This is a genomic window from Actinomadura syzygii (genome assembly GCF_008085905.1).
Lineage (GTDB): Bacteria > Actinomycetota > Actinomycetes > Streptosporangiales > Streptosporangiaceae > Spirillospora > Spirillospora syzygii.
The window spans coordinates 1-57,427 of the sequence record NZ_VSFF01000021.1; the positions used below are offsets into that span (position 1 = coordinate 1).

Genomic DNA, 57,427 nt, shown 5'->3' on the forward strand with positions numbered 1-57,427 from the left:
CTCACCAGCGCCCGCCGACACCGTCGCGACCGCCGCACCCGACCGGATCAAAGTCCACCCGGTATCCCTCCACAAGCCGTGAGGGTGGTCCGCCGCGGCGGCACCGTGACCACCCATGCGGCTGCCCCACAACGGACACACCGGCGCACGACAGTTCAGCGTGCGTCAGCCAGAACCGTCGGTCACCTGCCGACGATCCGGTTCTGTGTCCCGTAGGTGCGGCGGCCACCCGCAGCGCTCTGTCGGGGCAGCAGGCGCAGCTTGGCCGGGTCCGCCCAGAGTTGACGGACGCGCCCGATCAGCGCCTGGGCGTCGCCGTCCCGTCGTCGGCCATCTCTACGACCAAGCCCGGCAAGCGTGTGCCCGGCTGCGAATGAGCGCGCTTCGGCCAGATCGGTGGTGATCAGTGAAGGGATACGCGCAGACATCCGAATCAGCAGTGAGGCAGACGTGCCTATGATCAGCGACGGTTCCCTCGTTGTTGGCCACGTGGAGTCTGGTTGTCGAACGTCCTGAACCAGGCCGCAGGCCGCAGGTCTCCGACGTCGGCTAGGCGGTTGGTTTGGTCTGGTGCACCGTTGCCGGAGGTCGGCGAGACGGCTCGCGGTATGCCGGGCCCCTCGTTCCGGCGGCGGGTGGCCGTATCCCCAGTGTGGCCTCCTTCCCCCTTCCTTAGTCGGCGCGCGACGCGCCACAGCCAGACTGTGTTGGGGGGCCTTGGGCCCGATAGCCGGAATCGCGAGCGACTAAATGGGCACCTGAGATGCGGAGACCACGATGGCAAGGAACCCGAAGGAGAGACGACCATGGACGAGCAGCAGGCCCAAGCGGCGTTCGACAACTTCGTCCAGCTATGGACCACCGGAACGACCGCGGGGCGCCGCGCACCCGTGCTGCGCCGCCCCGACGAGGTGGGGCTGACCTATGAGGACGTCTTCTTCCCCTCAATGGACGGCGTGCCGCTGGAAGGCTGGTTCATCCCGGCCGAGTCGGACAAGCTCGTCATCCACAACCACTTCCTGCCGGGCAACCGCTACGGCTACCCCGGCCACCTGCCGGAGTTCGGCGGGCTCGGCGGCTTCGAGGTCAGCTTCCTGCCCGAGTACCGGGCCCTGCACGACGCCGGCTACAACATCCTCGCCTACGACATCCGCAACCACGGCATGAGCGGGCAGGGCAACGGCGGGATCACCGGCATCGGGCTGCGCGAGTACCGCGACGTCATCGGCTCGCTGCGCTACGCCGCCTCGCGGCCCGAGACCCGGGACATGCGCAAGGTCCTGCTTTCGGTGTGCCTGGGCGCCGACTCCACGGCCGTGGCCTGGTCAAAGCACCCCGAGGAGTTCTCTGAGATCCAGGCGATGGTCATGCTGCAGCCGGTCTCGGCACGTCCGGTGATCGAGGAGTTCGTCAAGGGAATCGGCATGGCCGACGGGTTCGCCAGGTTCGACAAGGCCGTGCACGAGCGGACCGGGTTCCACCTGGACGAGCAGTCTCCGATTGAGCACGTCAAGGCGGTCACCGTTCCCACACTCGTCGCGCAGGTCCACGACGACACCATGACCCGCCCCGAGGACGTCCAGTCGATCTACGACGCCCTCCCCGTCGACGACAAGGACCTGCACTGGATCAGCGGCACCGACCAGCGCTTCCGCGGCTACAACTACTTCGGCGAACACCCCGAAGTCCCGATCAACTGGTTCGACAAGCACCTTCGGTGACCCCCAGCCCGCAGAGGGCGGCAGAAGGCGTTCGCCCTTCGAAGGACCATTGGGGGAGGAACCCATGCCGAACGTGCTGGTCCTGGGCGCCAGCGGACGGACCTCACGACTGGCGACCGACATGCTCGCCGACAACGACGCCGACCTGACACTGTTCGTGCGCGCCCCGGACCGCCTCACCGACGCGCCCGCCTCGGCCCGCGTCGTTGCAGGCGACGTCCTCGACCGCGACCGGCTGGCCGATGCGGTACGCGGCCAGGACATCGTCTACGCCGACCTCGCCGGCGCCCTCGACACCCAGGCCGAGCGCATCGCCGAGGCGATGACCGACCAAGGCGTCCCGCGCCTGATCTTCATCACGTCACCGACATCATCGCCTCCCCCGGCCTGTGGCCGAGCTCGAACCTGGGAGTGAACAAACCCGGCACCGACGGCGACACACTGTTCAATGCTGCTGCGGTGGCTCAGGTCGACCGTGCAGCGAAATCCCCATGCATGTGTGTCCGCGTTCTTCCTAGAATTGGATCTTGTGTTGTCCCGTCCTTCCTCCATCAGTGACGAGGCGATCGCGCATGGGGTCGCCACGCACTGGCTGCCCGAGATTGCCGATATCAGCTACCTGCCGTGGGGTTTCGGCGCGCACCATTGGCGTGCGACCGGCGGGGGCACCACTCTGTTCGTAACGTTGGACCAGTTGGAGCCCCGGCATACCGCGACGTCCCTGGAGGCTGCCTACGCTGGGGCTGCCGCACTGGCCGTCGCTGGTCTGGACGTGGCGTGTGCGCCGTTGCCCGCCCGGTCCGGGCGGTTCACCCTCGACGTCGGGGCCGGTGTGCTCAGCGTGACGCCGTGGTTGGAGGGTCGGAGCCCGACCGAGGCGGAGGCCCGCGAGCCCCGGCATGTTCGCGAGGTCGTTCTCGCGCTGGCCGCGCTGCATCGCGCTGCCCCACTTGATGGCATGCGGTCTTGGACTCCGCAGGTCGGCCCTGACTTCGCCGATGAGTTGCGAGATCGCACCGCCAAGCCCTGGACTAGCGGCCCGTTGGCGGAGCAGGCACGGGTCGCCCTTGCCGCACACGACGATGCGATCAAGGGCTGGACGGGCCGCTACCTGGAACTGGCGGAAATGGCATTCTCCCGTCGGGACTCATGGGTGCCGACACACGGCGAGCCGCATAACGACAACCAGGTCATGACCTCCCACGGGTTGAGGTTGGTCGACTGGGAGTCGCTGGCTCTCGCACCGCCCGAACGAGACTACGCCGATCTGCTCCCGGCGGCAGACCTCTTGCTTCCCGACCCCGCGATGGTCGAGCTGTTCGCGCTGGACTGGCGGCTCTCCGAGATCGCCGAGTACGCGCGCTGGTTCGCCGCTCCGCACACCGGCACCGACGACGACCACACCGCTATGGAAGGGTTGTACGAGGAATTGGCACGGGGCGCGGAATAGGCCCGCGTTCCCCGGGTTGTGCCCGGGCGGCACCGATCAGATTGCCGAGCTCGGCGGCGCGTTTGGTCTGCCGAAGACGCGCACGAACCTGCACACCGACGAGGCGGCCTACCAGGACGCCGGTGAGATGGCACAAGGCCTGCCGACGCAGCGTCACGAGGACGGGGGCGTGCCGGGCAGCTCAGGCATGTGCTGACGGTGATGTCGCTGCCAGCGGTGTCGCTGGGCGTCATCCCGTTCACCGGACCGGCCCGCGAGATCTGGCCGGTGCCGACCTTCGACGTCTTCGACGACCGGCGGGGGCACTTCGAGCTGCTGTCGGCCACGGTGACCATCACCGCGCCCACCGAGGTCGGCGTCGACGTCAAGGCCCACGCGCAGCTGGCCGGAGCCTCGGTCCACGGCGCCGCCGCACGCGCCCTCATCACGGCAGCCATCGACACGCTCGGGTAGATCGACCGCCACACTCGGGCACATTCGTGGACCACAACCCGCGCGAAAGACCAAGCCGGTGAAGCCAGCACCGATGACGCCGCCCCGGGCTCGATGGGCACGCTGAACCGGCAGGACCGGGCGGACCAACCCGCCCCGGCACACCCGCAGCCCCCGGCAGGCCCGTCGTGCCCGCTCACTCGTCCCGGCCCGGCATCTCCCATCACGCCGGCGGAGACGCCGAACCGGGCGGTGCCGTTCACAGAGCCTCAGCACTACACTGCCAGCCGCCGCCGGATCCTGCTCTGGTACTGCGGCAGCTTCGAGCCGACTTTCCGCGCTGGGCGATCCTGTGCATCGCGCCCAACCAGTGGATCGCGGTTCGCGGTAGCCACCAGACCCTCACCGGCCACACCCCTATCGAGTTGCGCGCGGCGCTCGACGCGACTCGCACCACCGGTACCCGAGGCTGGCCGATGTCTGCCGCACCACCAGGGACTCGCCCGCCCTCGGCCAGCGAGCCCCGTTCAACAGGCCCCGCTCCGTTCACCATTGGGCTCGGCCGAGCTGATATTCCGCGTTAACCCTTAGGTCACCATCATTCACAGTGCTGGCGACGCACGAAATATGCCACCAATGAGTTCAAGAGGAGAGAGCGGTGAGCACCATGCTCCGGCCGTGGGGTGCGACGAGGCTGGCCCCGTTCACGGGCCCGGTCGGCGCCGGGCACGCCCGAGACACGGTCGGGCGAGGTCATACCGCCCGCCATAGGACGGCTCTGCGGTCCATCAGAGTTTGAAGACGTTTGGTCAGTTCAGCGGCGATGTCGAGGCGGCCTGGGGCTGAGCGGATGTAGATCGCGAATGACGGCCATGTGCTACCGAGCCGACCGGAGAGCACGTGGCGGAGGCCGTCATTGATTGTGTTCGCGGACCGCCTTGAGGTAGTCAGCCAGTGGCGATAGTCCTACTGCGGCACGGCGGTCGTCGACCCTCTCGGGTTCCTCCAACGGAGCCGGAACCAGGTCACCATCGTCGGTTGTGGCGAGTTGCGTTCCATACAGTTGGGGTCGTCCGGAGTTTCGTCGGCATCGGTCTTCGAGGTAGGCCAGATCTGCCGGTCGTGCTTGGCCATCAGCGGCGGCTTGGCGCATCAAGGTCAGAAACCTGCGTTGCTGGGCTGGGGCGGCGTCGGCATGCTGGGCGATCAACCATGCGGCGTGAGCCGCGGCGGCGCCGACCCGGTCGGCCCGAGGCCAGCCGTGCTCGGCCACTAATCCTGTCAGCCACCGGGTGTTGTCGGCGTCCACCTGACCGGTGTGCTCTCGTTCCCGCTCGCTCCACCGCCCACCTGCGGCGTTCCTGCGGGCCTGCTGATCAAGGTCTCGCCGCCGGACCAACTCGGCAGCCACGTCACTAACGTCCACACGGTCTCCGCTCTAAGCCTGCCGAAGTGATGACGTGTTCAGGTTGCGACCACTTCATGGCGGGAGGCAATCCAGATCGTTGGAGCCCACATGAGCACTGGATTGCCGTCCGTGGTGAACGCGCATCCGGAATGTCTCAGGCCCCGGCCGCCCGGCCTGGTCCTAAGCTGACCACGCAGTCTCCACGTCGTCCCACAAACGCGCCGGGCCCGCCTGCCGGACGATGTGCCCGTGCCCGCGGTCGGGGGCGAGGGCGGCGGCCGACCCGGTGGTGACATCGATCAGGTGCAGCAGCACATCCCCATCCGCAGTCCGATCGAGGGCCAGTTGGGCGGCCGGAACGGCGAGTTGAGCCAAAAACCGGCCGAAGAACCCCTCCTCGGTGGTCTCGTCCAGTCGGCCGGGACTGTGCCGGACCGGACGCGGCGACGCGTCACGGGCGAGGCTGGCCCAATGTGTGGCCTTTCCCAACAGGGCCATACGGGCAATTTACATGTCCGCTTGAATGCCTGGAGTGCACCGGGAAAGTTTCGCTGCAGGTCGTCCAGCACTTGGCGTATGACATCGTCAACCGACTGGGCATCAGTGTCACAGGAGTGGTTCTAAATAGGCGTTCGAGTTACACCTTGGGTAGGTTGAGGTTCTCCACGCTTGACGAGTCCGTGGATGCGCGTGGATCGGCATCACGCCGCTGTACCGATAGTGGATGGGGCCGTGGAAACGTAGAATTCCCCGCAATTGCGGTGTGGTCATGAAGCGTTCGATGAGTTTGCGTTTATCAAACTCTATGCAGATGCCTGTCCCACCGCCACCGTAATGCGCCCAGAGCGACAGGTGCGCCCAGCCACGCAGCGCATCGTCGGAGGGCATCTCGTCCCCCATGGCCTGACGTCCTGGGCCAGGCGGACCACCTTGGCATGGGCGCGGGGGCCCTAGGGCCCCACATAGGGCCCTAGGGCCCTAGGGCCATTAGGGCCCTAGGGCCCTAGAGGCCGGTGGGCGGGTGCGGCATCGTAGCCCGCGGCAGGAACGTTCCACGCCGAAGTGCGGCGAGCGCCCTGCCGGCTTCCTTTCGGTCTCGTTTTCAAGACCGGTTCCCGCTCTGATCAGAGGAGTGTGCATATGAGAATCTCCATCGGCCGCGTCGCCGCCCTTTCGCTCGCTGTACCGGCAGTGGTCGGAGGTCTCTCCGTGCCTGGTGAGGCCGCCACCGCCCCCGCCCAGCCCGTCCAGACCGTCCAGGCTTCCTCGTGCGGCGGCAACATCGTGACCACCCCGGCGCAGTGGAGCCCGGGCGTGGGCAGCTGCTCCATCTTCGGGAGCAAGGGCCGGAAGGTCACCTTCCACTGGAACGTGTACGGAAACCAGAACACCGCGTTCAACGTCCGCGGGTTCGACTCCAAGGGCAAGGCGTACTGGCACAAGTGCGGCACGGGCGGCGGAACCTGCGTCGTTCCGTGGGGCAACGTCGCCGCGGGCGTCAAGGTCCGCGGATGGACCCCCGGCGGCGCAGCCACGATCCGGTTCACCTACTAGTCACCACCAGGCGCGACCCCCGAAGGGGGGCGTGCCCACAAGTCGGTGACCCCGACGCCGCCGCGAGCCCCCGGCGGCGATGACGGTCCGCCGCGTCCCTTCCCCCGGAGCGCGCGGCGGACCGTTCCCTTTCTCCCTGCAGTTCCGCGGTAGAAGCTGTCCAGGCCCAGGTCGTACCACGTACAGACGGGCGGCCGCCGCCGGACTCCTCGTTTTGCACCGCCGCCTTGGCGTAGCCCCGGGGCGACGAGCACGCGCCGTTCCGGACAACCGCCTCAGGAGCAGGCCCGGGGCGTCGTGCACGACCTACCGGAGAGCGCAGCCGGGGCCTGCTAAGCCGACCCCTTCTGCGGCGAGGCGTGTGACACGCGGTCCCGCTGGAGCTGGGCGTTGATGCGCTGGGCTTCGGCGAGCTGGTCTTCCAGGACGATGATGCGGCATGCCGCCTCCAGCGCCGTGCCCTGATCGACCAGGTCACGAGCACGTTGCGCCAGCCGGAGCTGGTAGCGGGAGTAGCAGCGATGCCCGCCGGGCGAGTGTTGCGGCACGATCAGCTGGCTCACCGGGTCCACCAGCAGCAGCCGCGCCAGCCAGGCCCTGGCCGCCTGATGTACCCCGAGTTCTGTGGTGTCGGGATACCGGAATCTCATGCCGGTTGTTGGGCTGCGTGGAGTCTTTCGTACTCGACGGGGCTGAGCATCTCCAGGGCGCTGTGGCGGCCTCGGCGGTGCCTACGTGCTGCACCTTCTCGGAGAGGCCCCGCGTCGTGCCTCGTGGCGCGACGGGGTCCTCCCCGTCAGGGCGTGCTTGTGATCATGAAGCTCATCTGTCGTTCTGATTAAGAAAACCTCGATGGACTGAAAGCCTCACCGCCAGGCACATTGAGATGCCAGGGCGCCCATCCGGCGCGGCTTCTCGTCGGCGTCTCAGGCACTGCGCGCCTCCATTTACCCACGGCCATTTCCACTCTCGGCAGGAGTCCCAACAGTGAAAGCACTGGTGAAGGAGGAGGCAGGGCCAGGACTGTCACTTCGTCATGTCCCCGAGCCCGTCACAGGCCGCGGTGACGTGCTCATCAGAGTCCTGCGTACGGGAATCTGCGGTACTGATCTGCACATCCGCGCTTTCGATGGCTGGGCCCGGCGGGCGGTCCGCCCGCCGCTGGTCCTCGGGCATGAGTTCGTCGGCGAGGTCACCAGTATCGGGGGCGACGTCACTGGCGTGCGCGTAGGTGATCTTGTCAGCGGTGAAGGACACCTGGTGTGCGGTACATGCCGCAATTGCCTGGCCGGACGCCGTCACCTGTGCCACCGCACGGTCGGCCTCGGTGTCGGCCGGGACGGTGCCTTCGCCGAGTACGTGGCCCTGCCAGCATCCAACGCATGGGTCCATCACCATCCCATTGACCTCGACACTGCAGCGATCTTCGACCCGTTTGGCAACGCCGTCCACACCGCGCTCTCCTTCCCCCTGGTCGGGGAGGACGTGCTTGTTACCGGCGCTGGGCCGATCGGCATCATGGCCGCCGCCGTGGCTCGGCACGCGGGCGCCCGCAACATCGTTATCACGGACGTCAGTGAGTACCGACTGGAACTGGCCCGCAGGGTCGGTGTCAGCCTGACGCTCAACGTCGCCAAGACGTCCGTCGCCGAGGCCAAGGAGCGTCTAGGGCTGCAAGAGGGCTTCGACATCGGCCTAGAGATGTCCGGCCGGCCCGAGGCCCTGCGCGGCATGATCGCGAACATGACACACGGCGGCCGCATCGCGATGCTCGGCCTGCCGACGGAGGAGTTCGCGGTGGACTTCTCGCGCATCGTCACCTCCATGATCACGATCAAGGGCGTCTACGGCCGCGAGATGTTCGAGACCTGGTACGCGATGTCGGTCCTGATCGAGGGCGGCCTCGACCTCAGTCCGGTGATCACCGGTCGCTATCCGTACCAGGACTTCGAAGCCGCCTTCGACGACGCGGCGAGCGGCCAATGCGGCAAGGTCGTCCTCGACTGGACGGCCTGATCACCGGACCCGGCCCCGCCCGAACGGCACCCTCATCTCCAGGAGACTTCCGTCATGTTCGACTCCGTACGCGACGACATGCGCGCGACACTCGAAGAGATTCACCGGGCCGGGCTGCACAAGCCCGAACGCGTCATCGGCACGCCGCAACGCTCCGTCGTCACCGTCACCGGGGGCGGCCGCCCCGGCGAGGTGCTGAACTTCTGCGCCAACAACTACCTGGGCCTGGCCGATCATCCCGAGGTGATCGCGGCCGCCCAAGACGGACTGCGGCGCTGGGGCTACGGCATGGCGTCGGTCCGCTTCATCTGCGGTACCCAGGAGGTGCACCGGGAACTGGAGGCGCGGCTTTCCAGCTTTCTCGACAGTGAGGACACCGTCCTTTTTGGCTCCTGCTTCGACGCGAACTGCGGCGTCTTCGAAACCATCCTCGACGAACGCGACGCCGTCATCTCCGACGAGTTGAACCATGCGAGCATCATCGACGGCATCCGGCTGTCCAAGGCGCGTCGTCTGCGCTACGCCAACCGTGACATGGCCGGCCTGGAGGAGCGGTTGAAGGAGGCCGCCGGGTCCCGGCGACGCCTGATCGTCACCGACGGTGTCTTCTCCATGGACGGCCACCGCGCGCCGCTCGGCGAGATCTGCGACCTCGCCGGACGGTACCACGCGATGGTCATGGTCGACGACTCCCATGCGGTCGGCTTCACCGGCCCTCACGGCCGCGGCACTCACGAACTGTGCGGCGTGATGGACCGGGTCGACATCATCACCGGCACGCTCGGTAAGGCGCTGGGCGGCGCCTCCGGCGGGTACGTCGCCGCCCGTTCCGAGATCGTCGACCTGCTGCGCCAGCGTTCTCGCCCCTACCTGTTCTCCAACTCCGTCGCTCCGGTGATCGCCGCCGCCTCCCTTAAGGTCCTGGACCTGCTGGAGAATTCGGCCGCGTTGCGGCGGCGGCTGGCTGACAACACCGCTCTCTTCCGTTCACACATGACCGGGGCCGGTTTTGAGATCCTTCCCGGCGACCACCCGATCGTCCCGGTCATGATAGGCGACGCAGCCAAGGCCGCGCGGATGGCCGAGCTTCTGCTGGAGCAGGGCCTCTATGTCATCGGCTTCTCCTATCCGGTCGTCCCGCATGGGCGGGCCCGGATCCGGGTGCAGTTGTCGGCCGCCCACACAGCCGCCGACGTGAACAGGGCCGTTGCTGCCTTTGTCACTGTTCGTGGCCTTCTGGCAGGATGATGAGGTGATTGACGCGCGACGGCTGCGCACGTTGCAGGCCGTGGCGGAGCACCGCACGGTGACCGCCGCGGCGGCCGCGCTGTACCTCACCCCGTCCGCTGTGTCCCAGCAATTGGCGGCGCTGGAGCAGGAGACCGGCCACAAGATCCTGGAACGCGACAAGCGAGGGGTGAGGCTCACCCCCGTCGGGAAGATCCTGCTTAACCATGCCCATGTCGTCCTCGCTCAGATCGAACGTGCCGAGGCCGAGTTGGCGGCCTATGCCTGCGGCGCGGCCGGCAAGGTCACCGTCGCCTCGTTCGCCACGGGCATCGCTCTCGTGCTGGCTCCCGCCGTCACCGCCCTCGCGACCGCCGCGCCCGGCATCGAGATCCAGGTCCGGGACGCCGAGGGCGACGAGAGTCTCCCCATGGTGCTCGACGGCCGCGCCGACGTCGCCGTCGCCGTCGAGTACCGGGGCGCACCGAGCGCCGATGACCGGCGGCTGGCACGGTTCCCGTTGTACGCCGAGCCGTTCGACGCCGTCCTTCCCCGGGGCCATCGGCTCGCCGGTGACGGGAGCGTTGCGGTGGCCGCTCTCGCGGGAGAGCGCTGGATCGGGCCCTATCCCGGCAACCCGTGTCACGACGTGGTGATCCTCGCATGCGAGTACGCGGGCTTCGAACCCCGGATGGAGCACTTCTCCGACGATTTCAGGGCTGTCGTCGCGCTCATCGCCGCCGGCGCCGGAGTCGCCCTCGTCCCCCGCTCGGCGCTGCGCGACGTCGACCTATCCCATGCGATCGTCCGGCCGGTCGACGGGGTGGTCGCCACCCGCCGCGTCTTCGCCGCCGTACGCCGGGGCGCCGAGGCACACCCGCTGCTGCGTCCCGTGCTCAACGCCCTGAACACCGCGGCCGAGGCCATCCCGTCCGGCGGGGGGAACACCACCCGGCGGGAGCCCGCTCTTGGGCCTCAGAACGGCCTGGACGATCGCCGCCGCTGATGGGTCATCGCGACGGGTGGGAGAACAGCACCCGGCGCGTGCGATGCAGATGGCCGCGCACGAGGTCCTTCGCCGCCTCACTGTCGCGCGCGGCGATCGCTGCGGCGATACCTTGGTGCTCCGCGCGCATATGCTCCAGCTCGTCGGGGTCCTGGTAGTGCTCGCGCTGGTGCAGCTCGCCCGCGAGCTCGGCCTGCTGGCGCACCAGTCGCTCCAGCACGAAGTTGTGGGTGGCTGCCGCCACGGCGCAGTGGAACGCCAGGTTGTCCTCCCAGGAGGCGAGCCGGCCAGCGAGCACCGCCAGGCTCTGGGCCTGCTCGGCGGTGCGACGCTGGCAGGCGAGCGCGGCGACCTGGACCTCCAGGAGCGTGCGTGCCTCCAGCACGTCCGCGATCGAGGCGACCTCAACCGAGGCGCGCGCGCCCAGGTCGGCAACGTGCGCGACGGCGGCTTCGCGCAAATATCGGCCCGAGCCCCGGACCGTGCGCAGCAGCCCCCGATCTTCCAGCACACCGAACGCCTGGCGCAGGACGTTACGGCTCACTCCAAACAGCTCCGCCAGCTCACGCTCGGTCGGCAGGGCGTCGCCCGGCCGCAGGCCACGGGCCTCGACCAGTTCCAGCATGCTGTCCACGACCGCCTCGTACCTCCTGCGCGACTGTGGAACCAGCAAGGTCGGTGCTTCCTGAGCCGTCGAAGCCACCACACCGTCCCTTCATTGGGATTCCCAATAGACCGTCACTAAGGGCCATTCTAGCGCTGCGGTCCTTTCCTTCCGCGCAACGCCGCCTCGATCACGGATCGCGTGGCCAAGCGAGACCTTAGAGCCGAGCTAGGACATGTGTCCGCCACGCTGAGCCGTCAGAGTACCCATGAGCGGCAATGAGCGACTCCCGAAGATCCAATTTCGGCACGGTGGTGGACATGTGGGTGACCCAATTGTTAACGTTGTCGGCGTCGCCGAGTTCATCGGGAGGAGCGTTCCCGAGACACGCCCGCCGGAGACGCGTCGCCGAGCCATTGATCGCAGCCTCGGCACGCTCCGAAAAGAACACTGTTCGGCAAGGAGCCCGCACATCCCATGAAGATCAGTTCCGTTGAGGCGGTCCCCCTCCTCGCGTCCTTCAAGACGATGTTTCGATTCGGCACCAGCGACCGGTCCGCCTCACCGAACGTCGTGGTGATCATCCGCACGGACGAAGGCCCGACCGGCTACGGAGAGGCCTGCCCCGTCCCGGCCTTCACCAGCGAGACGCAGAATTCCGTCGTGGAACTCCTCGAAGAGCGTGTAGCACCGGTCCTCGTCGGCCGTGACCCCAGGCACCGCCTCCCGCTCCTGCACGACCTGGCGCATTCCCTCACCTCCGCCCCCTTCACCCTCGCGGCGGTCGACACCGCGCTGCTGGATCTGGTGGGACGGGCGCTGGACGTGCCGGTGCATACGTTGCTCGGTGGCGGCTTCCGCGAGCGGATCGAGGTACACGGATCGGTCGGCTGGGACGAGAGCGCGGGAATGATGGTGGAGACCGCTCTGAAACAGGCCGACACCTACCGGTGGCTCAAGCTCTACGCGGGCCGCGGCGACGTTGACGCCGACCTCGACCGGCTCCAGGCGGTTCGGGACGCCGTCGGCCCGGACGTCGGGCTGTTCGTCGACATCAACGCCATGTGGACGCCCAGCGACCTGATCCGTGCGCTCTCGCGGATAGAGGCGATCGGTCTGAGCATGCTTGAACAGCCGCTGCCGCGGACCGCCGCCGCCTACCAATACGAGCTGGTCGGCGACCTGCGGGTGGACGTCGCCGCCGATGAGGCCGTCCGTACGGTGGCCGACGCGGCCGAGGTTGTCAGGGAGCGTCTCGCGACGGTGGTCAACCTCGGGCACTCCAAGCTCGGCGGCCCCACGGCGGCCCTGCACGCCGCCCAGATCGCCGCCGCCGGCGGCACGGGCGTCATGGTCGGCAGCGTCATCGAGATGGGAGTCGCCACCGCCATGGGCCTGCACCTCGCCGCCGCGCTACCCACGCTGAGTTACCCGTCCTACCTGATGGGCCCGCTCAAGTACCGCCAGCAGATAACCGAACAGCAGGTCGAGGTCATCGACGGACACATCGCCGTGCCCGAGGGGCCGGGTCTCGGATTCACCGTGGACGAGCGGGAACTGCGCAGGTTGGACGCCCGCCGCCACTGCTGACATCCGTCCGACCATGTTCTCCGTCACATGCACCGTACTCTCGCAAGGAAACAGGAGTCCTGCCATGTCCCTGCCCAGTACCGCTGACGTCGTCGTCGTCGGCAGCGGAATCATCGGAGCGGCCGCCGCCGCCGCTGCCGCCGGCCGCGGCGGCAGGGTCGTCCTGCTCGACAAGGAGGACGGACCGGCACGGGAGGCGTCGGGCCGGGCTCAGGGCTCGCTGCGCGTCCAAGGACGGCACGACGCCGAGGTCCCGCTCGCCCGCGAAGCACTCGAGCTGTGGGCCCGCGCCGCCGAGGAGGGCGACTTCGAGCTGGTCACCGGCGGCAACCTGTACCTCCGTACCAGCGACGAGGAACTACCCGTTCTGCGCCGCCTTGTCGAGCAGGCCCACCGGGCGGGGCTGCACAGCGTCGAACTACTCGACGCCGAACGGACCCGCGAACTCGTCCCCAGCGCCACAGGCCCCCTTCTCGGGGCGATGTGGAGCCCGATGGACGCCCACTGCCAGCCCCGCAAGGGCACCGAGCACTACGTCCGCCGCGCCGGACGCGCCGGGGCACACCTTGCGTACGGGGTCAAGGTCACCCGGCTCCTGCAGACCCGCGGCAGGATCACCGGCGTGGACTCCACCGCGGGACCCGTCCACGCAGACGCGGTCGTGGTCGCGGCCGGTGTCTGGGCGCCCTACCTCGCCAAGACCGTCGGCCTCAAAGTTCCGATCATGCCGGTGGTCATGTCGGAGCTGGAGACGGAGCCGATGAAACCCCTGTTCTCCCAGACGATCCGCGCCTTCGGGTTCGGTGCCCGCCAGCGTCCGTGCGGCAGGGTCGTCGTCAGTGCGGGTCTCAACGCCAAGGTCTCACACGGGGTGTCGCTGTCCGACCTCCACGGGCTGCGCTACTGGCTTCCACGGGCTATATCGTTCCGTGAGAACCTCAGATTGACCATTGACACCCGCCGCATCCTCGAACAGCTCCGTCGCCGGTCAAGCCTCAGCATGGCCTTGGTGCCTCACAGGTCGCCGGAGCCGCAGATCGACCGCCCTCTTGTCGACGGCTCGCTGGTCCGGCTGGCCACCGTCATCCCCGAGCTCCGCGATGCCAAGGCCGCGCGGTACTGGGCTGGTCTGGTCGACATGACACCGGACGGCCTCCCGATCATCGACGGCGCCGCGGGGCCGCAGGGCCTCACCGTGATCGCGGGCCTGTCTGGGCACGGTTTCACGCTCGGCCCGGTACTCGGCGAGATCGCCGCCGATCTGTCCCTGGACGGCAAGACGTCGCGTCCCATTGACGCGTTCCGGCTCTACCGCTACAGCGCGGGCCAGATCGATCGCCCCGAGATGATGGTCTAGCGGAGAGGCCGGCCAGCGCCCGCGAGCCGGTCGGCCTCGTCGAGGTGGTCCCGCAGGCCGAGGAATTCCCAGCGCTGCAAAGCGATGGGGATGTTGCCCTCTCGCCACAGCCGCTCGTGAAAGGCTTGCAGGTCGAAGTCATCCAGCTCACGTTCGCTCGCACTGAGCAGATCGAGAATCTGCAGCTTGCCGATCTGATAACTCAGTCCTTGGCCCGGATTGCCAGCGAAGAACACCGCCTCCTGCCAGGCCGTCTCACCGTCCAGGGGGACCATGGTGACGAGGAGATCGGCGGCCTCGCCGAGGGTGAGGTCCCCGGCCGCCAGCCCCAGGTCGGTTTCGACGCGCAGGGCACGCAGCCGCATCGAGTTCGCCATGAAAACGGCGCTGGCCGGGGAGTCCGCGAACAGTCCCGACAGCAGCATCAGTTCTTCGTGATAGAACGCGAGACCTTCGTTGGGCGCGGAATCGTAGAAGTTACGGCGCGCCGGATCCGGATGCTGCCAGGACCATGCCAGCTGGTGAGCGTGGACGCCCTCATGGACGATCCCGGTCCGCGGATCCAGCACCTTTGCTTGCTGGAAATACGACAGTCCGGGTTCTGGGGCTCTCACGTAGCGCACCGCGTCCTCACCGGCGCTCGCCTGGGAGGTGATGTAATGCGGCACGCCAAGCCAGGTCAACGGCTCAAGATAGGACGGCACGGGTTCAAAGCGGTAATGCCGCAGATCTTCAGGGAGACGGAGAATGCCTTGCTCGGCGTAGAAGCGGCGCACGGCGCGTTCCTGGGAGTGCTGTAGACCGATGTAGTTCTGCTCCTGGGGAGCACTCCGCTGTTGTGATCGGCGGCTTTGGCGGCGTGCGATCGCCTCGGCCGCGACGGATCGGTGGTGCTCCTGACGCGCCATGACACGCATCTGCTGAGGCGTATAGGGCAGCAGGGCGACCTTGTGTAGGAAGAAGTTCAGCGCCTGTTCTCCCACGGCCGCCTCCCCGGGATGATCCTGGTCCTGTAGCCAGTCCTGGAAGGCCGTGAGTTGCCGGGCAGCCTCCTGGGTCACTGTGGGCAGGGCCCTCGCGTGGAGTTGCGGCAGCAGGGGCGCGAGGGACGCCATCGCCTCTTCGAGTCGTTCTGCGCTTTCGGCGAGGAGCTTCAGGGCTTGCGTTGCGAAGGGCTCGGCCGCGTGCCCGAGCAGATTGGTCCGCGCCTGCGCCAAGACGCGGGGCACGTTGGCCAGGTTTTCGATGATCGCCGCAGCACGTGCACCGTCGAAGGGTGGCGGCGGGAGCAGCAGGTTGAAGACCGGTATAAGGCTCTGGTCGATGTAGAAGCAGGGATTGCGCCGCCAGCCGCTCAGCAGGTCCAGTTCCCAGTGGACCCTCGCGAGCGCGGACTCCAGAAGGCGACCGTTCACCCGCACTGGGACGCTCTCGTCTCCCAGGTCAAGGGCCTGATATCGCCTGCTGAACCCGTCGAGCCGGGACCGGCGGGCGGCGACCGCGGCGGCCGACCAGTCGGAGGTCCACCCGGCCGGCCGGTCCACACGTGGGATGTCGTCGAAGGAGTCCGACTGTGTCCGGGCACGCCAGTGCCAGAAGTCCTTGGTGAGCTGTGCCAGTTGCGCGTTCGGCGGGGTCATTCACCCACTCCTGATGATCGTGTCGAACTGGTGGATCGGCTGGTTCGCGCCGGCGCGTCTCAGGAAGAGTAGAGGCGGCACGCGACACCGTCGGCGGCCAGCTGCGGCTCCTCCCGGTCGCAGCCTTCGAAAGCGAGCGGGCAGCGCGGATGGAAGCGGCAGCCGCTGGGAGGCGCGGCGGCGTCGGAGGCGTCGCCGGGCAGTTCCACTGGGAGGCGGCCCGCGCCGTCGGGGTGCGGTATCGCCGCCAGCAGCGCTCGCGTGTAGGGGTGACGCGGGTTCTCCCATACCTCGGCTGTCGGACCCGTTTCGACGATGCGTCCGAGATACATCACCGCTATCCGGTCGGCGATGAGCCGGACGACGGACAGGTCGTGGCTGATGAACAGCAGGCCGGCGCCGGACTCGACGGCCAGCGCCCGCATCATCCGGGCGACCTGCGCCTGGGCAGAGGCGTCAAGGGCGGAGATCGGCTCGTCACCCACCAGGAGCCGGGGACGGGCGGCCACCGCGCGGGCGATCGCGACGCGCTGTCGCTGCCCGCCGGAGAGCTCCTGCGGATAGCGGTCGGCCAGGTCTTCGGGCAGGCCGACGCGGACAAGGAGGGCTCCGGGTGTCAGCTTCGTGGCGCCCCGCTCGCCGCGTTCGGCGCCGGCGCGGATGCCGTCGGCGATCTGAGCGCTGACACGGCGGCGCGGATTGAGCGAGCCGTAGGGGTCCTGGAAGACCATCTGCACCCCGGTGAGCGCGGGGGCGCGCCGACGTACCCCGAGGGGGCGCATCGGCCTGCCGTCGAAGAGGATCTCGCCACCGGTCGGAGCCGTGAGGCCGCAAACCGCGCGTGCCAGACTCGATTTGCCGCACCCCGACTCCCCGACGAGCCCGAGGACTTCCCCGGCTCCGAGGTCCAGGCTCACACCGGCGACCGCACGGACCGGTCGGCGGCCGGCTCGGCGGTGCTGGACGACGAGGTCGGAGACGCTGAGCAGCCGGTTCTGCCGCGCCATCATGTCGCGGTCCTTCCAGGAAGGGCTTCGAGCAGCGAGCGGGTGTAACCGTGCCGCGGGGCGGTGAGGACCCGTGCGCGCGGGCCGCTCTCGACGACGCGTCCGTGCTTCAGGACGCTGACTTCGTCGGCTATAGCGGACATCACCCCCAGATCGTGCGTGACCAGGAGGATCGCGAGACCGAGTTCGTCGCAGAGTCCGCGAAGAAGCCGCAGCACCCCGGCCTGGATGGTCACGTCGAGTCCCGTGGTGGGCTCGTCGGCGATGACCACCTTCGGTTCGCAGGCCAGCGCAGCAGCGATGGCGACGCGCTGGCGCATCCCCCCGGAGAACTCGTGCGGATAGCGGCTCAGCGCCTCTGCGGGCGAGGGGATGCGGACCCGGCCGAGCAGATCGGCGGCCCGTCCGCGCGCCTCCTTCCGGCCGATCTTGAGGTGGTGACGGAGGTGATCGGTGAGCTGGTGCCCGATGGTGAGCATGGGGTGCAAGCAGGTGGAGGGGTCTTGGAAGACCATGCTCACGACCCGGCCGCGCACCGCGCCCAACTCGTGAGCGCTGAGCGACAGCAGATCCTCGCCGTCTAGCAGGACTCTTCCTCGCGCCCGGGCACCAGGCGGCAGTAGTCCCATGACGGCGAGGCCGGTCATGGTTTTGCCGGAGCCGCTTTCCCCCGCAAGTCCGTGAATGCCGCCGGGTTTCAGCCTCAGATCGACGCCATGCAGGACCGTGGTGCCCGTGCCCGTCCGACCGGGTAGGGCGACGGTGAGCCCGACGATGTCGAGGATGTCCCGCTGATCCTCCGCGCGCTGCGGTCTCGTCCGTTCCGCGTGGTTGGCTTCGGTCACGCGGCATGCTCCTTCGCCGTTCCGATGGTCTTGGCGGTCCCGGGGTCGAGGGCGTCCCGCAGCGCGTCGCCGAGGAAGTTGAAGGCCAGGACGATCGTCAGGATCGCCAGTCCCGGGAACACCCCGATCCACCAGCTGTCGAACTGCAGGGTGCCGTCCGCGACCATCGAGCCCCATTCCGCGATCGGCGGCTTCGCGCCTAGGCCGAGGAAGGAAAGGCCAGACAACAGCAGGGTGGCGTTGCCGATGTCGAGGGCCGTGAGCACCAGCAGCGGCCCGAGCACGCCGGGGAGGACGTCGACGCGCAACGATCGCCAGGCGGAGAAGCCGAGTAGCCGACCGCTGAGGATGTACTCCTGGGATCGAAGGCCTAGCACCAGTCCGCGGGCCACCCTGGCGAACGGCGGCCATGCGACCAGGAGGATGGCGAGGACGGCGTTCTGGAGGCTGGCGCCCAGCGCCGCGGCGATCACCAGGGCGAGGATGACCGTGGGGAAGGCGAGGACGAGGTCTGCGACCCGCATGATCACCTCGTCCACCCGCCGCCCGAAGTAGCCCGCGAAGCCCCCCAGCACCCCGCCGACGAACAGGGACAGCGCCACCACGGTCAGCGAGAGCGGGATCGACACCCGCGCGCCGTACAGCACACGGCTCAGGATGTCCCGCCCGAGGGCGTCGGTTCCGAACCAGTGCCCCCGGCCGGGCCCGGCCAACCGGGGCAGGCTCTGAGCCAGAGGGTCGTGCGGGGCGAGCAGCGGAGCCGCGAGGCCGGCCAGCAGCCAGAGGAGGGCGACGCCGCTGCCGATGAGCGTCAAGGGCCTGCGGCAAGCCGGGGGCAGGCGTTTGAGGAGACGGAGGTTCACTGGACCCTCGCCCTCGGGTCGATCACGCCGTACAAGACGTCCACCGCCAGATTGACGAAGAGATAGATGGTGCCGATCACCAGCCCGACGCCCATTACCGCGGGCAGGTCGAACGTCGTCGCGCTGCGGAAGGCGTACCCGCCAAGACCAGGCCAGGCGAAGATCGACTCCACCAGTACGGTGCCCGACAGCAAAGCGCCGAAGGCGAGCCCGGCCACAGTGATGACCGGCACCAGCGCTCCGCGCAGGACGTAGTGCACCAGAACGGTCCGCTCGGGCAGTCCTTTGGCCCGCGCGGACCGCACGTAATCCTGGCTCAGCACTTCCAAAACCGCGGACCTCGTGAACCTGGTCAGAAGGCCCACCGTGTGGGCGGTCAGCACTAGCGCGGGCAAGATCAGATGGCTGACCGCGTTCCAGAACGTGAACCACTGCCCGGCGAGGACCGCGTCGACCGTGTACAGGCCCGTGACGTTCGCCGGTGCGGTCACACCGGGATCCAGTCGGCCGCTGCCCGCGGCCCAGCCGAGCTGGTCGAAGAAGACGTAGAACGCGACCAGCGCGAGCCAGAAGGTGGGCATCGAGACGAAGAGCAGGCTGAGCACTCGCAGCACGTGGTCGCCGAGCCGGTTCCGGTGGAGCGCGGAGACGACGCCAGAGGCCACCCCCACCAGCAGCGACAGCAGGATCGCGAGCGCGGCGAGCTCCATGGTCGCCGGGACCGCGGCGCGCAGATCGGTCAGCACGGGCTGATGGCTCTGCTGGGACTGGCCGAGATCACCTCGCGCCAGATCCTCCAGGTACCTGGCGTACTGGATTGGGAGCGGCTGGTCGAGGCCGTGCTGGCGCCTGTATTCGGCGACGGCGGCGGGGTCGCTGCTGGCCTGCTCGCCGAGGTTGGCGGTGGCGGGGTCACCAGGGACCAGGTTGGTCAGCACGAACGTCACCAGCGTGACCCCCACGGCGAGCAGGAGCGCGACGCCGGCCCGTCGGCAGAGGAACCGGACGAGCGGACGACGGTGCCGGGATGCGGATCCCGATCGCCGCCGCCTCGCCCGGTCAGCGCTAGCTGGTGCGGACATCTGCGACATCGATCGTCCAAACCGGGTTGTACTCCACACCGGCGACCGAGGCGGCCGTGACCGTGATCCGGCTTGGCTGGATCAGCGAGACGAACGGGCCCGAGGCGTTGAGCCTGCGCTGGATCTCTTTGTACGCGGCGTTGCGCTCCTCGCTCTTGGTGACCAGACGGGCCTTCTCCACGAGGGGGTCGAGTTCGGCGTCGGCGCTCGCCTTCCAGCCCGCGCGCAGGCCGACCAGGTTGCCGGGCAGGAAGACCAGGTAGTCACTCGGGTCCGGGTAGTCCGGGCTCCACTTCCACAGGCCCATCTGGTTCTTCCCGGCGCGGTACTTGTCCAGTTCGGTGGCGCTCGGCCCCGGGGCGAGGTCTACGGTGATGCCGATCTCCTTCAGCTGGGCTTGAATACGCTCGGCCAGCGGTTGAAGGGTCAGGCCGCCGACTGCCGTGTCATTGGCGTAGCTCAGCGTCACCTTCGGGTGCTTCAGGCCGCCGGCGGCGAGTGCGGCCCTCGCGCCCTCCAGATCACGACCGGTGGCCTCGGAAGGGGGCAGCGAGCCGACGAATGTCGACGGGATGATCCCGGCGGGCTGGGTGGCGCCCTTGCCGGCGAGCTGGAGCAGACCCTGGTAGTCGATGCCCTTGCGCACCGCCTCGTTGAACTTCGGGTCGGCGGTGACGCCGCCGACGCTCTCGTCCTGGTTGAGAAGCAGAAAGACTACGTCCGAGGAGGTCTGGCTGAGCACCTTTACGCCGCCGGTCAGCCGTTGCACCTGGTCGGAACTGAGGTTCAGAGCGATCTGGCTGTCGCCGCGCTGAACGTTGAGCTTCTGGGTCGGTGTCTGGACGTTGCGGAGGATGACCTTGTCGTACGTGGGATCGTCGGGCCCGGTGTACTTGGAGTTCTTCTGTAGGACGACCTGCGTGGTGGTGCTGTAGGCGGTCAGTGTGTACGGGCCGGAGCCGGAGGAGTGTCTGTTGAGGTATGGCTCCGCCTTGTCCGCGCTCGTCTCCGTGCCGCCGTGCGCTCTGACGACCTTGCTGTTGAGAATCCCGAGCGAGGGGTTGGCCAGGATGAACGGCAGCGCGAGATTTGGTTCCTTCGAGGTCAGCGTGACCGTCGAGGCGTCGTTCTTGGTGATCGTCACTCCTTTCAGCAGGAACGAGGGGTTGCCCTTGAGTCCGATCACCCGGTTGAGGGAGAAGACCACGTCATCGGCCGTGACCGGGCTGCCATCGGAGAACGTGCCGCCACGTAGACGCAGCGTGAGCGTCTTTCTGTCCTTGGACTGCTCGTAGGTGGCGAGGTCCGGCACCGGCTTTGTGACGTCGCCGCCCTTGAACGTCAGCAACGTCTGGTAGATCGCCTTGCCGATCGTCTGTCCCGTCGGCTCGAACTGACGCCCCGGATCGGCGCTCTTGAGGTTGAACGTGGTGTCGATCACCAGGATTCTGCCGCCGGATGCGGAGTCGGCAGTGGACCCGGCACAGGCGCTCAGGGACAGCACCGCCGCGCTACAGGCGGCCAGGGACGCGACCAGTGACGGTCTAGTGAGGAAGCTGGGCATGTACGGCTCCGAACTTGGGGGTGGGAACACCTCTACGGTGCGCTGACCCTACTATTGGTTCACCCACATGTCCACGATCTGATGAGTATTGGTATCCAAGGAGCCCAATATCCGATCTGGCTCGCCTCGCTACAGCAAGGGCCCTTCTCCGTCACGGCGCCGCAGACCACCTGGTGCCAGGAGGTTGACCGGTAGTGAAACCCGTATCGAGCGCCGCGGCGACCGCAACCTTGAGGAGTGATTCTCCCGCATCACACAGCAAGACTGGACTCCCAAGTAAACCAATCATCGATCGCCAACCGCCTTTGCAGTCGCTTCGGTCTGTCTAGGCGAAGCCGAACTGCCCACCGCGCAGGGCCCCGGCTGGAGCACGGCCCGCACAGGGTGCCCTATCCGCCCAGCGGCGGATAGCGGCTGGTTCTGGGATCACCAGCCCGATTCGCGAGCGAATACGGCCCGTCGAGGGGTGGTGTGCCCCGTGTTCAGTGGGGTCGGCTTACTGGAATCCTCATGTCTTTGATCATGAGGAGAGACACAGGATGCCCAGGACCTATCCCCCCGGAGTTCCGTCCGCAGGGTGCTGGACTTGGTCAAGGCCGGAAGACCGGTGCGACAGGTCGCAGCGGACCTGCAGATGCCCAGCCAGACCATCTACGTATGCCTCAAGCAGGACCACATCGACGCCGGGCCGGAGCCGGGGCTGACCTCGGCCGACCAGGCGGAGCTCGCGCCTGCCCGGCGCCGGATCGCGCAGCTGGAGACCGAGCTCGAGGTGACCCGGCGGGCGATCGAGCTGGTGAAGCAGGCGGCGCCCCAAAAGACGCTTCGAAGCCATCAAGGTGATGGTCGGCCAGGGGCTTCCCATCAAGGTGTGCTGCCGGGTGCTGGGCGTGCCGGAGTCGGGGTTCCACATGTGGCGCAAGCGCCCGCCGTCACCGCGAGCGATCCGACACGCCTGGCTCACCGAGCAGATCCGACATGTGCACGCCGACTCCCGCGGCACCTACTGCGGCAAGCGCGTTCACGTAGGTAGCGGGGCACTGTTCGGGGCGTGGTCAGCGGCTGTCGATGCCGTGGGCGCGGAAGCGGGCGTGGACGTGTTCGAGGAGTTGCGCGGTGGCCGGTGGAGTGTCGGCGAGCGGGAAGGGGATGCCGAGGCGTTGGTACTTGGGGACGCCGAGACGGTGGAAGGGCAGCACGTCGACGTGTTCGACGTTGGGCAGGGTGGCGACGAAGGACGCGAGGGCGTCGACTTCGTCGTCGCGGTCGTTGCGGCCGGGGACGAGGACGTACCGGACCCAGGTCGGCCGGTCCAGGGCGGCGAGGCGTCGGGCGAACCGCAGCGTCGGGTCGACCTCGCCGCCGGTCAGGGCCCGGTAGGTCCGGGGGTTCCACGCCTTGATGTCGAGGAGGACGACGCCCGTATCGGCGAGCAGGGCGTCGCTCGCGCGGTCGCCGAGGTTCCCGGATGTGTCGAGCGCGGTGTGCAGGCCGAGCCTGCGGCAGCGGCGCAGCAGTTCGCCGGTGAAGGCGGGCTGGAGCAGCGGCTCGCCGCCGCTGATCGTGACTCCTCCGCCCGCGACCTCGATGAAGCGGCAGTACTTGCCGATCTCGGTCATCAACTCGTCCACGGTGATCCGGCGGCTGTCGCGCATTCGCCAGGTCTCGGGGTTCTGGCAGTACAGGCAGCGCAGCGGGCAGCCGCCGGTGAAGACGACGAACCGGGTTCCGGAGCCGTCCACCCCGGTGGAGATGTCCCAGGAGTGGACGGCGCCGGTGAGTGCGGTGGACGTCCCATTTGGACGGTCGGTGGTCTGCGTGGTCATCGGTGTCGCTTCACCTCCGAAGATCCCCGGGTACTCCACGGCCAGGACACACGGTTGACCAAGAAGAAATCTATGACTCGAAGTCTTGGTCTCCTTCTGCCTGTTGCTGTCAACCGTCTCCGTGGATGGTCGCGGGCCGTGCTTCGTCACCCCTGCCGGGATATGCCTCTTCACCTGCGCGTCTGGCAGGTGTGATGCCGCTGTGCGCCCTGTTGGATCCGGTGTTCTGGGATCGCGCGGCGGCAATGTGGAGGGTTGCTAGGGGCCGGCCCTTCGGCGAGCGGCTCCAAAGATCGGCGTGGCGGAGCTTTGCGCACCGTGGCCCTGGTCGGCGCGCCTAAAAGACTACTCTCGGTAGCACTGGAATGCTCTCCGTGATCGAGTCATCTTCTTCTGGGGGGGGTCGTGTCCGGAACCGTTCCCGGGGCGCCGTTGACGTTCGGCCGTGGATTCAAGGAGTCGGCCGAGGTCAGAGTGGAGCGTCTCACTCTGGTGGAGGTGATGGACGCCTGGCGCGGCCACACTGGGCCGCTCGCCGCGCACTTGGCCGCGCTCCGACAGATCGCGTCGCAGGTGGCGGCCTCACCCGGTCCGTTGCTGCAGCTGCGAGTGTTTCCCGCGCACGCGGAGGCTCTCATCGCGCTGGTCGGTATGGCCGAAACCAGCGTCCTGGCCGGATGCCCTGGCGCCACCCGGCGAGAGCGCCGCAGCAAGGCAGACCCGTCGCAGCGCCGTCAGCTGCGTCGACTGTCGGTGCTGCGCAAGCAGATGCAGCGGTTGGTGTTCACCTTGTCCAGCGGGGCTCCGTTTTGTCTGGGCGGCATCGACGGTCCCGGCGGGCAGGACACGCTCCCCGACGCGGTGTTCGCGGTGATTGATTGTGAGACCAGCGGATTCTCCCCAGCCAAGGGAGACGCTATGCTAGAGCTGGCGATCGTGCTGGCCGACGCCCACGGCGATATCCTGGCCGAGTGGGAAACGCTGCTGAATCCATGCGGTCCGGTGGGGGCCGAGTGGGTGCACGGCATCACCGCTGAGATGGTCTCTGGGGCGCCAACCTTCGCCCAAGTCACAGACGAGGTCGGTAAGCACCTGGCGAGCCGGGTCATCGTTGCGCACAACGCGTCGTTCGACCTGCGGTTCCTTCGAGACGTCGCGCAACGGTACGTTCGGCCCGAGCAGCCGTGGGAGCCGCCGGTGCTGTGCACCCAGCAGCTCGCTCGTGAGTTCTTCCCACACGGGGTCCGCAAGCTCGCCGACTGCTGTGCACATGCGGGAATCAGCCTGACCGACGCGCACACCGCGCTGGCTGATGCACGCGCCACGACCCGGCTCCTGAAGTACTACATCCAGGAGAGCGGCTTGAGCTGGGCCGCCGAAATACAGCGCGCTGAAGAGATCCCGCCCTGGCCGGTATCCGAGGTTGCGCAGCGTCCGACCGTGCCGCGGCCGCGCCGCAACATCGATTGAGTCACTGGTGCACGAGATCCCCTTGTTGGAGATGGAACACCAACCGGCGGCGCAGCCGTCCCCCAGCGAGGCAGAGGCCGCCCGAACGCCGGGCGGGAGCTGGACGCGCGTACAGCTCGCCGCTTGGGGTGTGCCGTGGCCGCCACGGCGGGGCTGGCGGAAAAGGGCTTCGCGTCCAGTGGGAAGTCGGAGCAGTAGGGGCTCCGGACGGACTCCCCGGTCGACGCCCCGTCGGCCGGACCGTGCCGGGCCCGAACCTGATCAACAGGGACGATGATCGTGAGTGATGTAGTCGAATCAGGCACCGACGAGTTGGACATGTTCGTGCCGCTGGTCACTTCGATCCCCGGGGTGGCCCCCGAGCTTGTTCGGATCGCCGAGCAGTACTGGGACCTGGTCGATATCGACGCCGACATCGGACCTCGGTGGCAGTACGGCGTCAGAGAGATCGATACCGCCGGGTGGGGACGGCGGCTCCATGTCATCGCCGCCGCCGGGGCCCGCGCCACGCTGACTGACATCGCGTGTCCAGAATGTGATCAGCCGCTCCGGCTCCGGACACGCACCGACCTGGCGACCCTCGTCACTGGCGGAAGAGCCTCCTGCGTGGACTGCGATCCGCGGATGGGCGAGGCCATCGACTTGATCCTCGATCCCGCGCGTGCCGTTAAGCGCGCCCGTGCGTACGAGCGCGAATCGCTGCAGCGCGCGCAGTCCGAGGCCCGCTGCCAGTGGATCGACCGCTGCGATGAGATCATCGCCACGTGCCACCCGGTGACGCTGGTCGAAGACTTTCCGGGCCCGGCGGCTCTGCGGACCGAGCTCGCCGTGCTCGCGTTCCTACGCTACGCCCCTAGCCAGGGTCCGCTGACACCTCTAGTGCACTGGCAGCAACACCTGCATCCCGACATTGCGCAGGAGACCGTGCTGCTGGGTGATGCGGTAGCCACTGGGTTGCTGGGAATTCACCCGGACTCACCGCCGGACGCTTTTGTGTGGAAGCAGTCCTACGATGAGGCACTGCGCGCCGCCAACGGAGACCTGGTCGCACTCGCCCACCCGGCCTTGACCAGCCATTACTATCCCGCTCGGGCGGTCTTCTATGCCCGGCACGGAACCAGCACGGCAACTGCGCTGGCCAACACTGACGAATGGTTGGCCTGCTGGCTCGCCCACCCCGACCGGATGAAGATCGAACAGGAACGGGCCGAACTCCTCGACGTCGCCGGCGAGCTGATGGCCGACGAAGCCGTCCGGTTCTTTAACATGCAGCTGGAACGGCACCATCTTCCGCCAACGCCAGCCAACCATCGGCGACGCCTCCACGATGCCCTACAGAAGGCGGCCCTGCACCGAACGCTCGGCCAACTGTTCTCTCTGGGATATCGCGCCGCCCGCAACGCCGCCGCTTCCGCTCAAGAACATCAACGCGCACCGCTCGCGAACATGAGCACCCACGGAGTAAACCGCTTTGAAGGCGACGCGCACCGCGCCGCAGCAGAGCCCGACTGGCGGATCAACGGGTTTCCCACGCTTTACGGCATGGAACTCGCCGCAATGACCCGCACCCTGTTTCTGACCGTGCTTGACCTCAACCCTCTGAGTACCAGCGGTACGGAGATCGCACGGATCGTGACGGCAGACTCTGCCCCGCCCGTCGACCAGGACCATGCGCCCAGCCAGCAACAACCGCGCCCCGGTGACATCCCCGCACCGCGCGCCCCTGACGACCAGCCTGCTAACGCCTCAACAACCGCGAACCGATCTTGATGCACCAGGACGACAACCCTCCTGCGACCCAGCGCTGCCTGGAACACCGCGCCGAGATCAACGCGCTGCGCAAGACCCGGCCCGCTTGCCCACACGGCGCGTTCGTCCAGTTGTGCCCAATGTGCCGAGGAACACGCCCGGCTGTAGACCCGGTCATCGCCGAGATCAAGCGCCGGAAAGCCCAGGACACAGTGGCAAGATCGCCGCACCGGTCGCCGTCGCGTGTACTCACGCGACGGCAAGACGCAACGGGCGCGTTCCAACCAGTTGGCCCAGCCCGGCCACCGAAGGGCCCCCGTATTACTGACCCGGAGCCGGTACCGCTGTCGGGTGAACAGTTGCGCCACGAACTCGCTCTGGCACGCATCCGGGGCGATTGGCTGACCGTACAGCAGTTGGAGGCAGGCGAAACACTGCGGCGATGGAGCGTAGAGCAGGACCGCGCCCGAAGGGTTGGCCCCACCCGGCCACCGCGCACACGTCCTCGTCCGACCGAACCCCTCGCCGAGGGCATGCCCTAGTCGCGTAAGCAGGGCGCGCCACCGAGTACCTGGCCAACTCTCCCTTAAAGGGTGATAGCAAGCAGGATCCGCAGTTCGGAGCGAAGTCCAGTATCCTTAAGAGGTTCGAACCGATGCCAGCGAGCCTTGAACAAGGCTAGAACATGCCTGTCTCAGAAATCACTCGTAGTGGCGCTAGCATTGAAACTCGTACGCGGGTGTTCCGGATCTGGAATCGGTCCCAGAAAAGAGACCCAGCAACCGGCCCGGCGCCCGACCGTGCTGACCGGGCGCTGGGCATCTTGGTCGCGCTAAGGACACCGGCATGAAACGGCCCATCATCTGCTGGTGACGGAGTTCTAGTCATGTTCAGCCTCGCCTTTTCCGTTTGCACCGCGCCGCCTGCACGCCCCGCTGGCGTACCCGGCGGGCGCCCTAGAGGCCGTATCGCTTGGCAGAGGTAGTGGATCGCGTGTCAGGGCTTCTTACCGACTCCGCCGACGGCGTCCATGGCTTGTGGCACGCCGGGGTGGCCGAGGTCAGGTCGCCAGAGCGGGATGGGGACGATTCCTGGTTCGATCACTTGGAGCCCGGCGAAGAACTGCTCGATCTGTTCGGGGCTGCGCAGCCGGTAGGGGACGGCTCCGGTGTCGTCGTAGCGTTGCTGCGCTCGGTTGAACGCCTCGTCGGTGTCGACGCCGTCGTTGAGCGCCAGGTAACTTCCGGGCGCGAGGGCCCCCGTCAGTCGGGAGACGATGGCTTGTGCCTCGGCGTTATCGGTGACGTGGCCAAGGACGCCCATGAAAAGCAGGGCAACGGGCTGGTCGAAGTCGAGCAGGCTTATGGCCTGGGCGAGGATCCGGTCGGGGTCGCGCATATCGGCGTCGATGTAGTCGGTGGCGCCTTCGGGCGTGCTGACAAGCAGCGCGTGGGCGTGGGCCAGGACGAGGGGGTCATTGTCGACGTAGAGGATGCGACTGTCCGGGGCGAGCGTCTGGGCGACCTGGTGGGTGTTGTCCTCGGTGGGCAGGCCGGTGCCGACGTCGAGGAACTGTCGGACGCCCGCCTCAGTGACCAGATAGCGGATGGTGCGGCCGAGGAAGGCCCGTTCGGCTTGGGCCAGGTCGAAGATGCCGGGGAAGAGGCGGGCGTACTGGTCTCCGGCCTGCTGGTCGACGTCGAAGTTGTCCTTGCCGCCGAGCCAGTAGTTCCAGATCCGCGCCGAATGGGGGACGCTGGTATCGAGTCCCCCCATAAGGTCCTTATTCGCCCGTGCCAGGAACTCTTCCGGATCGCTCGCCATCGTGATCCTCCGCGCGCTCGTGACTCTCCTTCGGTCTTATCATCACATCAGATCCTTGGACCAACGCACCAGGCCGCGGTCTGCCAGTACCAGGTATTTCAGAGGAGATTGTGAAGGAGGCGGGTACTTTCATCTGTCGAGAGCGCCGTGATCAGGAAGGACGAGAAAAGCATCGAGTAGTGGTTGAGGTCACGCTTGCTATTGAGGTAAAGCGCATGTTCACGCTGTTCCAGGTAGATCATGTCGTTGATCTGGGATTCGGGGTACCTCATCACGGTGAGGGGGCCGTCCGTAAACGCCGCGTTGGCGCGGTCCGCCGGCATGATCTGGAGTGTGATGTTAGGACGTGAGGCGAGGCCGATCAGATGCCGGATCTGGGCCTGGAGGATCAACGGGCTACCCCCGTCGGCGCGGAGGGCGCGTTCGTGGATGATGATCCATAGCGTGGGCGCGTCAGGGCGGTCGAGGATGCTCTGGCGAAGCAGGCGGAGTTCCACTCTGCGCCGCAGTTCCTGCTCGGTGATGTCGGGAAGGTCTGCGGCGATGGTGCGCCGGGCATACTCGCCGATCTGCAGCAGGCTGGGGATGCGCAGCGGAGCGTAGGTCCGGATCTCGGCTAGCTCGGGCTCGGACATCACATAGAGTTCGAACCAGGCTGGGATCACGTCGGTGTAGGCGCGCCAGGCGGCGTGACGGCTACGCGCCTGCAGTTCGGTGATGAACTGCCCGTCGACCTCCCGCATGTGGCGCCTGCCTGACACAGTGTCAGCGGAGCCGTGCGCCGCTGCGGGGAAGTTAAGACACGTCTCCCAATCCAGCGGGCTCATCGGCACGTCCCCGCCCCGCTGGTCATCCGGAGCCGCGGATACGGCCGCAATGACCTGGGCGGCGGACTGTTCCATTCGCTGTGGTACCTCGATCGATGCCGCTTCCGCATCCCGGTAGCACTTCTTGAGATCGAGCAGGGAGAACATCCTGTCGGTGTCGCGGTCCTTGATCTCGGCATACCGGTACAGCGTCGCCCACAGCGACTCCATCGGCGCCCACCGCGGTATGCGACGGCACGACCTGGTGAACAGATCGTGGACGGTCGACCGCGGAACCCGGGCGACCCGAATGCCGCACACCATGCTTTCGGCGTTCTCCAGCTCCGTCGAAAGGTCATCAATCGCCTGATAAGGGGGCGTTCCAGCGATACGACGGTTCTGCGCCAGCAGGGCGATCACTCCATCGAAGTGACGTCCGCGATCTTCATGTGCCATGATCGTATTTCCGTTCATGGTAAGGGAACTGTGGTCTCCGAGATCGACATACTGCCATCCCCGCACCGGACGGTCCGTGCACTCCACACATTTCGTGAGCCGAGTTGCAGACGGCGGCAAGAGCACCGTTGAGCAACATTGGGGGGCAAGCGCCACGCCCGTGGCGGATCCCGGATGAATCCCGGATGTCCGGGCGAGTAGCCCACGGCGTCCCGGATCCATCCGGGATCGAGCGTTCCTCGCACTGCTCCAGCGGTCCGCGTGCAGAGTTGTCTCGCTCTCCAGCCGATCCGTTTGCGAAAGGTCGACGATGTTCTCCCATCAGTTGCTGCCGTCTCCTCGAGGACCCGCATTGGGCACGTTTGGAGCTGGTGGCACCTCGACCGGAGACGGTGACATGGCGTTGGCCCTGATCACAGTGTGGGCAATACGTACAGGCCGTTCACTTCGATCTGCCCCCGTGAACGAACTGTCTGTGCAGGAACTCGAAGACTTCTGGACCGATGAACAGATGCTCTAGGCAGGATCTGCCGATGTTCTCCCGGGCATTGCCTATAGAATGGTCGATCAGCGTGACCGACTGGTTTCAATCTATGCCTGCTTTGCCAACAACTCTTGCGGTCCGAGCGGTGCCGGCGCGGACGAGCGAACCAGTCCCGGCCTTCAACGGAACCGGGCACGGCCTGGACCCCTCCGCCGTCGATGACCAGCGGCGCACCCACGAACTATGGCGTCAACGCCGCGGCGCCTGGTGCAGGCCGCCGATCAGGCTCTTCGTCATGGGGCTGCCCTCGCCCCAGCGGTGCTCCCCAGGTGAAGACCGCAGCGGCCCCGAACTGATTGCCCTCCCACCCGCCGAGCGGCCGTTCGAGACTCTCGGTCTTGCGTCCTACTCCCTGGTGTCCGAACCGCCACGCCCAGACCGTTGTTCGCCTCCGTCACCGGCCTCCGGCCGGGCTCGGCCCGCGACGACGGCGGGCCCGCTACGGCATGCACGGGATATCCGGCGGTGCCATCACCCGTCCCTGCTATTGGTCTGGGTGGCCACCTTCCAACCACCATGGCCGTCGGCTGCTCACTCCGACCTCGGCATGCCTGCCCCAGGGCGCCTCTCCCGTGCCGCGACCGATCACGGCACCGATGAGACCGCTTACGCCTGTGTGTACAACGACTACAAGGAAACGGCAATACGACGTCACCGCCTGCGGCGATCACCACCGCAACGCCCGGCACGCACGTCCGCGCCTCCGGCCGCCCGCGACTGAGCGCCACCGAGGTACAGACACCACACCCGTCGGGTTGTCGGTCCAGACGAGCACGAACTCCAGCCTCTACCGGCGGCGGAACGAGACGGCAACGAGCCACGGCCGGCCGCGAAGGGCAGGCCCGACGAGAGGCAGTTTGAAGACGCAGGTCCCGATGATCTGATCGCTACACGGTCTGTGGGCATCGCGGTAGCAGGTCCAGTGGCAGCCCGACAGCGATCAGCGTCCCGAAGGGCAGCCCTTCGGCCGCACGTTACCGTTCGTCCGGGATTCATGGCCGCCCACGATCCCATTCCGCAATCGGTTCAATGCCCCAGCACGGTTGCTGACGTCCTAACTCGGACACGACGCGAGAGTTCGTGCAACTAATAGCGGAAATGAAACTCCGGATCACAGAGGTTCCCGCCCCGTGACATTAGAACGAGATTTAACGTTCACCAGCGGATGTTTCCTCGCAGGTCAAAGTCGTTGTTAAGTGTTTAGTTTGGTACAGCGACGTCAGTTTGTCCCGATATGCCCTAAAGGGTAGGTCGGGTGACGCAGACCGATGCGTATCCGTGTGATTAATATTCTGGTTGCCGACCCGGCGATCGTCGGACACGCCGAGCGAAGCCATCACGTCTCCCCCATTCGGGGATTGACACCGAATCGAACGAGAAGAGGGACGGTCCAATGCTGCGAATCCCCCGCTTTCAGCGAGCCCCCGGCCTCGGACGCCTACTAGTGCCAGCCGATAGGTAGGCGAGCGACCACTGACCTCGGAGAACGTCGTGAACCGATTTCGGCGGTCGTCGGCGAAGAAGCCAGGCGACGTCATCGCGTTCCTCAACCGTGTCCATCCCCACGCGGGACCTGAGAAATGGCTGCATACTCTGATTTCCTGGGTTGCACAGCGCCCCTTGGAAGGGAGACGCGGCGGGGGGACGGTAGTCAGGAAATTGCAGGCTCGTGGAGTCACCCTCGCCGAAGCCGATCAGGTGCTGGCGGGCGATCTCACCGGCGTCACCTGGCCCTTGTTAGCGGCGATCCTGTCGTCGTGCGGGGCGTTGCAGGCCGACATTCAGGTCGCGCATGATCTGTTCGACCAACTCCAGCAACGGACACCTCCGCCAGCAGGCGTGACGGATCCGGATCTGCGTCCACAGCCGGACCCCGCACTCGACCCGGCGGTCGAAGGGTGGGTTCAGGGCTGGCGCCCGTCCTCTGCGCCGAGGGGGTCATTCTCGACTTCGCGCACCGGCACCGCCAGCGCAGAAGACCCGATTGAGGCCGGTCTGGAAGAAGAGACCGGCCGGGTGGCCCCGCCGGTGAACTTCGCGGCCGAGCCTTGGCCTACCTGCGGCGAAACCACCCCGGCCAACAGGGCAAGCACGGCACCGTCAGAGACCACGTCCGAGACTACGGCAAGCCTCGGCGGGGAACACGGGCCAGGCGACGATCACGCGGACACAAGCGACGCGACGCTCAGCGGTCCCGTCGGCCAACCACCGACAGCAGGCTCCGGACCTGCCAACTCGACGACCACGCGGGGCACGACCGCCCCGCCCGTCCCCGAGGCCGCTACCAACCCCAAAGAGTTCGTGGCACTGATGGACCAATACCGCACCTACCGCGACCGGTCACTGCGGGAGATAGAGCGGGAGGCACGGCGTCACCCCCAGGTGGAACGGCCGTACAGCTTCGCCTCCTACAGCACCATCGGCAAGAACGGGAAACTCCCCCGGCAACTGCTCGTCATCGCCTTCATCGCCGGGTGCGGTGGTAGTAGGTCCTACATCGATCGATGGGTCGAGGTGCATCGCCGACTGTCGCTGGAGCAGGTCGACAGTCCATGGTCCCCCGGTTCCCCCGAAACGTAGGCGGCGATCCCGCGCCAAGGCCAGAGCGGCTAGAGACCACCACCACGGTGGCATGACCCGTTACCGCGGGTCGCCTCCAACACGACGACACCGTGTTGATCATCACCGAGTCATAGAAAGGCACATTCGGCATGGCGAGAATCGCCCCCCAAGGGCCAGAGACGAAGCGCGTCTATCGGTCCATCACCTTCCCGTCGCACTGGCGTAAGGCCCGCCGGTCGATGTCGGCCAACGACTGCGTCGAGGTCGCCCACCTGGCTCGCGCCCGGATCGGCATCCGTGACAGCAAGAACACCACGGCCCCGCCGCTCACATTGTCGGCAGCTAACTGGCGGAACGTGATCATCGAGATCAAGCGCGGTCACCACGACCTCATTTGAACGGCTGAGCGGCCGCCTGCGCACAACGCCGTACCCATCCGCAATGGCGCCCGGCCTCAACGGCACCCACCAGATCCAAGCGTGCATCCACGCCAGGCCGGTGGCCGCCGACGCGAGGCCGGGCGTACCCTCACCAGGACCGAGGGAGCACAACCGCAGCCGAGCAGTATCGACACATCCCCACACGCCCCGATGCGGCGGTTTCGGCATCTGCCCGGACTCGCGTCCATCGCCGCGCTCGTTCATGACGCCCAAGGAGCGGTTCGCCGTCATGCCTAACGCTGTGACCGTCCGTGTGGGCCTGTACAACCCCAGCCGGACCGGCCCCGACGTCGGCTACCACGCCGACCCCGACGGCGAAGCCCCCATGCGGGAACAACTCGCGCTGCTGGCCTCACTCGAACTGGACCTGGTCGGAATCGTGCAGGTGCCGTGCGCCCCCGACGACCTGGACTGCGGGCCCCGAGTCGCCGACCGGCTCGAGATGGCCTGGCACGCCGTCATCCCCTCCCCCTTCTACGATCACGGCATCGCCGTCCTGGCCCGCACCGGCGGGAACCTGGAGGTGGTGGCCGAGCACCACCAGACCGGCAAACCCTGGGCGCACTGCCTGGCGGCGATCGACGTCCGTGTGAAGGGCCGGCGACTCCCCCTGCGGTTCCTGGTCGGACACGCCGCGACCAGCCCCACCGCGCGGCTCACCGAAGCCGAGCACCTGGCCACCCACCTCGAGTCGACCGCCGATACCCCCGACATCGTCTACGCCGCCGATTTCCGGGCCGCCGCGCTCGGCGAGAGCCCCGACACCAGCCGCGCCTCCGCCGACCACGCCGCCGCGATCACCGACACCCGGCCCGCCGCCGTGCTGCACCGCGCCGGGCTTCTCGACGTGGGCGAGGCGACCAGCGACCACGCCCCCACGATCGGACACGACCCGGCCGATCCGGTGGCCTACCGCCGCCACCGCATCCACAGCACGCTGCCCGCCTCGGCGGTCACCGGGCACGGCATCGTCGACGAGGACCGCCCACTGTCGCGCCACCGGCCAGTGTGGGCCCAGTTCACCCTCGACGTTGACGACGACCCCGGCGATCCGAGGGCATCCCGGCTCTGAACGCCCGTGCCCGCTACCGCTCCCCCGTCCGAGGGGCGGTGCACCGGGATCGGCACCCGCCTCCACGCGGGCTCCGGTCGGTTCACGTTGCGCCGGAGCGCGGCTCTTTGTATCGCCACGTCTGGGTCATGGCCAACTCGACCGCGATGTCGCCGCGGGTGTGGATCTGGGCTCGGGTGGCGGTCACCGTCCGGGCCCGGGCGCGCGAGGGTGCGGGACACACCGCCAAGGCCAGCCGCGCGCATTCCTCGTGCAGGGGCGCGCTGGTCAGGCAGTGCCCGTGTGGATCGACGATCAGGCTGAACCGCCGGTCGCAGCCGAGCCCGCAGACCTGGCACAGGCTCTCCAGTTGGGCGCGGGCCAGCCGGGCAGTGTGCAGGTCCCTCCACAGCGGGCCGGTGGCGCGGGTGACCGGCGTCACCCAGGGGACCGGCAGGCCGTGCGCCCGTGGTCGTGGACGCCCGGCCGGGCACAGGTCGGCCGCGCCTGCCGCGACCGCCCGGTCGATCGCCAGCCACACCGGTAGTGGCAGACCCGCTGTCGGGCAGTCGATGGTGGCGCATCCGATCCCGCTGGTCGTGCCGTGCGCCGTCCCGTCCGGGCCGACCTCGGGCGGTTGCAGGTAGCGCGGGCGGCCGCAATCAGGACAGGGCAGATCGGGGCACGCGACCGGTTCGGTCACCGCGTGCCGGGCCTGCGCGGGGGATCGGCCCGCGAGGTCGGGACGTCCGGTCATCGTCATCCCCCCAAGAGCCCCAGGCGCGGCGGTGCCGCGGATCGGCGGCGGCGCCCACGATACAGCGCTCCGACGCTTTCCCGGCGCACTGCCGATTTCGCCTTTTCCGGCAATACCGGCCCGGCAGGCCGCCTCGGTCGCCCATTTCCCTTTTCCAGGAACGGACCCGCCCCGTTCTGCATTGGGTGCCGGATTGATGCGTCCCGGGTTCCGTGGTGTCGAGATAGCCAGAATCTCATGCTGATTCTGGGGTAGATCCTCTCGTATCGATTGGGGTGAGCATTCCCAGGGCGCTGTGGCGGCGCCGGTGGCTGTAGAAGATCTCCAGTTATTCGAAGATCGCGTTGGCGAGTCTCATGCGGGTGCGCCAGCGCTGCAGGTTGAGGAACTCGGCCTGGATCCGGCCCCAGAACGACTCGATGGCCGCGTGGTCGTGGGCGAGGCGGGCGCCGATGACGGTGCGGGTGCGCCGTTCCACGGTGCGCTGCGAGCCCACCGACGCGGCGTAGTGCTCCTCCGCGCCTTTGAGATCACCGAGCTGCGAGAGGGGCAACCCGACCTGATCCTCGAAGCTCTCGCGGCGGTAGTTGCCGGGGGGCACTCCCGACCGCCGAGTCGGCGCGCTCCGGATCGGTCTCGGCCGCGCGCAGCAACGCCCGCGCACGGGGCTGGCCGGCGGACGCGGACGCCAGCCGCGAGGTCGTCGTTGCCGTCGCTGCCCCTGGCTGTCCTCACAGAAAAGCCGGTGTGCCGATGGCAGAGGGGATCGCGGCTCACTACGAGCGGTGCGCGGGAAGAGGGGCGAGATGGTGCCAGGGTGGGCCGTGGCCGAACAAGCCTTGCGCTCGCCGGGTTCCTTCGGTGACGGCGTCTTGGGTTCCCCGCAGGAGCAGTCGGCCAACGATCAAAACCTCCCGGACCCGCGCACAAACCGACAGCCGTTGTGGGTCAAGTGCGGGCCAGTACGTAAGCAGGGCTTCGGGGTCGCTCGGATCACCGAACCGCCTGTTCAGCACCACCAGCGATGCCGGATCCCGCTCCGGAGGCGCCGCGGCTACCAGTTCCAAGTCCAACAACCAACAACGCCCCTGCCGGTCGATCAAAGCGTTGTCGGGATGCTGGTCGTCGTGGCAGACGACTGGTTCGCAGTGGCCCAGCAGTTCACCGAGGACTTGTCTGGCGTTGTCCCAGCGGTCAGCGAATGCCTCGCCCATGTCGGAACCTAGCCGGTCGCGCCAGGTGGATACGGGCACCTCGGGCATGCGCACCGGCTGAACCCCATCGGCACCGGCACCGGCACCGGGGAACCGAGCCGCTTGCTCGGCGATCAAGGGCCAACTCTGCGCATGGGGAGTTGTCGGCGCGCGTTCCACCCATTGGGTCACAAAGGCGAACCGCCCGCAGGCGCGGATCGGCCCGGCCAGGATCCGAGGGGTGTTCACCCCGGCTTTCCGGAGACGTTCGGTCAGCCGGATCTCGTGGCTCACCTGCTCCAAGGTCGTGGTCCCTGGCCGAGTGACCGTGATCGCGGCGTCTCCGGCCGGGGCATGCCAAACCAGCCGGGACCCTCGGGAGACGAGCCTGACCCCCTCGGCACCCAACCCCGCGCGCTCCGCGGCGCACAACCCCGCGCGCTCCGCGGCGCACAACGCCGCGCACCTGTCGTCGAGCACCGTGGAATCCTCCCATCGGAGCGGACACGGCGGTACCTGCCCGACCGGCACCCGCGCCGACGCGCCGCCCGCCCAGACCGTCGGTATCGACGAACGCCCCAGACCGACCAGCGCGCCGGTTCCGGGTGTCGCCTTACAGTTCGGGCCAGACCAGGAGGGCGGCGATGCGGGCGACCATGCCGGTGGCTTGATCCTTGGTCCAGGTGAAGGCGTCGGTTCCGCCCGGGTCGTCGTGGCAGGCGCCCGAGGCCATCGCGAAGTCGGCTTCCACGGCCGTCACGAACCGCTCGTTCTGATCACGGTCTCTGGGAGCCTTGCCTTGGGCGGACTTTCTCACCGCCTTGTAGGCGGGGCTGTCACGCAGCGGGTCCAGGGCTTTGCGGGCAGCGGCGACGGCGTCCTCGTACTTGCCCGCATGGATGAGCTCGCGTGCCTCGCGGATCCGCTTGGCCGCGGTCGCCTGTTCCGGGGCTTGGGTGATGGGGACCAGGACCTCGGCGTGCGCGGCCGCGTCCACCCGTTCCAGCTCGCGCACCCACTCCCCCGACTCCAGGTCGGCGCGCACCTGGCAGATGGCGGTGAACGGCACCGGCGGGTCGCCGTCGACGCCCGCGACCGTCACCTCCAGGTGGGCGTAGACGACATCGGCGCGCCGCCGCTCGACCAGACGCAGTTGCTCGTCGGTGACGAAGCCGATCAGCTCGAATGCGGTGGCCCTGGCGGCCGGGCTGATGGTGTGCGGCCTTTCCAGGCGGGCCAGCAGCCGCTGCCCTAGCGAGGGAGCCTCGTCGATGTACATCAGCGCCGACAGCATCAGGGGCGGCGGGCTCTTGCGGTCGTCCACTCGGTGGATGTCCAGGCTGATCCGCAACTCGGCGCCGCCGACCGCCGGAATCAGGAGCAAGGCCCTGCGCGCCAGCGCGAAACCGACCCGGGCGCCGGGAATAGGAAGATCAACCTCGGTCATGGCGAGCAACCGTTCATTGTCGTGTTGCGCTGATGATCTGCCCAGTGTCGCGTACCCGGCGGTCGCCCCGCCTGGGATTTTCCGAGGTCGGCGAGCGCTGGCGCGGCAACCACCAGAAAGTGGCCAACCGCCGGCCGGTCGGACGCCCCGGGCCGGTCCGGCGGCGCGCCGTACCGTCTGTACCCCGAGCAGGAAACGGTCTCACGCTCATCGTTCGGCCCAGTCACACCGCCACGCGACCAATCCGATCGAGACCCGGTCGCGCCTGGTCGAGTTCGATCGCCGAGTCGCAAGAGGGAATATCCACCAGAGCCGACTGATCCGCTGAAAGCAGAGATTGTCGGCAATGCACGTCACCGTCGGAGGATCGGCGGCGCCCACGATACAGCACACCGGCGCTTTCCCTACATATTCCCAGAACACGGCCGCTTTCACCCTTTCCGGCGATAACGAGCCCTAAGACGCCCCCGGCGGGCCGTCTCCTCCCATCGAGCGAATTCGCCCATTCCGCACTGTGTGCCGACAAAGCTACGGGTGCCCGTACGGGGCCTCTGACCAGGCCGAACACGCGCGGCGTCGGTATTACTGCGGATACTAGGCGGATTCTTTTTCCGTGGGGCCCGTGGCCGCGCTAGTCTCCGATCGGCTCGTGGGATGAGAGCCGCCTTGGCGCCGGCGCGAGGTGGTGTTCATCTGCGCGGGCCGACCGGCCGCCCCCTGGGCCGGGAAAGGGAGGGCGCGTTCATGAACACGCCCGATGCCGTCGACTACGCCAGGCGTTCGGACATGATCTGCATGGCTTTGGAGCTGTTGCGCTTCATCGCCTGGATGATCATGCTCGTGGCGCGGTGACGGCAGCGGCCTGACGGGCCGCGGGGCCTGGTACCGCACGCAGTCGGCGAGACCAGCGGGTACCAGGCCCCAACCCCTGAGAGGAATTCTCAGGAGGCAGCATCCTATGAGCCGATAAGCTGCATTTGCAGCGCCCTTACCAAAAGTCTTCCAAAGATTCTGCGTCGTGTGACGCAGAGCGGCGTGCGGTGGATGAATTCCCCGCGGTATCGGCGCTGGTCGGTGCGGCGTCGACGTGGGAATGGTCAGCAGGTGTCGAGCAGGCGCCCGAGCGCGGTCTTCTCCGCGGCGTCGGCGGTCAGCGCGTAGCGGTACTTCACGTCGATCCACGACCGGGCGTACATGCAGCGGAACGAGGCCAGCGGCGGCGTCCACTGAGCCGGGTCCTTGTCGCCCTTGGCCTGGTTGACGTTGTCGGTGACCGCCCACAGCTGCGAGCCGGTCAGGTCGTTGGCGAACTGGCGGCGGCGCGCGGTCGTCCAGGTGTCGGCGCCGGACCGCCACGCCTGCGCCAGCGGGACCATGTGATCGATGTCCAGGTCGTCGCGCCGGGTCCAGACGGCGCCGTCATAGGGGCTGCGCCAGGTGCCGGAGATCGCCGCGCACTTGGCGTCGACCTGGACGTTCTCGCCGTCGCGCTTGAGAACGACTTCCCGGGCATTGCAGTTGTCGCCTTGGTTGGTCCAGTGCGGGAATTTCTCGCGGGTGTATCCGTCCATCGAGCCTTCGGCGTGGACGGTGAGGGCGTCCAGGTGGATGCGGGCGGCGTCCGCGGCGGGGGGCGGGGGCGGTGCGGCCTGGGCCGCCGGCACCGTGAGAACGGCCATCGCGATGGCGGTGGTGGTGGTCAGGAGCATGGCCACGGCGGGGGTGATGCGCATGCCGGTCCTCTCTCGACTGTCAGGAGCTACGCATCGAGCATCACCAGCCCGGGGGCGAAGCGTACCGCCAATGAGGCGCAGGCAGCGCCTCGGACACCCAGACGTCACCGCCGTGCCAGCGATCTCGGCAACTCCGCGCCTTCGCCATGTCGCTCATATACCAACCCAGGGTGACATGTGGCGTGACAGTGGATGTTTTCGGAAGGTGCTCTCAGACTTGATTTCCGCCCCTTTTAGAAAATGCTGGTAACTGTGTCTGTCCTATCTTCTGGCCATGCGACCCGATCACACCAGAGGCCGAACATCGTGGCCCGACGCCACACCGCGCACGGAAGGGCACCTAGTCCAAATGTGGACAGGGAGAAGGAGCACATCCGATGACTGAAGGGGAGATCAAATTTTGCAAGTTCCGACACTCGCGCCCGGAAGGCGATTACGGAACTCGGAGCAGGTGCGGTGTTCGTCAGAATCCAAGATCCCAAGAATGGGAAGGTGGCCTACCTGGATTTCACTGCAGATGAGATCCGACACCTTTTCGAGATGCTACGCCAGGCCTCACCGGAGACGGTCACGTGGGCGGCTGTTCGGGGCGCAGCCACTGCCCGCCGCCGAGCGGGGCGGCCAGTACGTGCGCGACCAGCAGCACTCCGGGCACCACCGAGTTCACCAGCGCGGTGGCGGCCACCAGGGGGGCCGAGCCGGACTCCCACCACGACGGAGGAAGGCTGGTCATCACGCCCGCGAAGACCGGGGTGAGCGTCCCGTAGGCCACGCTCCCGAACGTGGCGAAGGGGACCGACGCCTGGTGCAGGTCCAGCGAGTGCCGTGCGGCGTCGCGCCGGGCCCGAGACCTGCGGGTGAATCCCCGGCGGAGTGTGGGCAGGAGCAGCACTGCGGTGATGACCAGGCCCGGGACCACGAGGGTCGAGCAGAGGACCCACAGCGCCGGTCTCCCGTAGACGACGGACAGGTATTCGCTGGTCGTCCTCGCCAGTTGGAGCGCGACGCCGACCACGACACCGAGCGTCGCCAGCCGCGTCACCCGGCCCAGGTGAGCCAGTGCCCGCCGGTGCGCCTCGCCACCGTCGTGCTCGGATCCGCCGTCGACATGCGCCATCATGAGCCAGCACATGGCGCTCGCCAGGCCGGCGGCACCGACGGCCAGCATGCCGCTGGCCGCCATCCCCAGACTCCACACCCTTGCGCAGTTAGGGTCCTGGTCGCTGCCAGCGGCGTCGTCGACGAGCACGACCATGTGCACCTCGGCGGCTATCCGGCACCGCTGCGGGACGCGCTCGGCATCGTGGTCGACGAGTTCTGGCCGATCCCCGACGACGCCTCCGTCGGCGTGACGTTCGGCGACCGCGCCGTCCCGTCGACGCTGTGGAGCGAGTGGCTGGAGCCCGGCACCGTAGAGCCTGTGGCCCTCTACGGCGCCGGACCGTTCGCCGGCCGCCCGGCGGTCACCCGCAACGCACATGGCGCCGGACGTGCCTGGTACGTGAGCTGCCACCTTGGCCAGGACATCGGCCTCGTGCTGGACGAGGCGCTCGCCGACGCGGGCGTCCGGCCGGCGCTCGACGTCCCCGCCGGGGTCGAGGCCACCCGCCGCGACGGCCCCAGCGCCTCCTACCTCTTTCTGCTCAACCATCGCGACGCCGAGGGGGTCCTGCCCGTCCCGGACGGCGTCGATCTGCTGACCGGCACCGCCGTGCGGGGCACGCTGCGACTGGCCCCGCTCGGGGCGGCAGTGCTCAGAACCCCAAGTGACGACCACCCCGAGAGGTGATCATGCGACGATCACTGCACGCCCTGGTCGGGCTGACGCTCGGCTCCGCCCCTCCTGGTCACCGTCGTCCCCGCGCCGCCTGCGCTGGCGGCCCCCGGCCCCGGCCGGTGCGCCGTGCTCGACCTGCACGGCGTCCCGGCCGGGGCGCTGCCCGCGGAGATCAACGAGCTCAACGTGTTCGCCGACCGTGGCGCGTGGCACGCCTACGCGCTGCCGCGGCCGGGCGACACCGGCGCCTACGGCGGATTCTGAGAGCCGCTGTACATCGCCCAGGAGTACCCGTGATGGCTGAGCAAAGCGTTCAGCCGCATCCGCCTGCGTGAGGACGGCCGCGACATCGACCTCGGCGCCGCGCGCGACCCGCGCTTCACCGCGCTGTCTGGGATGCTTCGACAGACCTACGAACTGCCCCGGCGTCGGCTACTTCGGCTCCACGCCCGGCGACACGTCGGAGACCTCCACCACCAACACCCACATCCGCTACATCGCCTCGACCGACGACGGCGCGACCTGGAGCGCCCCTGCGGACCTCAACCCGCATGTCCGCAAGCCGGACTGGGCGGGCATGTTCGCCTCGTCCGGGCACGGGATCCAGCTCGCGTCCGGCCGCCTCGTCCAGCCGATCGTGTTCCGGGACGGCGGCGTCCCCCACGCGTCTAACATCTACTCCGACGACCACGGCGCGACGTGGCACAACGGGCGACCGCCGGATCCGGCGTGAACGAGAGCAAGGCCGCGCAGCGCTCCACCGGGCGGATCGCCCAGAACATGCGCTCCAACACCGATGGGAACCGCTGGTACGCCACCGCCGCAGACGTGACCGCGCCTTTCGGAACGTCCTGGAACAGCGGCCTGATCGACCCGCGCTGCAACGGCGGCGAGATCTCCTACCTCCAGCCGACCACGGGCGCCCCCGGCGCTGACGGCCCTCATCCTTCACAGCAACAACGCGGCAGCCTCGCGCACCGACCTCACCGTCCGCGTCACCCACGACGACGGCGCGAGCTGGCCGCGCCAAGCCCTGCTCAAGCCGGGTGCCGCCGACCACTCCACCATAGCCGTCCTCGCCGACGGCTCCATCGGCGACCTCTACGAGATCGGCGACACCGGCGGCATCGTCTTCACCCTCCCCTGGCTCGACTCCTGAACCGACCGCATCACTGTTCCTGGTCGTCGGATCGGTGAGGCGCAAGAGGGATCCGTAGCGTGAACTCGGCTCCTCGCGCGCCGTCCCGGATCTGAAGGGTTCCCTGGTGCAATGCGGCGATGTCGCGCGCGATCGCCAGACCAAGGCCCGTGCCGCCAGCCTCGCGGTCACGCGCGGTGTCGAGCCGGACGAAGCGATCGAAGACTCGGTCCCGGTCTGCCGGAGGGATGCCGGGGCCGTCGTCGGCGACGGTCAACACCGCGTCGCCGTCCTGCGCGGTGAGGGTGACCGTGACGATGGTGGCGGCATAGCGCTGGGCGTTGTCCAACAGACTGTTCAGCAGACGACTGAGCATCCCCAGTTCACCCAGGACCTGCACTTGACTGCTCAACTCGGCCTGGATCGGGATTTCGGAAGGCGGCCCACCGGTCGCGCCGCGCCCGCTGGTTCGCCGCGCACGGATCTCGGCGGCGGCCAGGGAGCTGAGGTCGAGCGGTTCGCCGTCGACGGGGTCGGCCCCGACCCGGGTGAGGAACAACAGGTCCCGGACGAGTGTCTCCAACCGGCCGGTGGCGGTGAGTGCTTCTCGCACGGGGACGGTCGTCTCTGGGGAGTCGCAGCTCATGGCCAGCTCTTCGAGGCTGACGCGAAGTCCCGCCAGAGGGGTGCGCAGTTCGTGCGCGGCGTCGGCGGTGAACTGGCGCTGTCGACGTACGGACTGCTCCAGTCTCTCCAACGCCGAGTTCACGGTGCGCGCCAGCAGGGCGATCTCGTCCTCGCCTGTCGGCTCGGGCACCCGCATGGACAGGTCGCTGCCGGTGATCTCGCCGAACCGGGCCCGGATCTGCTCGACCGGGCGCAACGTCCCGCCCACGACACGCCAGGTCGCCCAGGCGATCAGCGCTGACACGGCCACGACGAAACCGGCCAGGACCCATTCCAGGCGCCGACCGATCAGCAGGGCCGGGACGGGCCGGGCGCCGTAGACGACCATCGCCCCGGGCCCGGTCGTGACACGGACGACCTGTATGGCCACACATCCGCCGACAGGCGCCGAGCAGGTGATGAAGCTCCTGAGACGCGCCGTCGGCGGTGGGACCACGGAGCTCAGCAGAGGACGCCCCGCCGCCGTCGACGTCGCGTTGACGACCTGCCGGTCGGCATTGACGACCTGGATCAGTGTGGGATCCCCAGGCTCTACGGGAATCGGTTTCCGCAGTGTCCCCTGACGCAGGTCGGCCGTGACACGCTGGGTGCGCACGCGGATATCGCTCAACAGGTAATCGCGCTCTCTGTGACGAAGCGCCAGATCGAACCCGGTCACCAGCACCGCGAGCACCACGACCGCCACGAGCGCGGCAATGGCCGTGTCCCTGACGCGGATTGACGGACGCGACAACGTGCCCCCGATCACCTCCCCGGTTTCCCGTCGTCCTCCGTTCCCCCAGTCCCTATCACTAATCCCCATGGCCACATCGCTGATCGTCCCGGCCTGGACGGATCGCGGCAGGCGGTGAACGCCATCTAGGCCGAGCACGACGATGTGCGCGATGGTCATCCGGCCTGGTCGGCGGACCAATCGATCAGGGGCGGACGGATCGCGGCGCACAGCGGCCCGCCGTCGGCGTCGGTGAGCCCGAGCCGGGCGATGAGGCGCCCGTGGCCTCGGGCGGCGTGAAGGGCGGCGGAGTCGACAGCGTCCAGCACTAGCTTCGCCCGGCGGAACATGGTGAAGGCACCGGTGCCGTCCACCGCGCCCCAGGAAAGGTAGATGAACCGCTCGCCCGGCGCGCCCTGGATGTAGGGGCCTTGACGTCGATGCCCGCCTGGACGGGCGCCGCGGTAGCCTCCAAGGTCCAGGCGGCCGTCTCCCCGTCGCCCGGATGCGGATCCAGGACCTCGTCGGCGCGCTCCCGCCCTTGGACACCGACATGGACGTTGCGGTACTCGGGCGCGTCCGCCGACGGTCCGACGTCGCGGCCAGGCAGGTCCCGTGCCTTGATACGGATCTGGATCCCGGTCGGTTCCGGGCGCGTCCGACGGCGGCCGCCGCGTCCGGTCACCGGCCGAAGGAGGGCGGCGGCCTCCTCATGGGCCGGGCTGCGGCCGGGACAGCCGGACGGTTCGCATTCCTCCAGGGCGGTGCGTCGGTGCACAGGATCGCGCAGGTCGGGATCCGCGCCATGGCTGAGAAGTCGCCGAACGGCCGCGAGTCTGCCATTGCCCGCTGCGGTGTCCCCACTCGGCGTCCGGTTCGTTGACGGCCGTCCCGACGGCGACGAGCCGGTCGATGACGTCCAACCGCTGGTGGCCGACGGCGAAGGTCAGCGCGCGGAGCCGACTCTGCGGCGTGCAGCGGGCCAGCGGCCAGCCCGTGACGTCGCCCGCTGCGGCGGCGGTCTCCAGGCTGTCGACGCGGGTGCCCGCGGCGATCAGGACGTCAAGGACCTCGGTCATCCCGAAGACCGCCGCGTGGAGCAGGGCCGTCGCGCCCGGGACGCCTCCGGAATCGGGCGCCGAGACGGCCTCAAGGTCGGCACCGGCCGCGATCAGCACGCTCGCGACCTCAGCGTCGCCATAGCTGGCGGCGGTGATCAGCGGTGTCTCCCGGTCGCTGGGGCGACCGTCGACCGGCGCGCCCGCCCCGATCAGGGCCCTGGCGATGGCACCGGTCCCGGGCAGTTCGCCGGGCAGGCCGAGCCGGCCGCGGTTGAAGCGCATCATCGTGACGTAGCCGAGCGGTTCTTCGCAGGCGTTGTCGGACCACCGCTCGAGGTTCCTGGTGGCCAATTCCGGGTGCTCCGCCAGCAATTTCGTCAGGCCAGACAGGTCTCGATCGTTGAGGATGATCCGGCGTTCGACTTCGAGCTTCAGCCTCGTCCAGCCTGCGAAGCCGTATTCGCGGGCAAGCGCGAGCTGAGCCGAGGACATAATGATCCGGTCCGAAACAGAGCGGATCCGTGCCGCCGCCTGGGGATCGCCCTGCCGGGCCTCGCGCAGAAGGTCTTTGGCCTGGTGGCGAAGCTGAGCCAGATCAGGACGGGCGGGCAGGTCGCGCATGACGTCTCCCTCGTCACCCGTGGTCCGCGGCCGGGCTCGGAAGAGATCGTCGTCTTCGCGGCCTTGCCTGGAGAATCAGAGGTGGACTCAGTCCTGCCCGCGGACCCGGCAGCGCCCTCTCGCGCCTGCTCTCAACCTATACGAACGCCTCCCGGTCGCGACGACATGTCCCGACCAGCCCGGCACTCGGGACGATCTGGAGCGTCGGCGAGCACCCTGGAAAGCGCATGGTGTACTCGGTCAACCCGAAGTAACACCATGAGAGATGCCCGGCCGGGAAACTCGGCCGGGCAATCCTCACGAAGCCGGCGGCGAACAGGCCTACGCGGTGACCCCGTGGCGTGATGCGGCCGCTCTGGACAAGGGCCGTTCGCTGCTCACTGCCGGAGGCGAAGGTCTGGCCGTCGGGCTGAAGGCGAGACTGGTGACGACTTCGGTGTGATCGCAGAGCGTGGCCCAGAGTGTGCGGTGCCGCAGGACCACGACGGTGATGGTGCGGTCGTCGACGCAGAGTGCCAGGAAACGGCAGTCGGAACTGAAGGCGAAGGTCCGCGCACGCGGGGAGAGGTCCGCTGCGCCGGCCGTTGCGGGAATCAGCCAGCAGGGTCATGGACGAAGCGACGATCATTCCATCGGCCGAAACCGGCAACAGGGCCGCGGTCCAGGAGGTCTCGCCGTACTCCAGAACCAGCACGCGCAGGTGCTTGTATGACAGCACCGCCGCGATCCCCGCCAGCACCACGACGCTGACGGTCGTCGCCCAGCAGATCGCCAGATCACCCAGCTGCGTCGCCGCTCACCACCCCCGACACCGTCGAGCCAAGTCCTCAGGACTGGTCAGAGCTGGCTGGTGACGGCGATGGTGCTACGCCCCCCGATCCGGTGCCGTTATCCGCGGGTTTCTTGCTGCGGTATGCGGCCGATGGCGACCATCTGGGTACCCAGCGGGTGAGCCGACGGGTAAGCCAGCTGTCACCGCACCGCGCGAGACAGCGTTGACGCCCGCGTATCCATCCGTCACGATGCCCAGGAACGGTTCGCCAAGTTTCGAGCAAGGGAGCAGCATGCACGCTCGGTTCCTCGGCAAGGACCCCGACTCCCAGGTGGGCAACTCGCCTACGCTGTTCGCGACCGATCGTACCGACCGGGTCACCTACATCGCCCAGGGGTGGAGGGTGACCGACGCCCAGGCGCTCGCGGACATCGGCCCGGTGCCCGAGCACGAAACCCTGATCGAGATCCCGGAGGACGTACTCAAGATGTACGCCCGCCGCTACCTGGACCAGGAGGAGGAGCGCTGAGTCTGCTCGTCGGCGATCAATTCGGTCAACTCTTCACCTCGTTCGAGCACACTGCCTTCCGGCTGGAGGTTCGCGACCGGTACGACGAGGCGTACGAGAACGAGTCGCTGCGCAGGTTCGTCGCTGGTGAACCGGACGATCTTCCATGGATGCAGGACTGGCTGACCATGATCCGTGGAGCCACTACAGAAGGCCGCCGCTTCTCTCGCGTGCGGGTTGTCAGTATGCCGCTGACCGACTACAGCCGCTTCGGCCTGTGGTGTGCGCAGTTCACCAATGGTGCTGGCGAAGATATCCGGTATTTGGAACGCGATCCCGCGGGCGCCTTGAAGCTGCCCAATCACGACTACTGGTTGTTTGATTCGCGCAGGCTGGTGCGGATGCACATCGACGATGCTGACCGCTTCCTGGGCGGCGAGGTCATCGAGGATCCTGCCGAGATCGTGAATCACAACTACTGGCGGGATGCCGCGTGGCATCACGCCGTCAGACGGGATGATTTTGCCAAGGAACACCTCGGGCTCGTCTAGCGTCCATGAGGCCAGAGGGGCTCTAGGAAAGCGGCTCCGTGAGCTTCGTCAGGCTGCCAAGCTCAGCGGTCGGCAGCTCGCGGAGTCGTTGTCGTGGCCGCCGTCCAAGGTGTCGAAGCTGGAGAACGGCCGTCAGACGCCCACCGAGGACGACATCCGCAGCTGGGCCCGCATCACCAACAATGAAGAGGAAGCCGAAGCGCTCCTCGCTTCGCTGCACACGCTCGAGGTCCAGCACGCCGAGTGGCGGCGGGTCCTTAGCGCTGGGCTGAAACCCCATCAGCAAGAACTCGTAGACTGGGATGAGAGGACGCGGCTGTTCCGCGCTTTTGAGGTGTCCGTCGTCCCCGGACTGCTCCAGACTGCCGAGTACGCTCGCGCTCGTTTCGCCGAGGGCATTCGTCGTTTTCAGGTCCCAAACGACATCAACGAGGCCGTAGCCACTCGCATGAAGCGGCAGGAGATCCTCTACCGGCCAGATAAACGCTTTCACTTTGTTGTCACCGAAGCGGCCCTTCGTTTCCGGCTGTGCTCGCCCGCGGTCATGCTTGCCCAGCTTGATCGCTTGATAGCACTCTCGGCGCTTTCCAACGTGAAGCTCGGCGTCATCGGCTTCGAGACGCAGTACGTCACCTCGCCGTGGCACGGTTTCTGGCTGTATGACCATGAGCGGGTGCTGGTCGAGACCTTCTCGGCCGGTCTTGACCTTCGTCAGCCACAGGAGATCGAGCAGTATGGACAGATCTTCGATCAACTCGCGGCCGTCGCGAGTTACGGCCGGTCGGCGCGGGCGATCCTCCAGCGGGTCATTGACGATCTTGCCCCTGGCGAAGACCACGACGCCGATGGCTCCTGATTTCCCGGTCCAGCTCAGCCTGTGATTCTTTCGAGCAATTCCTAGAAACTTTCTAGCCAGATCCGTCGGGTCTCCCTACTGTCGGCGTTGGGCGTGGCTCGCGCCCGGCTTCAGCCGTCAACGGGAGACGAGGACATGACGCCCATTCGAGTCCCCCTGCTCACCAGCGACCAGATCGACCGACTGCCCGACCGCGCTCGTGAGGTGGTGGAATACCGCAAGAGCGGCCTCAGCCTGAACCACATCGAAGGTTGTCCGTTGGACTGTGCGTACTGCATCCGGCACACCTACGGCCTCTGGGACCAGCGAGTTCCGCGCGCCCTCATGACCGACGCCCAAGCCGTCGAGGAGCTGGTCGGTCACCGCTACTTTCAGCCACACGTTACGCCGATACAGGTGTTCAACCGGGCAACCGAACCCTTCTTGCCAGCGGTCCGGCCGCATACCTTCGCTGTGCTGGAGGATCTCGACGCCCGCGGGCTGCGTAACCACGTGCTGGTCATCACCCGCCACCAGATGAAGCCGGACGACATCGACCGGCTCAAGTGATCACCCTGCGGTGATCGGCCCACCGGCCACCTCGGCCGCCCGGCGGCGGCAACAACGGCGCCAGCCGCTGCCACTGCGCATCGCTTAAGTCACCACGACATATCAACCCAAAGTGACCAAAGCAGCGCCCAGCGTCAGCCTATCCGAGAACCGGGCCCTAGGACCTCACGCCGTTCACTCCGTCTGAGTCCCTCCAACACCGACGCCATGCTGGTGGGCTGCCTCGGCATCGGACTCCGCACTTGGACGCCCACCGGGCGTGGTCCTTCACCGCGTCCTGCAGGTGGCCCGAATCGCCGAACTCCGCGACGCCCGGCACGAGCATCCGCCACCCGGATCGGATCCGGCGGGCCGGTCCCCCCAGCCCCGCCTTTCTCACCGAACGCAGGTCTCACCCATCTGGGGCGAGTCGCCGCCTACATCACCCTGAAGGTCGGGACGCCATGTGCGAGTCGATCATGATCACTGCTGGTCACAGGCATCGAACCGATGCCGCGGCCAGCCGCCGAAGCGGCGCCCGTACCATTCCTCTTCCCTCAACCAAGATCATGGCTGGCCCCGAAGGCATCTTCGATCTCGGCATCTCATTCTGCACGATGAGGCAAAAGTGGTCCGGTAGTTGCAGGAGTCGCGGTATCACTAATGTGGACATTTGCCTGACGTCCCCCCCGGGTTGGTCCTCGGATGCACTCAGACGTATCCGGCGATCCCATGGAGGGTGACCGAACGGTAGGAGAGGACGTGGCCAGGACCGACCGGCGTTTGTCAACGGCCTTGCGAGCGGCACAGCGCGGGGATCAGGACGCCTTTCGCAAGTTGTACCGAGCCGTTCAGCCGCGACTGCTGCGCTATCTGCGCGTTCTGGTGGGCGAAGCCGCCGGCCAGGTGGCCGCACAGACCTGGCGGGAGATCACCCATGACCTGAGTGACTTTCGCGGCGACTTCCAGCGCTTCCGCGGCTGGGTCGCGGTGATCGGCCGCAGCCGGGCCCTTGACCATCTGAGCGGACGCGGCTCGACCGCACCGCCGCAGACTTCGCCCGAGCGGGTGATGGACGACGGTCAGATGGCTGAGCCACGGTCCGTCAACGCCGCGATCGCCCTGATCGCCGGCCTTCCCACCGATCAAGGCGAGGCGGTGCTGCTTCGCGTCGTGATGGGCCTGGACACCCGGCAGGCCGCCGAGATATTAGGCAGAACCGCCGAGGCACTCCAGAGGTCGGCTTACCTGGGGCTGCTGAACCTGGCCGATCGGCTGGAGGACTCTGATGCATCACTGCGGATGGAGGACAAGCCGGGAGCCGCCGCCCTGCACCGGTCCCGAGACGACCGGTAGGGCGAAGACCACGGTGAGGCCGCCTGTGAAAGCGACGCCGAGGGGCATGAGGTGAATCCCCATGAGTCTTGATCGCCGCCGCGGCGACCCGAGCACGGACCGCGAACTCGACTTGGAGACCGCCGAAGACCTGCTGACGGGTATCTGGCGGGACCCGAGGTCGGTCACGCATCCGGTCGCGGGCCTGCTCGCCGCCGCCACCACCCCTCCAAGTGATCAAGAACTCGACGGCGAGGAGGCGGCCGTGGCCGCCTTCCGACACACCCAACTCAACGCGCGGCGCCGGCGACATCGTGGCCGCACGGCACACCGGGTACTGCTGCCGATCGCCACGGCGAAGATGCTCACCGCCTTGGCAGTCGCCGGGACGGCCGCCGGTGGCGCCGCTCTGGCCGCGAACAACGGCCAACTGCCCGTTCTGGAACGGCCGCCGCACTCGTCGGCCCCGTCCTCTGCCACGGCCACCGAGAAGGCCACCACTCCGGTGCCCACATCAGGGCAGCCGCGTCGCAGCCCGCCGAGTACGTCCCTCGCCCCCGGATCACCGAACTACTCGACGCCGGCGAGGCTCTGCCGCACATACTTGGCCGAGGCCAGCCGGAAGAAGAGGTCGGCGGCGCCCCCGAAAGTCTCCGCCTCGGAGCTCGCCCAGTTGATCGCTGCTGCGGGCGACCGCGACAAGATCACCACCTATTGCGCGAGAGTCCTGGCCGGCAAGGAACAGAAGCCGACCAAGCCACCAAAGAAGACCCCAAAAGAACCAGAAAGAGAAAAGAAGAAACAGCAGCCGGGCAAACCACCCCACGACAGGAAGCCGGAGAAGCCCAAAGAACCGAAAAGGGATTCAAGGCCGTAGAGTCGCCCAGCCGAAATACGACCATGGCCGCCCACACTGACTATTGTCGCAGTGTCATCACGACCAGCGCGCGCACTGGATCCCTGTTAGTCGTACTCAGACTGCGGGCTTGTCGGGGGCGTCGGTCATCCTGCATATCCGGAAAGGCGAGGGAGCGTCCGGGAATTCGTCGCGGGTGCATTACGGGTACGCGAGACATGTGCTTGATCAACTTAATACACGCCTTTTACAGCCCCGGGCTGGAACTGGACGCCAATCCCTACATTCTCCGGTTCTTTCCGTCATTCGACGATAAAGACGGGACCCGGAGCGAACACAAGCGACATATCTGCCGAATGCCGGATTCGCAAGGTACGATTTTTCGCAGGGCGGTCCCCTCAGTAAAAGCAGAGGTTTGCTGGCGATGCTCGGAACTGGGACGGCAGCCCGCGCACAGAACGGCAAGGACACGAAATGGACTCAAAAGAGGGGGTTGTAGGTTTAGGCGTCACAAGATTTCTCGCCGCCCCCGTCATATAAATGCGGTCTTGACGTTAGATTCGTCGCCTTTGCTGGCCAAGGCCGAGTCGACTACTGGGGATGAGCCGAACGCGCGGCCAGCGACTCCCGATCGGACGGGTCGTTGATCTTGTGGGTGTGGCGTGGGCGCCCCGGTCCTTGTTGAGGGGCGTGCGCTGGATGGCGCGCAGCAGGAGCGGGCCACCAGTCCGGCCGCTTCCTCGCCCGGGTCCGGTGGACATGGACGATGGCGGCCCGTTCAGCGGTGCGGCCCGGGTTGGCGTCGCCGTCGCAGGCCGCGATCTTCGCACGGGCTCTGGTCGTGCCGGAGGTGGTCGGGTAGCTCACCGCGCGTAGTTGTGTTTGGTCATCCCGCGTGCTGAGATACCTCCTCTCTGCAATCGGCGTCCGACAAGCCTGCCTTCGATCTGGTCGAAGGTCTCCTTGCCGGTGATGCAGGGTGGACAGGCTCTTTCAAACACCTTTTCTCGATCGATCTGTTGTGGCCGAGGAAATCGCCATAGATCCTGTCCGCGCCAGCGGGGCGCTCCGTTCTCCAAGAGTCCCCCGTGCGACCGCCGCATTATGTGGTGGGGTGCTGAGCCGCCGTCCAGTAGCCGGTGGCGTGGGCCAGAGCTCGTCCTTCCAGGAGCGTGACGAGACGCTCGAACAGGGCTCCGGCTTCGGGTGCGCTCCAATCCTCGGCGAGCACCTCGCGTGGCAGACCCGGATCGCGGAACGGGAGCTTGCGCCAATGGTCGACCGCGCCGAGATAGGTGATGAAGGCGTGCTCGAGCGCGATGTCGCCGCTCCCCTCGAGCGAGGCGACTTCGGGTTGGAAGTGCGTAATGAACTCCCGGTAGCTCCGGTCGATCTCGGCGAGGTCCCAACTCTCGTAGAGCAACGTGCTGAGGTCTCGGCCGCCCACGTAGTCACCGACGAAGATGGCTGCGAACTTGTCCAGACCGAGTTCGCCCACCGCCTGCTCGGCGGCGCTGCGCATCCGGGCCGGCGCGATCCACATCGCTGTGCCGACGTTGCCGAAGCCGAGCGAGGCGAGGTGGGTGCGGAGCTGCTGACGCTTCGCCCTGGCGGACTCGGGCACCGAGAAGTTGACGACGCACCAGCCGTCGTCGAGGTTCGCCGGCTGCCGGGCGTGCCAAATGATCTCGTCTCCGGCTGCGAGCGCCTTCAGGGCGACAGGCGTGAGCGCGTAGCCGCGCTTTCCGGCGCGGGGTTCGGGGACGAGCCAGCCGCGCTGCTTGAGCCGGAACACCGCCGTCCGGACGCTGGGAGCGTCCAGCCCGAGCTGGCCTATGAGGTCTACCGTCCCGGCGATCGGCATCCAGTCGCCCATCCTCCGGACGATGGCGCCGAGGAAGCTCACCGTGATCGTGCGGGTGCGGCGCGAGCGGGCGGTGGTCGGCTCGTTCGGGCTCATTGGGACCATTCTGCCAGGGCGGCGTAGGGTTGCCGGCGAGCGAGGGACCAGGCTCAGCAGGTGGCCGTGCACCGCGTGGATCTCGATGAGGTCGCCGACGGCCGCGACGCCGCGCTTGGCGGCGGTGCAGTCCGCGGCGACCTTGTCCAGGTCGGCGCGGGTCGCCTCCCACGGGACGTGGCGGCCGCCGCCGTAGGCAGGGTGGATGGACCCACGCTCCTCTCAAGGGGATCGTCCGTCCCGTCCCACGTCAGCTCGGTCGAGTTCATGTCCGTAGGCGAGAGCACCATCCGGTTCTTGAGCTCAAGCGGACCGATCCCTAGCGGCTGGGCCCAGAACTCCACGCCCAAGCCGCAGGTGGCTCCCGACAGGTTGCGCTCCCACACGATCACCTCGTGCCGAGCCCCTCCGGTCTCCGCGGGCGATCGCGATCCTCATGCCTGCTCGGTCTCGACGATCTGGCGCAGCTTGAAGCGCTGGAGCTTGCCGCTGACGTTGCGCGGGAGAGCGCTGATGAAGCGGACCTCCCGCGGGTACTTGTAGGGAGCCAGCTCGCCCTTGACGAATTCCTGGATCTCCTTGACCTTCGCGTCGTCCCCGACGACGCCGTCGCGCAGCGCGACGAACGCGCACACGATCGAGCCACGCTCGGGATCAGGGGCCGCCACGACTCCCGACTCGACGACGTCGGGGTGGGCGTCGATCGCCGCCTCGACCTCCGAACCCCCGATGTTGTAACCGGAGGAGACGATCATGTCGTCGGTGCGGGCCTGATACCAGAAGTAGCCGTCCTCGTCGCGGAGGTAGGTGTCGCCGGTGACGTTCCAGCCGTTGACGACATAGCTCCGTTGGCGTTCGTCGTCGAGGTAGCGGCATCCGACCGGGCCGATGACGGCCAGGCGGCCCTTGACGCCAGCAGCGACCTCCTCTCCGCTGTCGTCCAGGACCGTGGCGCGGTAGCCGGGGACGGGCTTGCCCGTCGCGCCTGGACGGATGTCGTCGCCCGCGGCGGACAGGAAGATGTGCAGCAGTTCGGTGGCACCGATGCCGTCGATGACCTTGAGGCCGATCTCGTCGTGGAGCTGGTGCCACGTCGCCCGCGGCAGGTGCTCACCGGCGCTCACCGCGGCGCGGAGCCCCGCGAGCCGGCCGGCCTTGCCCTTCTTGAGGATCTGCTTGTACGCCGTGGGCGCGGTGGCCAGGACGGTGACCCGGTGCTCGACGACCAGGTCGGCCAGCTGCACGGGCGTCGCCGCCTCGACCAGGAACGCGCAGGCGCCGGCCCGGAGCGTGAACACGACGAGCATGCCGAGGCCGAACGTGAAGCCGAGCGGCGCGGTGGCCGCGACCAGGTCGTCCGGTCGCAGCCTCAGCACGTGCTTCCCGAAGGTGTCGTCGATCGACAGCACGTCGCGGTGAAAGTGCATCGTGACCTTGGGGGCCCCGGTGCTGCCCGACGTCGGACCGAGCAGCGCGACGTCGTCGGCGGCGGTGTCGACGGCGGTGAACCCGGCCGGCTTCGCCGCGATCCGCCGGGTCAGGTCGTCGGCCTGTGGCCCGCCGTAGGCGACGATCCTCAACCCTGGGGCCGACGCGTCCCGCACGGCCACCACGTCCGCAACATAGCGGTGGTCGACCAGAGCGATGACCGGCCTGGTCTTCGCCACGATCGGAGCCAGCTCGCGTTGACGCAGCGCGGCGATGGTGGTGACCGGGATGCCGCCAGCCTTGAGGACGCCCAGCCACGCGGCCACCGTCCACGCGTTGTTCGGCGACCGCAGCAGGACCCGGTTGCCGGTGACCAGGCCGAGGTCGTCGACCAGGACGTGCGCGATGCGGTCCGCGCGGTCCTGCAACTCGCCGTAGGTCCACGTCTGGCCGGTGGGGGTCCGCACGGCGGGACGGTCGGCGCCGTACGTCGCGACGGCCACGTCGATGAGCTCGGTGGCCGCGTTGAGCCGCTCGGGGTAGTCGAGCGGCTCGGTGGTGAACTCCAGAGCCGGCCACTGCTCGTCCGGAGGCAGGTTGTCCCGGGCGAAGGTGTCGGCGTAGGCCGAAGGGCCGAGCTTCATCGCGATCCTCCGTCTTTGGACCGCGACACGCCCTCGTGGACGACGGTCGCCAGATGGGTGCGATCGGAAGCGAGGAGGTGGCCGAGCGCGCCCCCGCGACCGGCGTCGGCGGGGGTCCGGTGGATCCACTCGGCCAGCCCCTCTGTCGGCCGCAGGTCGCCAAGAGGTCGAACCCGCGTGGCCTGGTGGGGCAGGCGTTCGCCGTCCAGAGTCGGTCGGCGCGGGTCACCACCGCTACCACCGAGCCCTCCCTTCGTGGGGTACATCGAGCTGTCACCCTGCACGACGTACTTGCTGAGGTCGGGCTCCATGCGATCGCTCCTGTCGGGTTGCCGTCAGTGCTGGTGTGCCACGGGTCTCCATCAAGAACAGCGCGGCTATTGCCGCGTCGGTCGCGATGGTCGTCGCGCGTCGGACCGCACCTCTCGTTCAGCGGCTCGCGGCTCGACCGCCTACCATGACAGAATTAATACGTTCGTTGCTTCTATGTCAATAGAAGCAACATCCGAAGACGGCTTGCCTTCGATGTGGAGGTGAAGATCGTCCCAGGCGGGATCGTCGAACAGTCCCGGCAGGCGTTCGGCGACGCGCTCGCCACTTTTTCCGTGACCTGCGGCCTCTCCGCGGCTTCGTGAGCGTCACGAGCTTCCCGCCCGATGTCCCCGGCTGCCAGGCCACGGCAAGGACATCGGGCGGGTGTGACGGAGCCCCCTATTCCAACTCTTGAACGTTCGTCACAGCTAAGACATGCGTCTCGGTGCTACGTGCACGATGAAGGACAGCGCCCGGTTCCCCCCAGGCGCCGGGCACTTCAGCTCGGCGAGACGGCGCGCCTTGTCACGACGTCGAAGTGATGCTGGGACCGTTGTGCGAGCTCAGGAGACCACTTCTCGTAGAGGTTGATTGCCGCCTGGCGTCGTTCCGCGGCGGGGAAGAACTCCCGAGGCAGCCCGGGGTCCAGGTAGGGGAACCGGCGGAAGGTGTTGAACAGCCGGGTCCGGGCGACGAACGTCTCGTTGTCGTCACCACCGAGCGGGGGCTGTCCGAACTCTTCGATGAACAACTCGTAGCGCTGGAGCAGTTCGTCCCCGTCCCATGCGCGCGCGATCACGGTCTCGGGCGCCAGCTCATGTCGGCCGACGAACAGGGTGACGCGCTGGTCGATACCCAGGTGCTCGAGATAGGGAACAAGCTCGGCGCTCTGGTCGCGTGGCGCGACCCATGTGCTGTCCTCGAGTGGCCCGAAGCCGAGAAAGCGCAGTCGCCGGCTCAACCGGTGCCTCTCTCGGCGCATGTCATCGGGGATGGCGTACCAGACCAGGGACCATGTCCCGTCCCACGGCTCGTCTCGGGCGAAGGCGGACAGCCGTCGGTCTCCGACGGAGATGAGTTCGAGCAGGCGCGCGGTCGGCGTGTAGGAGATGAATCGGCCGTTACGGTGCCGTTCGAGCAGGCCACGTTCGACCACACGGTGCAGTGAGACGCGAGCGGCCGCCGGGGTGATGCCGAACGCCGTCAGCAAGTCGACGATCCCGCCCGACCACGCGGGCCGCGGATCGTCTCTGACGTAGATGGCGAACATCGTGATCACAAGTTCCTGAGGCTCGATCTGCTCCGAGGAACGCGGAGGGCCGGGATGCTCGCTCCGTGGGCTGACTGCTCGCCTGATCATGTACGGGAATCCTAAAGGCCGGCGGGTTCGGGAGTCTTTTCGTGCATCGGCTCGTGTCGTTGCGACGGGGCATCTTCGGTCCGCGCGCTCTCGCCAGGCCTAGGCGCGCCGTCCGGCGCCGGGACGAGAGCTTGCGGCGTTGCCCCGCCGTCAGTCACAACGTCAGTGTACAGGTCGCCGGGTTGCATAGTTAGATATTCGCACGGCGCGGCACGCATGCGGCCTGAGGTGGGCGGACGTAGTGCCAGATCAATGCTTTACACACTCCCGGAGTGATGCGTACAGTATTGCTCGCGTTGGCGCATGGCCCCAGTGAGAGGAGTGCGGATGAACGTCGCTGCAACACTGAGAGCGGCCGGTCGCTCGCCGAGCGGCCGCACGAGTCACGATCTCGGTCTTCCTCCACGGCTACGCGGAGGGCGTGCTCGATGAGTTCCGTCATGACAGACACCTTCGTGACAGGGCTGCCGCTGGTGCCGCTCGTTCTCGGCATCTATCTGGTGATGCGGATCCGCGAAGACTTCGACCTGACCGTCGACGGCAGCTTCGCGATCGGAGGTGCGGTCGGCGGCACCGCGCTGGTGCATGGCGTCCCCGTTCCGTTCGCCATGGCGCTCGCCATCGCCGCGGGAGTCGGCGCCGGGCTTGTCACCACCGTCGTCCACCTCGGCCTCGGCGTTCCGATCATGCTCGCGGGCCTTGTCACGTCGCTCGGTCTCTACAGCATCAACCTCCGAACGATGGGGACGCCGTCGGTCTCCCTCACCTCCGAGCACACTTTGTTCAGCGGTCTGCAGGCACTGGATCCAGTGGCCCGCGACTGGGTCTCGATCGCGATCTTGTTCCTCTTCGCCGTGGCCGCGCTCGGCGCCGTCGGCCTCTTCCTGCGCACCGAGATCGGTCTCGCCCTCCGGGTCTCTGGCCACAACACCCGCCTGATCCGAAGTCAGGGAGTCAGCGAGCGACGTCTTATCGCGATCAACCTGCTCCTGGCGAACGGGCTCAGCAGTCTCAGTGGTGTCCTCGTGGTGCAGAACCAGGGCTTCGCGGACGTCAACATGGGCGTCGGAGTCTTGATCGCCGGCCTGGGGGCCCTG

General features: G+C 67.6%; 51 protein-coding genes and 3 pseudogenes (1 of these 54 cut by a window edge). 25 read left to right on the top strand and 29 right to left on the bottom strand.

All coding sequences use genetic code 11. The features are described 5' to 3' along the window. The first annotated feature begins 806 nt into the window (after positions 1-806). The 4 genes and pseudogenes from FXF65_RS41795 to FXF65_RS41810 all read left to right on the top strand — a co-directional run. Positions 807-1,721 carry an alpha/beta hydrolase family protein gene (locus FXF65_RS41795; RefSeq protein ID WP_148356037.1) on the top strand — a complete coding sequence of 305 codons (915 nt, stop codon included), beginning with the start codon at positions 807-809 and terminating at the stop codon, positions 1,719-1,721. Between the two features lie 64 nt (positions 1,722-1,785). Continuing rightward, the gene (locus FXF65_RS41800; protein WP_246199466.1) at positions 1,786-2,136 is read left to right on the top strand and encodes an NAD(P)H-binding protein; all 351 of its coding nucleotides are present in this window, start codon (positions 1,786-1,788) and stop codon (positions 2,134-2,136) included. Positions 2,137-2,220: 84 nt separating this feature from the next. Further along, on the top strand, positions 2,221-3,171 hold the full coding sequence (locus tag FXF65_RS41805; RefSeq protein ID WP_246199467.1) for a phosphotransferase family protein: 951 nt from the start codon (positions 2,221-2,223) through the stop codon (positions 3,169-3,171). A gap of 183 nt (positions 3,172-3,354) precedes the next feature. Continuing rightward, positions 3,355-3,624 (top strand): annotated as a pseudogene (locus FXF65_RS41810) (Scr1 family TA system antitoxin-like transcriptional regulator); the annotation flags it as partial. Positions 3,625-4,516: 892 nt separating this feature from the next. On the opposite strand, the gene FXF65_RS46360 reads toward FXF65_RS41810, so the two are convergent. The 3 genes from FXF65_RS46360 to FXF65_RS41825 all read right to left on the bottom strand — a co-directional run bounded on the left by FXF65_RS46360 (position 4,517) and on the right by FXF65_RS41825 (position 5,911). Continuing rightward, positions 4,517-5,029 carry a DUF6624 domain-containing protein gene (locus tag FXF65_RS46360; RefSeq protein ID WP_148356040.1) on the bottom strand — a complete coding sequence of 171 codons (513 nt, stop codon included), beginning with the start codon at positions 5,027-5,029 and terminating at the stop codon, positions 4,517-4,519. A gap of 162 nt (positions 5,030-5,191) precedes the next feature. Continuing rightward, a complete protein-coding gene (locus FXF65_RS41820; RefSeq protein WP_148356041.1) occupies positions 5,192-5,509 on the bottom strand; it encodes a hypothetical protein in 318 nt (105 codons plus the stop codon). A 108-nt stretch (positions 5,510-5,617) separates the two neighbouring features. After that, complete coding sequence (locus FXF65_RS41825) at positions 5,618-5,911, bottom strand: DUF2971 domain-containing protein (protein WP_148356042.1); 294 nt, start codon at positions 5,909-5,911, stop codon at positions 5,618-5,620. A gap of 309 nt (positions 5,912-6,220) precedes the next feature. Here FXF65_RS41825 and FXF65_RS41830 point away from each other — a divergent pair, with 309 nt between their 5' ends. Then, the gene (locus FXF65_RS41830) at positions 6,221-6,565 is read left to right on the top strand and encodes a hypothetical protein (protein ID WP_148356043.1); all 345 of its coding nucleotides are present in this window, start codon (positions 6,221-6,223) and stop codon (positions 6,563-6,565) included. A 332-nt stretch (positions 6,566-6,897) separates the two neighbouring features. Here FXF65_RS41830 and FXF65_RS41835 read toward each other — a convergent pair whose 3' ends face one another. Further along, positions 6,898-7,215, bottom strand: a complete 318-nt coding sequence (locus FXF65_RS41835) for a MerR family transcriptional regulator (RefSeq protein WP_246199468.1) — start codon at positions 7,213-7,215, stop codon at positions 6,898-6,900. Positions 7,216-7,552: 337 nt separating this feature from the next. Here FXF65_RS41835 and tdh point away from each other — a divergent pair, with 337 nt between their 5' ends. The 3 genes from tdh to FXF65_RS41850 are packed head-to-tail and all read left to right on the top strand — an operon-like array spanning position 7,553 to position 10,814. Beyond that, positions 7,553-8,581 (top strand): L-threonine 3-dehydrogenase, encoded by a 1,029-nt coding sequence (gene tdh / locus FXF65_RS41840; protein ID WP_148356044.1) that lies wholly within the window; start codon positions 7,553-7,555, stop codon positions 8,579-8,581. A 54-nt stretch (positions 8,582-8,635) separates the two neighbouring features. Beyond that, the gene (locus FXF65_RS41845; protein ID WP_148356045.1) at positions 8,636-9,829 is read left to right on the top strand and encodes a glycine C-acetyltransferase; all 1,194 of its coding nucleotides are present in this window, start codon (positions 8,636-8,638) and stop codon (positions 9,827-9,829) included. 4 nt (positions 9,830-9,833) lie between these two features. Beyond that, entirely contained in the window at positions 9,834-10,814 is a 981-nt protein-coding gene (locus tag FXF65_RS41850; RefSeq protein WP_148356046.1) for a LysR family transcriptional regulator, read from the top strand. A 4-nt stretch (positions 10,815-10,818) separates the two neighbouring features. Here the strand turns inward: FXF65_RS41850 and FXF65_RS41855 are convergent, their stop codons facing one another. Beyond that, complete coding sequence (locus FXF65_RS41855; RefSeq protein ID WP_148356047.1) at positions 10,819-11,448, bottom strand: FadR/GntR family transcriptional regulator; 630 nt, start codon at positions 11,446-11,448, stop codon at positions 10,819-10,821. 447 nt (positions 11,449-11,895) lie between these two features. Here FXF65_RS41855 and FXF65_RS41860 point away from each other — a divergent pair, with 447 nt between their 5' ends. Together FXF65_RS41860 and FXF65_RS41865 are read left to right on the top strand one after the other, a co-directional pair. After that, positions 11,896-13,008 (top strand): mandelate racemase/muconate lactonizing enzyme family protein, encoded by a 1,113-nt coding sequence (locus tag FXF65_RS41860; RefSeq protein WP_148356048.1) that lies wholly within the window; start codon positions 11,896-11,898, stop codon positions 13,006-13,008. Positions 13,009-13,072: 64 nt separating this feature from the next. Continuing rightward, the gene (locus FXF65_RS41865) at positions 13,073-14,365 is read left to right on the top strand and encodes an NAD(P)/FAD-dependent oxidoreductase (protein WP_187412811.1); all 1,293 of its coding nucleotides are present in this window, start codon (positions 13,073-13,075) and stop codon (positions 14,363-14,365) included. On the opposite strand, the gene FXF65_RS41870 is transcribed toward FXF65_RS41865, so the two are convergent. The 7 genes from FXF65_RS41870 to pflA form a co-directional block, all read right to left on the bottom strand. Continuing rightward, entirely contained in the window at positions 14,362-16,005 is a 1,644-nt protein-coding gene (locus tag FXF65_RS41870; protein ID WP_148356050.1) for a DUF885 family protein, read from the bottom strand. The two genes, FXF65_RS41865 and FXF65_RS41870, sit on opposite strands and share 4 nt — an antisense overlap. A gap of 59 nt (positions 16,006-16,064) precedes the next feature. After that, complete coding sequence (locus FXF65_RS41875; RefSeq protein WP_246199469.1) at positions 16,065-17,015, bottom strand: ABC transporter ATP-binding protein; 951 nt, start codon at positions 17,013-17,015, stop codon at positions 16,065-16,067. Then, complete coding sequence (locus FXF65_RS41880) at positions 17,012-17,857, bottom strand: ABC transporter ATP-binding protein (RefSeq protein WP_246199470.1); 846 nt, start codon at positions 17,855-17,857, stop codon at positions 17,012-17,014. The genes FXF65_RS41875 and FXF65_RS41880 overlap by 4 nt, the downstream gene beginning before the upstream one ends. After that, on the bottom strand, positions 17,854-18,672 hold the full coding sequence (locus FXF65_RS41885; protein WP_246199471.1) for an ABC transporter permease: 819 nt from the start codon (positions 18,670-18,672) through the stop codon (positions 17,854-17,856). The genes FXF65_RS41880 and FXF65_RS41885 overlap by 4 nt, the downstream gene beginning before the upstream one ends. Positions 18,673-18,716: 44 nt before the next feature. Further along, positions 18,717-19,811: an ABC transporter permease gene (locus FXF65_RS41890; RefSeq protein WP_222869029.1), complete on the bottom strand. Its 1,095-nt coding sequence runs from the start codon at positions 19,809-19,811 to the stop codon at positions 18,717-18,719. Next, positions 19,786-21,243 (bottom strand): ABC transporter substrate-binding protein, encoded by a 1,458-nt coding sequence (locus FXF65_RS41895; protein ID WP_246199473.1) that lies wholly within the window; start codon positions 21,241-21,243, stop codon positions 19,786-19,788. The genes FXF65_RS41890 and FXF65_RS41895 overlap by 26 nt, the downstream gene beginning before the upstream one ends. A 1,178-nt stretch (positions 21,244-22,421) precedes the next feature. Beyond that, positions 22,422-23,192, bottom strand: a complete 771-nt coding sequence (gene pflA, locus FXF65_RS41905; RefSeq protein ID WP_148356055.1) for a pyruvate formate-lyase-activating protein — start codon at positions 23,190-23,192, stop codon at positions 22,422-22,424. Positions 23,193-23,624: 432 nt separating this feature from the next. Here pflA and FXF65_RS41910 point away from each other — a divergent pair, with 432 nt between their 5' ends. Both FXF65_RS41910 and FXF65_RS41915 read left to right on the top strand, forming a co-directional pair. Then, positions 23,625-24,662, top strand: coding sequence for a 3'-5' exonuclease (locus FXF65_RS41910; RefSeq protein WP_148356056.1), 1,038 nt, complete (start codon positions 23,625-23,627; stop codon positions 24,660-24,662). A gap of 279 nt (positions 24,663-24,941) precedes the next feature. Continuing rightward, positions 24,942-26,432 (top strand): hypothetical protein, encoded by a 1,491-nt coding sequence (locus FXF65_RS41915; RefSeq protein WP_148356057.1) that lies wholly within the window; start codon positions 24,942-24,944, stop codon positions 26,430-26,432. Positions 26,433-27,407: 975 nt separating this feature from the next. Here FXF65_RS41915 and FXF65_RS41920 read toward each other — a convergent pair. Both FXF65_RS41920 and FXF65_RS41925 read right to left on the bottom strand, forming a co-directional pair. Beyond that, positions 27,408-28,235, bottom strand: coding sequence for an SAM-dependent methyltransferase (locus tag FXF65_RS41920; RefSeq protein WP_148356058.1), 828 nt, complete (start codon positions 28,233-28,235; stop codon positions 27,408-27,410). A gap of 98 nt (positions 28,236-28,333) precedes the next feature. Beyond that, positions 28,334-29,497, bottom strand: a complete 1,164-nt coding sequence (locus FXF65_RS41925; RefSeq protein WP_148356059.1) for a DUF5753 domain-containing protein — start codon at positions 29,495-29,497, stop codon at positions 28,334-28,336. Between the two features lie 2,203 nt (positions 29,498-31,700). Between FXF65_RS41925 and FXF65_RS41930 the strand changes: the two genes are divergently transcribed. The 3 genes from FXF65_RS41930 to FXF65_RS41940 all read left to right on the top strand — a co-directional run bounded on the left by FXF65_RS41930 (position 31,701) and on the right by FXF65_RS41940 (position 34,115). After that, positions 31,701-32,621, top strand: a complete 921-nt coding sequence (locus FXF65_RS41930; protein ID WP_148356060.1) for a hypothetical protein — start codon at positions 31,701-31,703, stop codon at positions 32,619-32,621. A 131-nt stretch (positions 32,622-32,752) separates the two neighbouring features. Continuing rightward, positions 32,753-33,001, top strand: coding sequence for a DUF397 domain-containing protein (locus FXF65_RS41935; RefSeq protein ID WP_148356061.1), 249 nt, complete (start codon positions 32,753-32,755; stop codon positions 32,999-33,001). Between the two features lie 271 nt (positions 33,002-33,272). Next, on the top strand, positions 33,273-34,115 hold the full coding sequence (locus FXF65_RS41940; protein WP_148356062.1) for a hypothetical protein: 843 nt from the start codon (positions 33,273-33,275) through the stop codon (positions 34,113-34,115). 82 nt (positions 34,116-34,197) lie between these two features. Here FXF65_RS41940 and FXF65_RS41945 read toward each other — a convergent pair whose 3' ends face one another. The 6 genes from FXF65_RS41945 to FXF65_RS44305 form a co-directional block, all read right to left on the bottom strand. Continuing rightward, positions 34,198-34,851 carry a hypothetical protein gene (locus tag FXF65_RS41945; RefSeq protein ID WP_148356063.1) on the bottom strand — a complete coding sequence of 218 codons (654 nt, stop codon included), beginning with the start codon at positions 34,849-34,851 and terminating at the stop codon, positions 34,198-34,200. A 328-nt stretch (positions 34,852-35,179) separates the two neighbouring features. Then, positions 35,180-35,452, bottom strand: a complete 273-nt coding sequence (locus FXF65_RS41950) for a hypothetical protein (protein ID WP_148356064.1) — start codon at positions 35,450-35,452, stop codon at positions 35,180-35,182. 175 nt (positions 35,453-35,627) lie between these two features. After that, complete coding sequence (locus FXF65_RS41955; RefSeq protein WP_342787874.1) at positions 35,628-36,575, bottom strand: phosphotransferase; 948 nt, start codon at positions 36,573-36,575, stop codon at positions 35,628-35,630. Between the two features lie 82 nt (positions 36,576-36,657). After that, positions 36,658-37,491, bottom strand: coding sequence for a hypothetical protein (locus FXF65_RS41960; RefSeq protein WP_148356066.1), 834 nt, complete (start codon positions 37,489-37,491; stop codon positions 36,658-36,660). A 1,097-nt stretch (positions 37,492-38,588) separates the two neighbouring features. After that, the gene (locus FXF65_RS41965; RefSeq protein WP_148356067.1) at positions 38,589-39,224 is read right to left on the bottom strand and encodes a GmrSD restriction endonuclease domain-containing protein; all 636 of its coding nucleotides are present in this window, start codon (positions 39,222-39,224) and stop codon (positions 38,589-38,591) included. Between the two features lie 568 nt (positions 39,225-39,792). Then, positions 39,793-40,407 (bottom strand): hypothetical protein, encoded by a 615-nt coding sequence (locus FXF65_RS44305; protein WP_187412824.1) that lies wholly within the window; start codon positions 40,405-40,407, stop codon positions 39,793-39,795. Here FXF65_RS44305 and FXF65_RS44310 point away from each other — a divergent pair. The 3 genes from FXF65_RS44310 to FXF65_RS41975 all read left to right on the top strand — a co-directional run bounded on the left by FXF65_RS44310 (position 40,333) and on the right by FXF65_RS41975 (position 41,734). Beyond that, positions 40,333-41,013 carry a beta-galactosidase trimerization domain-containing protein gene (locus FXF65_RS44310; RefSeq protein WP_281289011.1) on the top strand — a complete coding sequence of 227 codons (681 nt, stop codon included), beginning with the start codon at positions 40,333-40,335 and terminating at the stop codon, positions 41,011-41,013. The genes FXF65_RS44305 and FXF65_RS44310 overlap by 75 nt on opposite strands. Before the next feature lie 114 nt (positions 41,014-41,127). Beyond that, complete coding sequence (locus FXF65_RS44315; protein ID WP_187412816.1) at positions 41,128-41,265, top strand: hypothetical protein; 138 nt, start codon at positions 41,128-41,130, stop codon at positions 41,263-41,265. A gap of 67 nt (positions 41,266-41,332) precedes the next feature. Continuing rightward, positions 41,333-41,734, top strand: coding sequence for an exo-alpha-sialidase (locus FXF65_RS41975; protein WP_148356069.1), 402 nt, complete (start codon positions 41,333-41,335; stop codon positions 41,732-41,734). Between the two features lie 436 nt (positions 41,735-42,170). Here the strand turns inward: FXF65_RS41975 and FXF65_RS41980 are convergent, their stop codons facing one another. The 4 genes and pseudogenes from FXF65_RS41980 to FXF65_RS46075 all read right to left on the bottom strand — a co-directional run bounded on the left by FXF65_RS41980 (position 42,171) and on the right by FXF65_RS46075 (position 46,004). Then, positions 42,171-43,718 carry a sensor histidine kinase gene (locus tag FXF65_RS41980; protein WP_246199476.1) on the bottom strand — a complete coding sequence of 516 codons (1,548 nt, stop codon included), beginning with the start codon at positions 43,716-43,718 and terminating at the stop codon, positions 42,171-42,173. Next, positions 43,715-44,316: pseudogene (locus FXF65_RS46365) on the bottom strand (DUF5990 family protein). Before FXF65_RS46365 ends, FXF65_RS41980 begins: the two are co-directional and overlap by 4 nt. Then, on the bottom strand, positions 44,249-45,220 hold the full coding sequence (locus tag FXF65_RS41990) for an ankyrin repeat domain-containing protein (RefSeq protein ID WP_148356070.1): 972 nt from the start codon (positions 45,218-45,220) through the stop codon (positions 44,249-44,251). Before FXF65_RS41990 ends, FXF65_RS46365 begins: the two are co-directional and overlap by 68 nt. 136 nt (positions 45,221-45,356) lie before the next feature. Further along, positions 45,357-46,004, bottom strand: coding sequence for a DUF2637 domain-containing protein (locus FXF65_RS46075; RefSeq protein WP_148356117.1), 648 nt, complete (start codon positions 46,002-46,004; stop codon positions 45,357-45,359). A 280-nt stretch (positions 46,005-46,284) separates the two neighbouring features. On the opposite strand from FXF65_RS46075, the gene FXF65_RS42000 reads away from it, so the two are divergent. The 4 genes from FXF65_RS42000 to FXF65_RS42015 all read left to right on the top strand — a co-directional run bounded on the left by FXF65_RS42000 (position 46,285) and on the right by FXF65_RS42015 (position 48,456). Then, positions 46,285-46,521 carry a hypothetical protein gene (locus FXF65_RS42000; protein WP_148356071.1) on the top strand — a complete coding sequence of 79 codons (237 nt, stop codon included), beginning with the start codon at positions 46,285-46,287 and terminating at the stop codon, positions 46,519-46,521. A gap of 2 nt (positions 46,522-46,523) precedes the next feature. After that, positions 46,524-47,051, top strand: coding sequence for a DUF6879 family protein (locus tag FXF65_RS42005; RefSeq protein ID WP_342787876.1), 528 nt, complete (start codon positions 46,524-46,526; stop codon positions 47,049-47,051). Next, positions 47,017-47,907 (top strand): helix-turn-helix domain-containing protein, encoded by an 891-nt coding sequence (locus FXF65_RS42010; protein ID WP_148356118.1) that lies wholly within the window; start codon positions 47,017-47,019, stop codon positions 47,905-47,907. Before FXF65_RS42005 ends, FXF65_RS42010 begins: the two co-directional genes overlap by 35 nt. A gap of 135 nt (positions 47,908-48,042) precedes the next feature. After that, on the top strand, positions 48,043-48,456 hold the full coding sequence (locus FXF65_RS42015) for a hypothetical protein (RefSeq protein ID WP_222869034.1): 414 nt from the start codon (positions 48,043-48,045) through the stop codon (positions 48,454-48,456). On the opposite strand, the pseudogene FXF65_RS45680 reads toward FXF65_RS42015, so the two are convergent. After that, a pseudogene (locus FXF65_RS45680) lies at positions 48,455-48,559 on the bottom strand (transposase); the annotation flags it as partial. The gene FXF65_RS42015 and the pseudogene FXF65_RS45680 overlap by 2 nt on opposite strands. 638 nt (positions 48,560-49,197) lie before the next feature. Between FXF65_RS45680 and FXF65_RS42025 the strand changes: the two are divergent. Both FXF65_RS42025 and FXF65_RS42030 read left to right on the top strand, forming a co-directional pair. Further along, the gene (locus FXF65_RS42025) at positions 49,198-49,791 is read left to right on the top strand and encodes an RNA polymerase sigma factor (RefSeq protein ID WP_222869035.1); all 594 of its coding nucleotides are present in this window, start codon (positions 49,198-49,200) and stop codon (positions 49,789-49,791) included. Positions 49,792-49,852: 61 nt separating this feature from the next. After that, a complete protein-coding gene (locus tag FXF65_RS42030; RefSeq protein ID WP_148356074.1) occupies positions 49,853-50,647 on the top strand; it encodes a hypothetical protein in 795 nt (264 codons plus the stop codon). A 1,081-nt stretch (positions 50,648-51,728) separates the two neighbouring features. Here the strand turns inward: FXF65_RS42030 and FXF65_RS42035 are convergent. The 4 genes from FXF65_RS42035 to FXF65_RS42050 form a co-directional block, all read right to left on the bottom strand. Further along, positions 51,729-52,586: a PaaX family transcriptional regulator gene (locus FXF65_RS42035; protein ID WP_222869036.1), complete on the bottom strand. Its 858-nt coding sequence runs from the start codon at positions 52,584-52,586 to the stop codon at positions 51,729-51,731. Positions 52,587-53,020: 434 nt separating this feature from the next. Next, positions 53,021-54,658 carry an AMP-binding protein gene (locus tag FXF65_RS42040; protein WP_148356075.1) on the bottom strand — a complete coding sequence of 546 codons (1,638 nt, stop codon included), beginning with the start codon at positions 54,656-54,658 and terminating at the stop codon, positions 53,021-53,023. Further along, on the bottom strand, positions 54,655-54,969 hold the full coding sequence (locus tag FXF65_RS42045; protein ID WP_148356076.1) for a hypothetical protein: 315 nt from the start codon (positions 54,967-54,969) through the stop codon (positions 54,655-54,657). The genes FXF65_RS42040 and FXF65_RS42045 overlap by 4 nt, the downstream gene beginning before the upstream one ends. Before the next feature lie 500 nt (positions 54,970-55,469). Next, the gene (locus FXF65_RS42050; RefSeq protein WP_148356077.1) at positions 55,470-56,330 is read right to left on the bottom strand and encodes a PaaX family transcriptional regulator; all 861 of its coding nucleotides are present in this window, start codon (positions 56,328-56,330) and stop codon (positions 55,470-55,472) included. A 440-nt stretch (positions 56,331-56,770) separates the two neighbouring features. Here FXF65_RS42050 and FXF65_RS42055 point away from each other — a divergent pair, with 440 nt between their 5' ends. Continuing rightward, on the top strand, positions 56,771-57,427 hold the 5' portion of the coding sequence (locus tag FXF65_RS42055; protein WP_222869037.1) for an ABC transporter permease. Its footprint extends 285 nt past the window's final position; the window shows 657 of its 942 coding nt (coding positions 1-657); the start codon lies at positions 56,771-56,773; the stop codon falls past the right edge of the window.

Coding starts and splice junctions, on each gene's coding strand:
- FXF65_RS41795 (WP_148356037.1), top strand. CDS start 807: ATGGACGAGCAGCAGGCCCAAGCGGCGTTCGACAACTTCGTCCAGCTA.
- FXF65_RS41800 (WP_246199466.1), top strand. CDS start 1,786: ATGCCGAACGTGCTGGTCCTGGGCGCCAGCGGACGGACCTCACGACTG.
- FXF65_RS41820 (WP_148356041.1), bottom strand. CDS start 5,509: ATGGCCCTGTTGGGAAAGGCCACACATTGGGCCAGCCTCGCCCGTGAC.
- FXF65_RS41825 (WP_148356042.1), bottom strand. CDS start 5,911: ATGGGGGACGAGATGCCCTCCGACGATGCGCTGCGTGGCTGGGCGCAC.
- FXF65_RS41835 (WP_246199468.1), bottom strand. CDS start 7,215: ATGAGATTCCGGTATCCCGACACCACAGAACTCGGGGTACATCAGGCG.
- FXF65_RS41845 (WP_148356045.1), top strand. CDS start 8,636: ATGTTCGACTCCGTACGCGACGACATGCGCGCGACACTCGAAGAGATT.
- FXF65_RS41860 (WP_148356048.1), top strand. CDS start 11,896: ATGAAGATCAGTTCCGTTGAGGCGGTCCCCCTCCTCGCGTCCTTCAAG.
- FXF65_RS41865 (WP_187412811.1), top strand. CDS start 13,073: ATGTCCCTGCCCAGTACCGCTGACGTCGTCGTCGTCGGCAGCGGAATC.
- FXF65_RS41870 (WP_148356050.1), bottom strand. CDS start 16,005: ATGACCCCGCCGAACGCGCAACTGGCACAGCTCACCAAGGACTTCTGG.
- FXF65_RS41875 (WP_246199469.1), bottom strand. CDS start 17,015: ATGATGGCGCGGCAGAACCGGCTGCTCAGCGTCTCCGACCTCGTCGTC.
- FXF65_RS41890 (WP_222869029.1), bottom strand. CDS start 19,811: ATGTCGCAGATGTCCGCACCAGCTAGCGCTGACCGGGCGAGGCGGCGG.
- pflA (WP_148356055.1), bottom strand. CDS start 23,192: ATGACCACGCAGACCACCGACCGTCCAAATGGGACGTCCACCGCACTC.
- FXF65_RS41920 (WP_148356058.1), bottom strand. CDS start 28,235: ATGGCGAGCGATCCGGAAGAGTTCCTGGCACGGGCGAATAAGGACCTT.
- FXF65_RS41925 (WP_148356059.1), bottom strand. CDS start 29,497: ATGGCACATGAAGATCGCGGACGTCACTTCGATGGAGTGATCGCCCTG.
- FXF65_RS41935 (WP_148356061.1), top strand. CDS start 32,753: ATGGCGAGAATCGCCCCCCAAGGGCCAGAGACGAAGCGCGTCTATCGG.
- FXF65_RS41940 (WP_148356062.1), top strand. CDS start 33,273: ATGCCTAACGCTGTGACCGTCCGTGTGGGCCTGTACAACCCCAGCCGG.
- FXF65_RS41945 (WP_148356063.1), bottom strand. CDS start 34,851: ATGACCGGACGTCCCGACCTCGCGGGCCGATCCCCCGCGCAGGCCCGG.
- FXF65_RS41960 (WP_148356066.1), bottom strand. CDS start 37,491: ATGACCGAGGTTGATCTTCCTATTCCCGGCGCCCGGGTCGGTTTCGCG.
- FXF65_RS41965 (WP_148356067.1), bottom strand. CDS start 39,224: ATGCGCATCACCCCCGCCGTGGCCATGCTCCTGACCACCACCACCGCC.
- FXF65_RS44310 (WP_281289011.1), top strand. CDS start 40,333: ATGCGCCATCATGAGCCAGCACATGGCGCTCGCCAGGCCGGCGGCACC.
- FXF65_RS44305 (WP_187412824.1), bottom strand. CDS start 40,407: ATGGCGGCCAGCGGCATGCTGGCCGTCGGTGCCGCCGGCCTGGCGAGC.
- FXF65_RS41980 (WP_246199476.1), bottom strand. CDS start 43,718: ATGACCATCGCGCACATCGTCGTGCTCGGCCTAGATGGCGTTCACCGC.
- FXF65_RS41990 (WP_148356070.1), bottom strand. CDS start 45,220: ATGCGCGACCTGCCCGCCCGTCCTGATCTGGCTCAGCTTCGCCACCAG.
- FXF65_RS42000 (WP_148356071.1), top strand. CDS start 46,285: ATGCACGCTCGGTTCCTCGGCAAGGACCCCGACTCCCAGGTGGGCAAC.
- FXF65_RS42010 (WP_148356118.1), top strand. CDS start 47,017: ATGATTTTGCCAAGGAACACCTCGGGCTCGTCTAGCGTCCATGAGGCC.
- FXF65_RS42015 (WP_222869034.1), top strand. CDS start 48,043: ATGACGCCCATTCGAGTCCCCCTGCTCACCAGCGACCAGATCGACCGA.
- FXF65_RS42030 (WP_148356074.1), top strand. CDS start 49,853: ATGAGTCTTGATCGCCGCCGCGGCGACCCGAGCACGGACCGCGAACTC.
- FXF65_RS42035 (WP_222869036.1), bottom strand. CDS start 52,586: ATGAGCCCGAACGAGCCGACCACCGCCCGCTCGCGCCGCACCCGCACG.
- FXF65_RS42040 (WP_148356075.1), bottom strand. CDS start 54,658: ATGAAGCTCGGCCCTTCGGCCTACGCCGACACCTTCGCCCGGGACAAC.
- FXF65_RS42045 (WP_148356076.1), bottom strand. CDS start 54,969: ATGGAGCCCGACCTCAGCAAGTACGTCGTGCAGGGTGACAGCTCGATG.
- FXF65_RS42050 (WP_148356077.1), bottom strand. CDS start 56,330: ATGATCAGGCGAGCAGTCAGCCCACGGAGCGAGCATCCCGGCCCTCCG.